General features: G+C 73.0%; 55 protein-coding genes, 1 rRNA gene and 1 riboswitch. Of the genes, 35 read left to right on the forward strand and 21 right to left on the reverse strand.

What is annotated here, in order from left to right; all coding sequences use genetic code 11:
- Positions 1-143: 143 nt before the first annotated feature.
- From rrf to AC07GB_RS19310, 11 genes are all read left to right on the forward strand, one after another.
- A 5S ribosomal RNA gene (gene rrf / locus AC07GB_RS19260) occupies positions 144-260 on the forward strand.
- 151 nt (positions 261-411) lie between these two features.
- Positions 412-1,020, forward strand: coding sequence for a cardiolipin synthase ClsA (clsA, locus tag AC07GB_RS19265; RefSeq protein ID WP_478846915.1), 609 nt, complete (start codon positions 412-414; stop codon positions 1,018-1,020).
- Positions 1,021-1,133: 113 nt separating this feature from the next.
- Positions 1,134-3,629 (forward strand): sugar phosphate nucleotidyltransferase, encoded by a 2,496-nt coding sequence (locus AC07GB_RS19270; RefSeq protein ID WP_478846916.1) that lies wholly within the window; start codon positions 1,134-1,136, stop codon positions 3,627-3,629.
- Positions 3,630-3,718: 89 nt separating this feature from the next.
- Entirely contained in the window at positions 3,719-4,618 is a 900-nt protein-coding gene (locus AC07GB_RS19275; protein WP_478846918.1) for a DUF881 domain-containing protein, read from the forward strand.
- Positions 4,615-4,947, forward strand: coding sequence for a small basic family protein (locus AC07GB_RS19280; protein WP_003988855.1), 333 nt, complete (start codon positions 4,615-4,617; stop codon positions 4,945-4,947). Before AC07GB_RS19275 ends, AC07GB_RS19280 begins: the two co-directional genes overlap by 4 nt.
- A 5-nt stretch (positions 4,948-4,952) precedes the next feature.
- On the forward strand, positions 4,953-5,813 hold the full coding sequence (locus AC07GB_RS19285; protein WP_478846920.1) for a DUF881 domain-containing protein: 861 nt from the start codon (positions 4,953-4,955) through the stop codon (positions 5,811-5,813).
- Between the two features lie 82 nt (positions 5,814-5,895).
- The gene (locus AC07GB_RS19290) at positions 5,896-6,843 is read left to right on the forward strand and encodes an FHA domain-containing protein (protein ID WP_478847297.1); all 948 of its coding nucleotides are present in this window, start codon (positions 5,896-5,898) and stop codon (positions 6,841-6,843) included.
- 42 nt (positions 6,844-6,885) lie between these two features.
- Positions 6,886-7,629 carry a transcriptional regulator FtsR gene (gene ftsR / locus AC07GB_RS19295; RefSeq protein ID WP_478846922.1) on the forward strand — a complete coding sequence of 248 codons (744 nt, stop codon included), beginning with the start codon at positions 6,886-6,888 and terminating at the stop codon, positions 7,627-7,629.
- 53 nt (positions 7,630-7,682) lie between these two features.
- The gene (locus AC07GB_RS19300; RefSeq protein ID WP_028797289.1) at positions 7,683-8,156 is read left to right on the forward strand and encodes a bifunctional nuclease family protein; all 474 of its coding nucleotides are present in this window, start codon (positions 7,683-7,685) and stop codon (positions 8,154-8,156) included.
- 260 nt (positions 8,157-8,416) lie between these two features.
- Positions 8,417-9,055, forward strand: coding sequence for a MerR family transcriptional regulator (locus tag AC07GB_RS19305; RefSeq protein WP_478846924.1), 639 nt, complete (start codon positions 8,417-8,419; stop codon positions 9,053-9,055).
- 172 nt (positions 9,056-9,227) lie between these two features.
- Positions 9,228-10,661 (forward strand): DNA polymerase IV, encoded by a 1,434-nt coding sequence (locus tag AC07GB_RS19310; RefSeq protein WP_478846926.1) that lies wholly within the window; start codon positions 9,228-9,230, stop codon positions 10,659-10,661.
- A gap of 501 nt (positions 10,662-11,162) precedes the next feature.
- Here the strand turns inward: AC07GB_RS19310 and AC07GB_RS19315 are convergent.
- Positions 11,163-11,534: a PRC-barrel domain-containing protein gene (locus AC07GB_RS19315; protein ID WP_478846928.1), complete on the reverse strand. Its 372-nt coding sequence runs from the start codon at positions 11,532-11,534 to the stop codon at positions 11,163-11,165.
- Positions 11,535-11,669: 135 nt separating this feature from the next.
- Positions 11,670-11,767, forward strand: a riboswitch (glycine riboswitch).
- A 186-nt stretch (positions 11,768-11,953) separates the two neighbouring features.
- Between AC07GB_RS19315 and gcvP the strand changes: the two genes are divergently transcribed.
- On the forward strand, positions 11,954-14,842 hold the full coding sequence (gcvP, locus tag AC07GB_RS19320) for an aminomethyl-transferring glycine dehydrogenase (RefSeq protein ID WP_478846930.1): 2,889 nt from the start codon (positions 11,954-11,956) through the stop codon (positions 14,840-14,842).
- Positions 14,843-14,971: 129 nt separating this feature from the next.
- Here gcvP and AC07GB_RS19325 read toward each other — a convergent pair whose 3' ends face one another.
- Both AC07GB_RS19325 and AC07GB_RS19330 read right to left on the reverse strand, forming a co-directional pair.
- Positions 14,972-15,178 carry a DUF5999 family protein gene (locus AC07GB_RS19325; protein WP_478846932.1) on the reverse strand — a complete coding sequence of 69 codons (207 nt, stop codon included), beginning with the start codon at positions 15,176-15,178 and terminating at the stop codon, positions 14,972-14,974.
- A 331-nt stretch (positions 15,179-15,509) separates the two neighbouring features.
- Entirely contained in the window at positions 15,510-16,106 is a 597-nt protein-coding gene (locus AC07GB_RS19330; protein WP_478846934.1) for a hypothetical protein, read from the reverse strand.
- A 501-nt stretch (positions 16,107-16,607) separates the two neighbouring features.
- On the opposite strand from AC07GB_RS19330, the gene AC07GB_RS19335 reads away from it, so the two are divergent.
- Both AC07GB_RS19335 and AC07GB_RS19340 read left to right on the forward strand, forming a co-directional pair.
- Positions 16,608-18,128 carry a glutamate-cysteine ligase family protein gene (locus AC07GB_RS19335; protein ID WP_478846936.1) on the forward strand — a complete coding sequence of 507 codons (1,521 nt, stop codon included), beginning with the start codon at positions 16,608-16,610 and terminating at the stop codon, positions 18,126-18,128.
- Positions 18,129-18,347: 219 nt separating this feature from the next.
- A complete protein-coding gene (locus AC07GB_RS19340; protein ID WP_478846938.1) occupies positions 18,348-19,148 on the forward strand; it encodes a CPBP family intramembrane glutamic endopeptidase in 801 nt (266 codons plus the stop codon).
- A gap of 59 nt (positions 19,149-19,207) precedes the next feature.
- On the opposite strand, the gene AC07GB_RS19345 is transcribed toward AC07GB_RS19340, so the two are convergent.
- Complete coding sequence (locus AC07GB_RS19345) at positions 19,208-20,035, reverse strand: PhzF family phenazine biosynthesis protein (protein ID WP_478846940.1); 828 nt, start codon at positions 20,033-20,035, stop codon at positions 19,208-19,210.
- Between the two features lie 274 nt (positions 20,036-20,309).
- Here AC07GB_RS19345 and AC07GB_RS19350 point away from each other — a divergent pair, with 274 nt between their 5' ends.
- Entirely contained in the window at positions 20,310-20,954 is a 645-nt protein-coding gene (locus AC07GB_RS19350) for a PadR family transcriptional regulator (protein WP_478846942.1), read from the forward strand.
- Between the two features lie 117 nt (positions 20,955-21,071).
- Here AC07GB_RS19350 and AC07GB_RS19355 read toward each other — a convergent pair whose 3' ends face one another.
- On the reverse strand, positions 21,072-21,500 hold the full coding sequence (locus AC07GB_RS19355) for a type II toxin-antitoxin system Rv0910 family toxin (protein ID WP_478846944.1): 429 nt from the start codon (positions 21,498-21,500) through the stop codon (positions 21,072-21,074).
- Between the two features lie 188 nt (positions 21,501-21,688).
- Here AC07GB_RS19355 and AC07GB_RS19360 point away from each other — a divergent pair, with 188 nt between their 5' ends.
- Positions 21,689-22,492 carry a putative protein N(5)-glutamine methyltransferase gene (locus AC07GB_RS19360; RefSeq protein ID WP_478846946.1) on the forward strand — a complete coding sequence of 268 codons (804 nt, stop codon included), beginning with the start codon at positions 21,689-21,691 and terminating at the stop codon, positions 22,490-22,492.
- 61 nt (positions 22,493-22,553) lie between these two features.
- Here the strand turns inward: AC07GB_RS19360 and AC07GB_RS19365 are convergent, their stop codons facing one another.
- Positions 22,554-22,742 carry a hypothetical protein gene (locus AC07GB_RS19365; protein WP_478846948.1) on the reverse strand — a complete coding sequence of 63 codons (189 nt, stop codon included), beginning with the start codon at positions 22,740-22,742 and terminating at the stop codon, positions 22,554-22,556.
- Positions 22,743-22,940: 198 nt separating this feature from the next.
- Here AC07GB_RS19365 and AC07GB_RS19370 point away from each other — a divergent pair, with 198 nt between their 5' ends.
- The 3 genes from AC07GB_RS19370 to AC07GB_RS19380 all read left to right on the forward strand — a co-directional run bounded on the left by AC07GB_RS19370 (position 22,941) and on the right by AC07GB_RS19380 (position 25,849).
- Entirely contained in the window at positions 22,941-23,483 is a 543-nt protein-coding gene (locus tag AC07GB_RS19370; protein ID WP_478846950.1) for a Clp protease N-terminal domain-containing protein, read from the forward strand.
- Between the two features lie 102 nt (positions 23,484-23,585).
- Positions 23,586-24,605, forward strand: a complete 1,020-nt coding sequence (locus AC07GB_RS19375) for an EamA family transporter (protein ID WP_478846952.1) — start codon at positions 23,586-23,588, stop codon at positions 24,603-24,605.
- 278 nt (positions 24,606-24,883) lie between these two features.
- Positions 24,884-25,849, forward strand: coding sequence for a DMT family transporter (locus AC07GB_RS19380; protein WP_478846954.1), 966 nt, complete (start codon positions 24,884-24,886; stop codon positions 25,847-25,849).
- A gap of 72 nt (positions 25,850-25,921) precedes the next feature.
- Here AC07GB_RS19380 and AC07GB_RS19385 read toward each other — a convergent pair whose 3' ends face one another.
- Positions 25,922-26,626: a pyridoxamine 5'-phosphate oxidase family protein gene (locus AC07GB_RS19385; protein WP_478846956.1), complete on the reverse strand. Its 705-nt coding sequence runs from the start codon at positions 26,624-26,626 to the stop codon at positions 25,922-25,924.
- Positions 26,627-26,720: 94 nt separating this feature from the next.
- Here AC07GB_RS19385 and AC07GB_RS19390 point away from each other — a divergent pair, with 94 nt between their 5' ends.
- Positions 26,721-28,052: an aminotransferase class I/II-fold pyridoxal phosphate-dependent enzyme gene (locus tag AC07GB_RS19390; protein ID WP_478846958.1), complete on the forward strand. Its 1,332-nt coding sequence runs from the start codon at positions 26,721-26,723 to the stop codon at positions 28,050-28,052.
- A 55-nt stretch (positions 28,053-28,107) separates the two neighbouring features.
- Here AC07GB_RS19390 and AC07GB_RS19395 read toward each other — a convergent pair whose 3' ends face one another.
- Positions 28,108-29,103, reverse strand: a complete 996-nt coding sequence (locus AC07GB_RS19395) for a DMT family transporter (protein ID WP_478846960.1) — start codon at positions 29,101-29,103, stop codon at positions 28,108-28,110.
- 94 nt (positions 29,104-29,197) lie between these two features.
- On the opposite strand from AC07GB_RS19395, the gene AC07GB_RS19400 reads away from it, so the two are divergent.
- Entirely contained in the window at positions 29,198-30,100 is a 903-nt protein-coding gene (locus AC07GB_RS19400; protein WP_478846962.1) for a LysR family transcriptional regulator, read from the forward strand.
- A 37-nt stretch (positions 30,101-30,137) separates the two neighbouring features.
- Here the strand turns inward: AC07GB_RS19400 and AC07GB_RS19405 are convergent, their stop codons facing one another.
- On the reverse strand, positions 30,138-30,623 hold the full coding sequence (locus tag AC07GB_RS19405) for a pyridoxamine 5'-phosphate oxidase family protein (RefSeq protein WP_478846964.1): 486 nt from the start codon (positions 30,621-30,623) through the stop codon (positions 30,138-30,140).
- Between the two features lie 201 nt (positions 30,624-30,824).
- On the opposite strand from AC07GB_RS19405, the gene AC07GB_RS19410 reads away from it, so the two are divergent.
- The gene (locus tag AC07GB_RS19410) at positions 30,825-31,493 is read left to right on the forward strand and encodes a cysteine hydrolase family protein (protein ID WP_478846966.1); all 669 of its coding nucleotides are present in this window, start codon (positions 30,825-30,827) and stop codon (positions 31,491-31,493) included.
- Here the strand turns inward: AC07GB_RS19410 and AC07GB_RS19415 are convergent.
- Positions 31,480-31,956 carry a Rieske (2Fe-2S) protein gene (locus AC07GB_RS19415; RefSeq protein ID WP_478846968.1) on the reverse strand — a complete coding sequence of 159 codons (477 nt, stop codon included), beginning with the start codon at positions 31,954-31,956 and terminating at the stop codon, positions 31,480-31,482. The genes AC07GB_RS19410 and AC07GB_RS19415 overlap by 14 nt on opposite strands.
- A gap of 170 nt (positions 31,957-32,126) precedes the next feature.
- Here AC07GB_RS19415 and AC07GB_RS19420 point away from each other — a divergent pair, with 170 nt between their 5' ends.
- The 7 genes from AC07GB_RS19420 (at position 32,127) to AC07GB_RS19450 (ending at position 38,272) form a co-directional block, all read left to right on the forward strand.
- Complete coding sequence (locus AC07GB_RS19420) at positions 32,127-32,903, forward strand: HipA family kinase (protein WP_478846970.1); 777 nt, start codon at positions 32,127-32,129, stop codon at positions 32,901-32,903.
- Positions 32,900-33,301 (forward strand): DUF3037 domain-containing protein, encoded by a 402-nt coding sequence (locus AC07GB_RS19425; RefSeq protein WP_478846972.1) that lies wholly within the window; start codon positions 32,900-32,902, stop codon positions 33,299-33,301. The genes AC07GB_RS19420 and AC07GB_RS19425 overlap by 4 nt, the downstream gene beginning before the upstream one ends.
- Positions 33,302-33,445: 144 nt before the next feature.
- On the forward strand, positions 33,446-34,207 hold the full coding sequence (gene fabG / locus AC07GB_RS19430; protein WP_478846974.1) for a 3-oxoacyl-ACP reductase FabG: 762 nt from the start codon (positions 33,446-33,448) through the stop codon (positions 34,205-34,207).
- Positions 34,208-34,245: 38 nt separating this feature from the next.
- Complete coding sequence (locus tag AC07GB_RS19435) at positions 34,246-35,001, forward strand: SDR family oxidoreductase (RefSeq protein ID WP_478846976.1); 756 nt, start codon at positions 34,246-34,248, stop codon at positions 34,999-35,001.
- 202 nt (positions 35,002-35,203) lie between these two features.
- Positions 35,204-36,790 carry an ABC transporter substrate-binding protein gene (locus AC07GB_RS19440; RefSeq protein WP_478846978.1) on the forward strand — a complete coding sequence of 529 codons (1,587 nt, stop codon included), beginning with the start codon at positions 35,204-35,206 and terminating at the stop codon, positions 36,788-36,790.
- A gap of 127 nt (positions 36,791-36,917) precedes the next feature.
- The gene (ung, locus tag AC07GB_RS19445) at positions 36,918-37,586 is read left to right on the forward strand and encodes a uracil-DNA glycosylase (RefSeq protein ID WP_478847299.1); all 669 of its coding nucleotides are present in this window, start codon (positions 36,918-36,920) and stop codon (positions 37,584-37,586) included.
- 191 nt (positions 37,587-37,777) lie between these two features.
- Positions 37,778-38,272, forward strand: coding sequence for a hypothetical protein (locus AC07GB_RS19450; protein ID WP_478846980.1), 495 nt, complete (start codon positions 37,778-37,780; stop codon positions 38,270-38,272).
- Between the two features lie 35 nt (positions 38,273-38,307).
- Here AC07GB_RS19450 and AC07GB_RS19455 read toward each other — a convergent pair whose 3' ends face one another.
- Both AC07GB_RS19455 and AC07GB_RS19460 read right to left on the reverse strand, forming a co-directional pair.
- Positions 38,308-38,808, reverse strand: coding sequence for a hypothetical protein (locus tag AC07GB_RS19455; protein ID WP_478846982.1), 501 nt, complete (start codon positions 38,806-38,808; stop codon positions 38,308-38,310).
- Positions 38,809-38,957: 149 nt separating this feature from the next.
- Positions 38,958-39,554: a TetR/AcrR family transcriptional regulator gene (locus AC07GB_RS19460; RefSeq protein ID WP_478846984.1), complete on the reverse strand. Its 597-nt coding sequence runs from the start codon at positions 39,552-39,554 to the stop codon at positions 38,958-38,960.
- A 95-nt stretch (positions 39,555-39,649) separates the two neighbouring features.
- On the opposite strand from AC07GB_RS19460, the gene AC07GB_RS19465 reads away from it, so the two are divergent.
- Entirely contained in the window at positions 39,650-40,951 is a 1,302-nt protein-coding gene (locus AC07GB_RS19465) for an FAD-dependent monooxygenase (RefSeq protein ID WP_478846986.1), read from the forward strand.
- A gap of 10 nt (positions 40,952-40,961) precedes the next feature.
- Positions 40,962-41,867: a Gfo/Idh/MocA family protein gene (locus AC07GB_RS19470; protein WP_478846988.1), complete on the forward strand. Its 906-nt coding sequence runs from the start codon at positions 40,962-40,964 to the stop codon at positions 41,865-41,867.
- Here AC07GB_RS19470 and lnt read toward each other — a convergent pair.
- From lnt to AC07GB_RS19495, 5 genes are all read right to left on the reverse strand, one after another.
- Complete coding sequence (gene lnt, locus AC07GB_RS19475; RefSeq protein ID WP_478846990.1) at positions 41,791-43,425, reverse strand: apolipoprotein N-acyltransferase; 1,635 nt, start codon at positions 43,423-43,425, stop codon at positions 41,791-41,793. The two genes, AC07GB_RS19470 and lnt, sit on opposite strands and share 77 nt — an antisense overlap.
- Before the next feature lie 192 nt (positions 43,426-43,617).
- Positions 43,618-44,148: a nuclear transport factor 2 family protein gene (locus tag AC07GB_RS19480; RefSeq protein ID WP_478846992.1), complete on the reverse strand. Its 531-nt coding sequence runs from the start codon at positions 44,146-44,148 to the stop codon at positions 43,618-43,620.
- Positions 44,149-44,309: 161 nt separating this feature from the next.
- Positions 44,310-44,459: a hypothetical protein gene (locus tag AC07GB_RS19485; protein WP_478846994.1), complete on the reverse strand. Its 150-nt coding sequence runs from the start codon at positions 44,457-44,459 to the stop codon at positions 44,310-44,312.
- Between the two features lie 127 nt (positions 44,460-44,586).
- Entirely contained in the window at positions 44,587-45,177 is a 591-nt protein-coding gene (locus tag AC07GB_RS19490) for a DUF2165 domain-containing protein (protein WP_478846996.1), read from the reverse strand.
- Positions 45,178-45,385: 208 nt separating this feature from the next.
- Positions 45,386-46,915, reverse strand: coding sequence for an MFS transporter (locus tag AC07GB_RS19495; RefSeq protein WP_478846998.1), 1,530 nt, complete (start codon positions 46,913-46,915; stop codon positions 45,386-45,388).
- 67 nt (positions 46,916-46,982) lie between these two features.
- On the opposite strand from AC07GB_RS19495, the gene AC07GB_RS19500 reads away from it, so the two are divergent.
- Entirely contained in the window at positions 46,983-47,639 is a 657-nt protein-coding gene (locus AC07GB_RS19500; RefSeq protein ID WP_478847000.1) for a TetR/AcrR family transcriptional regulator, read from the forward strand.
- Here AC07GB_RS19500 and AC07GB_RS19505 read toward each other — a convergent pair.
- Entirely contained in the window at positions 47,636-48,496 is an 861-nt protein-coding gene (locus AC07GB_RS19505) for a LysR family transcriptional regulator (protein ID WP_478847002.1), read from the reverse strand. The genes AC07GB_RS19500 and AC07GB_RS19505 overlap by 4 nt on opposite strands.
- 158 nt (positions 48,497-48,654) lie before the next feature.
- On the opposite strand from AC07GB_RS19505, the gene AC07GB_RS19510 reads away from it, so the two are divergent.
- Together AC07GB_RS19510 and AC07GB_RS19515 are read left to right on the forward strand one after the other, a co-directional pair.
- A complete protein-coding gene (locus AC07GB_RS19510) occupies positions 48,655-49,206 on the forward strand; it encodes a cupin domain-containing protein (protein ID WP_478847004.1) in 552 nt (183 codons plus the stop codon).
- A gap of 119 nt (positions 49,207-49,325) precedes the next feature.
- A complete protein-coding gene (locus tag AC07GB_RS19515; protein ID WP_478847006.1) occupies positions 49,326-51,107 on the forward strand; it encodes a hypothetical protein in 1,782 nt (593 codons plus the stop codon).
- Positions 51,108-51,144: 37 nt separating this feature from the next.
- Here AC07GB_RS19515 and AC07GB_RS19520 read toward each other — a convergent pair whose 3' ends face one another.
- Together AC07GB_RS19520 and AC07GB_RS19525 are read right to left on the reverse strand one after the other, a co-directional pair.
- On the reverse strand, positions 51,145-52,200 hold the full coding sequence (locus AC07GB_RS19520) for a S1 family peptidase (RefSeq protein ID WP_478847008.1): 1,056 nt from the start codon (positions 52,198-52,200) through the stop codon (positions 51,145-51,147).
- Between the two features lie 142 nt (positions 52,201-52,342).
- The gene (locus tag AC07GB_RS19525) at positions 52,343-53,251 is read right to left on the reverse strand and encodes a LysR family transcriptional regulator (RefSeq protein WP_478847010.1); all 909 of its coding nucleotides are present in this window, start codon (positions 53,249-53,251) and stop codon (positions 52,343-52,345) included.
- 222 nt (positions 53,252-53,473) lie between these two features.
- On the opposite strand from AC07GB_RS19525, the gene AC07GB_RS19530 reads away from it, so the two are divergent.
- On the forward strand, positions 53,474-53,767 hold the full coding sequence (locus AC07GB_RS19530) for a hypothetical protein (protein WP_478847012.1): 294 nt from the start codon (positions 53,474-53,476) through the stop codon (positions 53,765-53,767).
- Here AC07GB_RS19530 and AC07GB_RS19535 read toward each other — a convergent pair.
- Entirely contained in the window at positions 53,754-54,731 is a 978-nt protein-coding gene (locus AC07GB_RS19535; RefSeq protein ID WP_478847014.1) for an NAD(P)/FAD-dependent oxidoreductase, read from the reverse strand. The genes AC07GB_RS19530 and AC07GB_RS19535 overlap by 14 nt on opposite strands.
- Positions 54,732-54,800: the final 69 nt, after the last annotated feature.

Raw genomic sequence — 54,800 nt, forward strand, 5'->3', positions numbered from 1 at the left:
AAGCCTGGTAACGGGTGGAGTTGACTGGTACTAATAGGCCGAGGGCTTGTCCTCAGTTGCTCGCGTTCACTGTGTTGGTTCTGAAACCACGAACAACCCCACACTCGTAGGGTGTGGTGCGGTAGTTCACAGTTTCATAGTGTTTCGGTGGTCATAGCGTGAGGGAAACGCCCGGTTACATTCCGAACCCGGAAGCTAAGCCTTTCAGCGCCGATGGTACTGCAGGGGGGACCCTGTGGGAGAGTAGGACGCCGCCGAACTCAATTTAGAAAAGCCGTGTTCCCCGAGTCGAAAGACTCGGGGAACACGGCTTTTCTGCGTTGTCCGCCAGCGCCACCCCTCTGCACTGCCGCCCGGCGACTGACGGTAAGGTCTGGGGGCATCATCGGCTCGTTCACAGGAGGCCCCCGGGTGGAGGTCCAAGAGACCCGTGTCCAGACGGACCGGGTCCTCACCATCCCCAACATCCTCAGCATGGCGCGTCTCGTCGGCGTGCCCCTCTTCCTGTGGCTGATCCTCCGGCCGGAGTTCGGCGGACCGAAGAGTGACGGTTGGGCGCTGCTCGTGCTCGCGCTCAGCGGCGTCAGCGACTACCTCGACGGGAAGCTCGCCCGCCGGTGGAACCAGATCAGCAATCTCGGCCGGATCCTCGACCCCGCCGCGGACCGGCTCTACATCCTGTCGACCCTGGTGGGCCTGACATGGCGGGAGATTCTCCCGCTGTGGCTGACCGCCGTGCTGCTGCTGCGCGAGCTGGTACTGCTGGTGATGGTCGGGATCCTCAGACGGCACGGCTATCCGCCGCCGCAGGTGAACTTCCTGGGCAAGGCCGCCACCTTCAACCTGATGTACGCCTTTCCGCTGCTTCTCCTCAGCGACGGAAGTGGCTGGTTCCCTACGCTCGCTGGTATTTTCGGATGGGCGTTCGCAGGATGGGGTACAACGCTGTACTGGTGGGCAGGGATCCTCTACGTGGTTCAAGTCCGCCGACTTGTCAAGGCGGATGCCATGGCCGATTGAGCTCGCCGGTAAGGCAGCGGTAGCGGCTTGCGGGCCCCGAAGAGACCTGTACGGGCCAATATCGGCGGGCTGAGTCGGCTAGATCGTCACCTATCGAGGAGGACGTTTCCGACATGAAGGCCGTCGTGATGGCCGGAGGCGAGGGCACACGCCTGCGCCCTATGACCTCGAGCATGCCCAAGCCGCTCCTGCCGGTGGCCAACCGGCCGATCATGGAGCATGTGCTGCGCCTGCTGAAAAGGCACGGGCTCACCGAGACCGTAGTGACAGTGCAGTTCCTGGCATCTCTCGTCAAGAACTACTTCGGCGACGGTGAAGAGCTTGGAATGGAGCTGACCTATGCCAACGAGGAGAAGCCACTCGGCACCGCCGGCAGCGTGAAGAACGCCGAGGAAGCGCTGAAGGACGACGCCTTCCTCGTCATCTCCGGTGACGCTCTGACCGACTTCGACCTCACTGACCTGATCAGCTTTCACAAGGAGAAGGGCGCGCTCGTCACCGTCTGTCTGACGCGCGTCCCCAATCCGCTGGAATTCGGCATCACGATCGTCGACGAGGACGGCAAGGTCGAGCGCTTCCTGGAGAAGCCGACCTGGGGCCAGGTCTTCTCCGACACGGTGAACACCGGCATCTACGTCATGGAGCCCGAGGTCTTCGACTACGTCGAGGCCGATGTGCCCGTCGACTGGTCCGGGGACGTCTTCCCGCAGCTCATGAAGGAAGGCAAGCCGGTCTACGGCTACGTCGCCGAGGGCTACTGGGAAGACGTCGGCACCCACGAAAGCTACGTCAAGGCACAGGCCGACGTCCTCGAAGGCAAGGTCGACGTCGAACTCGACGGATTCGAGATCTCCCCCGGCGTCTGGGTCGCCGAAGGCGCCGAGGTGCACCCCGACGCCGTCCTGCGCGGCCCGCTGTACGTCGGGGACTACGCGAAGATCGAGGCCGACGTCGAGATCCGCGAGCACACCGTCGTGGGCTCGAACGTCGTCGTGAAGAGCGGCGCCTTCCTGCACAAGGCCGTCGTGCACGACAACGTGTACATCGGGCAGCACAGCAATCTCCGCGGCTGCGTCGTCGGCAAGAACACCGACATCATGCGGTCCGCCCGCATCGAGGACGGCGCCGTCATCGGCGACGAGTGCCTCGTCGGTGAGGAGTCGATCGTCCAGGGGAACGTACGGGTCTATCCGTTCAAGACGATCGAAGCCGGCGCCTTCGTCAACACCTCGGTCATCTGGGAGTCCCGCGGCCAGGCGCACCTCTTCGGCGCCCGTGGCGTCTCCGGCATCCTGAACGTGGAGATCACACCGGAACTCGCGGTGCGGCTCGCCGGAGCGTACGCGACGACCCTGAAGAAGGGCTCGACGGTCACCACGGCCCGTGACCACTCCCGTGGCGCCCGGGCGCTCAAGCGGGCGGTCATCTCCGCGCTACAGGCCAGCGCCATCGACGTACGGGACCTGGAGAACGTGCCACTGCCGGTGGCGCGACAGCAGACGGCGCGGGGGAGCGCCGGCGGAATCATGATCCGTACGACGACGGGGGTGCCGGACTCCGTCGACATCATGTTCTTCGACGGGGAGGGGGCCGACCTCTCCCAGGCCAAGCAACGCAAGCTCGACCGCGTGTACGCGCGCCAGGAGTACCGGCGGGCGTTCCCCGGTGAGATCGGAGACCTGCACTTCCCGTCCAGCGTCTTCGACTCGTACACCGGGTCGCTGCTGCGGAACGTGGACACGACGGGCATCGCGGAGGCGGAGCTGAAGGTCGTCGTCGACGCGTCCAACGGCAGCGCCGGGCTCGTCCTGCCCAGCCTGCTCGGCAAGCTCGGCGTCGACGCGCTGACGATCAACCCCGGGCTCGACGAGTCGCGGCCCACCGAGTCGTCCGACGCGCGCAGGTCAGGGCTCGTGCGGCTCGGCGAGATCGTGGCGTCCGCGCGCGCGGCCTTCGGCGTGCGGTTCGACCCCGTCGGCGAGCGCCTTTCGCTCGTGGACGAGAAGGGGCGGATCGTCGAGGACGACCGGGCGCTCCTGGTGATGCTTGACCTGGTGGCCGCGGAGCGGCGCAGCGGCCGCGTGGCGCTGCCGGTGACGACGACGCGCATCGCCGAGCAGGTCGCGGCGTACCACGGCACGCAGGTCGACTGGACGACCACATCGCCGGACGACCTGACGCGGGTCGGCCGCGGCGACTCGACGATCTTCGGTGGTGACGGGCGCGGCGGCTTCATCGTGCCGGAGTTCAGCAGCGTGTTCGACGGCACGGCGGCGTTCGTACGGCTCATCGGTCTGGTGGCGCGCACACAGCTCACTCTCAGCCAGATCGACGCCCGTATCCCGCGCGCGCACGTGCAGCGGCGCGACCTCGCCACGCCGTGGGCGGTCAAGGGCCTGGTGATGCGCAGCGTGGTGGAGGCCGCGGGCGACCGTTCCGTGGACACCACCGACGGCGTACGGGTCGTGGAGGCGGACGGGCGCTGGGTGCTCGTGCTGCCCGACCCCGCGGAAGCGGTCACGCACCTGTGGGCCGAAGGACCCGACGACGCTTCGGCTCAAGCTCTGCTTGACGAGTGGTCGGCGGTCGTGGACGGCGCCGGGCGCTGAGCGCGCGGGTGTGCCGGGCAGCACCCGTAAGTGGTGCTGTCCGGCACACCGGTGGGGCCATTCGGAGGTAGCGCCCGCGACGTGCGACGATGTGCGGCATGCCGCAGCAGCCCCCCGTTCGGAGCACCGTCTCGCGACCCTCGCGCCCGGACGCTTCCATGTCGCTGCTCACCACCGTCATGGACCACAGCCTGGACGAGGGATACGCCGAGGCCGCCGCCCGCAAGAGGGAAACCGGCGCAGGAGGAGTGCCGAAGACTCTCCGGGCGAAGCTGGGCCTCGCGGCGGGTCTCGTCCTGGCCGCGCTCGTCGTGACCGTCGGAGCCGCCCAGGCGCGCATAGCGGCCCCCGTGCTCGCCAAGGAGCGCGCCGAGCTGATCGACCGGGTCGAGTCGGCGACGGCGGACGCGGACGAGCTGGAGGACGAGGTCGACGACCTGCGTGGCGACGTGAGCGCGCGGCAGCGTGCCGCGCTGCGGAAACACGGCGGCGGTCGGGCCGAGTTGGTGTCGCTGCTGTCCGGCGCCACGCCCGTGCGCGGGCCCGGTGTCCGGCTCGTCGTCAACGACAAGAAGCAGGCCGACCAGGGTGGTGGCGGGCCCCGTGACAGCGCCGGGTTCTCCGACACCGGCCGGGTGCGTGACCGCGACATGCAGCGCGTCGTCAACGGTCTGTGGCAGTCCGGCGCCGAGGCGATCGCCATCAACGACCAGCGGCTGACCGCGCTGTCGGCGATCAGGGCGGCCGGTGACGCGATACTGGTCGACAACAAGCCGCTGGTGCCTCCGTATACGGTGCTGGCGGTGGGCCAGGGGCAACGACTGAGCACCAGGTTCCAGAACAGCCCCGACGGTCAGTATCTGCATGCTCTGCAGGAGAACTTCGGCATCCGGACCAACATCTCCGTGGCCGACGACCTCCGGCTGCCGGCAGCCCCCAGTGTGACCGTACGTACAGCAGAGCCGAAGGCAGGAAAGGGCACAACGTGATCGCCGTATTGGGCCTCGTCGTGGGAGTCGTGGCCGGATTGCTGGTCCGGCCCGAGGTTCCCGCGGTGGTGGAGCCTTATCTTCCGATCGCCGTGGTGGCGGCGCTCGACGCGGTGTTCGGAGGCCTGCGGGCGATGCTCGACGGGATCTTCGACGACAAGGTCTTCGTGGTGTCGTTCCTGTCCAACGTGGTGGTGGCCGCGCTGATCGTCTTCCTGGGCGACAAGCTGGGCGTGGGTGCCCAGCTGTCGACGGGCGTCGTCGTGGTCCTCGGGATCCGCATCTTCTCCAACGCCGCGGCCATCCGCCGGCATGTCTTCCGGGCGTGATGCCGATGAGCTCGACGAGCCCCGTGAACGGGGACGACACGCCCGGTGACGGCCGGCGCAGGGAACTGCCCCCCGAGGTTCCGGTGACGCCCGGGAGGGCCGGGAGCGAGGCTGCGGGCGGCGCGGTGGGGCCCGCGCCGCTGACCGGCCGCCAGCGGCTCGTGCAGGGGCTGTGGCCCCCGCGCCTGACACGTGCTCAACTCATCGTGGCCCTGCTGCTCTTCGTCCTCGGCCTGGGCCTGGCCATCCAGGTGCGGTCCACCAACGACAGCAGCGACGCGCTGCGCGGAGCGCGACAAGAAGATCTTGTGCGCATCCTCGATGAACTGGATGACCGTACTCAGCGTCTGGAAGATGAGAAGCGACGCCTCGAAGAACAGCGCACGGGTCTTGAGAGCAGCTCGGACCAGGCCGAGGAGGCGCGCAAGCAGACCGCCGAGAGGGAACGGCAACTCGGCATCCTGGCGGGCACGGTCGCCGCGCAGGGGCCGGGCATCACGCTGACGATCGACGACAAGAAGGGGACGGTGGAGGCACACATGCTGCTCGACGCCATCCAGGAGCTGCGCGCCGCGGGCGCGGAGGCCATCCAGGTCAATGACGTACGGGTGGTGGCCGGCACCCATCTGTCGGACGCGGCGGGAGGCGGTGTGCGCGTGGACGGCCGGAAGGTCGCCAAGCCCTACCGCTTCAAGGTCATCGGCAAGCCCCAGGACCTGGAGCCCGCGCTGAACATCCCGGGAGGGGTGGTGCAGACTCTGGAGAAGGAGCAGGCCACGGTCGCTGTCGCACGTACGGAGAAGATCGTCGTGGACGCCTTGCGACCGGCGAAGCGGCCTGACTACGCTCGGTCGTCCTCCCAGTGAGGCGGGGGCGCATGCGGGCCTTTGGTCCAGGGCATGAGGTTGCGGGGGGTCGGCGCACCCGGGACGGGGTGCGTGGTGGAAACTGTTTGGCGGATACGGACGTTGTGAGGATGTCCGTGTTGGCGATGCACGCCGGTGTGTGCAGTCAGGGTTCGTCCTGCCCCACGGGCGGGTCTGTTTCGGTCAAGGGGAATCGCCCGTGAAGTTGTTTGCGAAGTTGTTCGGCAAGAGTGCGCGTGAGGACGCGCGTCATCGTGCGCCGCGCCAGGGAGACGTGCCGGAGACCCAGGTGGGCGAGCGCCCGCTGTTCCGGGACCAGGTGGCTGGTCCGGGTGGTGACAATTCGGGCGGACAGGGCGCGTCGTCTGTTGACCCTGCTACTTCCGGCCGCATAGGTTTCGGGGATCCGTCGACCTCAGGTACGGGTGGAGGGTTTTCCGACCCGTACGCGTCCCACGCCCCAGCGGGGCAGCCGCGGCAGGAGGATCCGTCCATGTCGGCCCTGGTGTGTCAGAGGTGCGGTAACCGCAATGCGCAGGCGAGCCGGTTCTGTTCCAACTGCGGTGCGCCGCTGCGGCCCGGAGTGGTGAGCGAGCGCCCGTCCGAAACCACTTCGACGATCTCCATCTCCGGTCTCGAGGCCTATGACGCCGAGGTCACGGGCCAGACGGCGTCCCCGGCGCTGTCGCCCGAGGCCCAGGCGGCCGTGGACGCGCTGCCGCTCGGGTCGGCCCTGCTCGTGGTCCGGCGCGGGCCGAACTCGGGCAGCCGCTTCCTGCTCGACGGCGACCTGACGACGGCGGGCCGCCACCCGCAGAGCGACATCTTCCTGGACGACGTGACCGTGTCGCGCCGCCACGTGGAGTTCCGTCGCGCCGCGGACGGCAGCTTCACCGTCGCCGATGTCGGCAGCCTCAACGGCACGTACGTGAACCGGGAGCGGATCGACTCCGTCGCGCTGTCCAACGGCGACGAGGTGCAGATCGGCAAGTACCGGCTGGTCTTCTACGCGAGCCAGCGGGGCATCTGACCCGCCCCCGGACACGGTCCGGGGGAAGCTTGAGGAAGGTCCATGCTGCACACACCGAGGGGCGGTGCCGGTCACGGCACCGCCGCTGCGGAACACCGGCTGATGAGCATCGGCGCCGTGCTGAACGTGCTGCGTGACGAATTTCCCGAGGTCACCATCTCCAAGATCAGGTTCTTGGAGTCCGAGGGCCTCATCGAACCGCAGCGCACGCCGTCCGGATACCGCAAGTTCAGCCCCGAGGACGTCGAGCGGCTGGCGCACGTCCTGCGGATGCAGCGTGACCACTATCTGCCCCTGAAGGTCATCCGCGAGCACCTGGATGCGGTGGAGCGGGGCGAGCAGGTCACGCTGCCCTCCGTGGGGCAGCAGCGCGACGGGGCCGAGGACGGCGAGGCCGCGGCGGAGGACGAGCGCACCGCCGCCCGGGTGGGGCGCGAAGCCCTGCTCGCCGCCGTGGAGGCCGACGAGGGGCAACTGGCCGAGTGGGAGTCGTACGGCCTGATCACCGCGTTGCCGGACGGCAGCTATGACGCGGACGCCGTGACCGTGGCCGCGCTGGTCGTCGAGCTGGGGCGGTTTGGTATCGAGCCGCGTCATCTGCGTGCCATGAAGGCCGCGGCGGAGCGGGACGCGGCGCTGGTGGACCAGGTCGTGGCGCCGCTGCGCAGGCACCGCAATCCGCAGACCAGGGCGCACGCGCAAGCGCGTACGAAAGAGCTGGCGGGACTCGCGGGACGGCTGCACGCGGCACTCGTGCACAGTGCGCTCGGCGTGCGGGAGCGCTGACTCGACGGGTGCCCGACTACCCAAACCCGCCGGGCACGTCCTAGGGTTGCTGTGTGAACGAGCTCGACGTCGTAGGTGTCCGGGTCGAAATGCCCTCCAACCAGCCGATCGTGCTCCTGCGTGAAGTGGGAGGCGACCGGTACCTCCCCATCTGGATCGGACCAGGGGAGGCGACCGCCATCGCCTTCGCACAGCAGGGCATGGCCCCCGCGCGGCCGCTGACCCACGACCTGTTCAAGGACGTGCTGGAAGCCGTCGGTCAGGAGCTCACCGAAGTGCGCATCACCGACCTCAGGGAAGGCGTGTTCTACGCCGAGCTGGTCTTCGCCAGTGGAGTCGAGGTGAGCGCCCGTCCCTCGGACGCCATAGCGCTGGCCCTGCGCACCGGGACGCCGATCTTCGGCAGTGACGGTGTGCTCGACGACGCGGGGATCGCGATCCCTGACGAGCAGGAGGACGAGGTGGAGAAGTTCCGCGAGTTCCTCGACCAGATCTCGCCCGAGGACTTCGGCACCAGCAGCCAGTGACAGGTCGCGGTCCGCTGCGTGCAGGGGGCACGGTCCGCAGAGTGGGCCAGCTGCCGCCGGTGGCGGGCGGGCGGCCGAGAGACCCCGCGAGGGGCGGCCGAGGGGCCCGCTCCGGAGCATTCGGCTAGCCTTTCCCCGCAGTGTGGGACGGGAAACCACTCGCAGGGTGATTATCACTCGGCGTGCCGAGTGTGGCGATCGTTGACGAGCCCCTGGCGACTGCCTACCGTCGAGAAGGCAGGTCAAGGACGGAGGTCGGCGTGAGAAGCAGCGGCGACGGTACAGCGGTGGGCGGTTCCTATCCGCTGCACGGCGGCTCGGCCGAACCCTCGTTGAGGCGCCCGGTGCCGGTCCACGGTAGCGGTGGCCCGTCCGGACCGGAAGGCCAGGCGCAGCAAGGCGAGCGGGACCGGATCGGCTATCGGGGCCCGACGGCGTGCGCGGCTGCGGGCATCACCTACCGCCAGCTCGACTACTGGGCGCGCACCGGTCTCGTCGAGCCCAGCGTGCGCGCCGCGGGCGGCTCCGGGACCCAGCGGCTCTACAGCTTCCGGGACGTGGTCGTCCTGAAGATCGTGAAGCGCTTCCTCGACACGGGTGTCTCGTTGCAGAACATCCGCACCACGGTGCAGCACCTGCGGGACAGCGGCTTCCGTGACCTTGAGCGCACGACGCTGATGAGCGACGGCGCGACGGTGTACGAGTGCACGTCGCCCGGTGAGGTCCACGAGCTGCTCCAGGGCGGTCAGGGCGTCTTCGGGATCGCCGTCGGTGTCGTCTGGCGTGACGTCGAGGCGGCCCTGTCGCAGCTGCACGGCGAGCGCGTCGACACGGGGGAGACCCTCGTCGGGAACCACCCGGGGGACGAGCTGGCGCAGCGCCGCAATCGCGCTGTGTGAGGCTCTGAGGGGCGAGCGGAGGCCCCGGCGCCCAGCGCCCCTCCCGTGCGCCTACGGGCGCGCACAGGCCCGTACGCGCCCTTTGGGGGCGCCCCTCCGCGCCGCCTCGCCGGTCTTCGCCCGCGGCCACTGGTCGCGGGCGTTGTCAGTGGCGTAGGGCAGCATCAGAGGCGTGAGAACCGCGCCGACGATCCTGCATCTGGACATGGATGCCTTCTACGCGTCCGCCGAGCAGGCCGCGAAGCCGAGCCTGCGCGGCAAGGCCGTCGTGGTCGGTGGCCTGGGGCCGCGCGGTGTGGTGGCGACCGCGTCCTACGAGGCCCGGCGGTTCGGAGTGCATTCGGCGATGCCGATGGGGCAGGCGCGGCGCCTCGCGCCGAACGCCGCGTATCTGGTGCCCCGCTTCGGCCTGTACCGGGAGATCAGCGAGCAGGTCATGGGGCTGCTCCGGCAGCTGTCGCCGCTCGTGGAGCCGCTCAGCCTGGACGAGGCCTTCGTGGACCTGGAGGCGGGCGGCGTCGCGGACGACGCCGTGTCCGCGCGGGCCGTGGGGGAGCGGCTGCGCGCGGACATCCTGCGGGTGACCGGGCTCACCGGGTCCGTGGGCCTGGCCGTCTCCAAGATGGTGGCGAAGATCGCCTCCGAGCAGGCCAAGCCCGACGGGCTCGTGCTGATAGCGGCCGGCACGGAGCGGGCGCTGCTCGGGCCGATGGCCGTGCGGGTGCTGCCCGGCGTGGGCCCCGCGACCGGGGACCATCTGCGACGGGCGGGGATCACCACGGTGGAGGAACTGGCCGAGGCCGGGGAGGACGAGCTGGTGCGGCTCCTGGGCAAGGCCCACGGCGGGGCGCTGTACGCGATGGCGCTGGCCCGGGACGAGCGGCCCGTGGTGGCCGAGCGGGACACGAAGTCGGTCAGCGTCGAGGACACGTACGACGTGGACATCCACGACCGCGTCCGGGTGCGGATGGAGGTGGCGCGGCTCGCGGATCGGTGTGTGCAGCGGTTGCGGGCGGCCGGGCACTCCGGGCGGACCATCGTCCTGAAGGTGCGGAGGTTCGACTTCTCGACGCTGACGCGCTCCGAGACGCTCCGGGGGCCCACGGACGACCCTGCCGTGGTGCGGGAGGCGGCGGCGCGACTCCTGGAGTCCGTGGACACCACGGGCGGGGTACGGCTCCTCGGCGTGGGCGTGAGCGGTCTGGCGGACTTCACGCAAGAGGACCTGTTCGCGCAGGCCCACGCCGTGCTGCGGGCCGAGTCCCAGGTGCCTGGGGCGGAGGACGGGGAAGCCGCAGCGGTCCCGGTGGGCGCCGGGGCCGAGGAGGGCGGCCCCGGCGCCGACGGAGCGGCCGGGGAGCCGGTGGTGCCCGCCGAGCGGCGGTGGCCCGCGGGGCACGACGTGCGGCACGCGGTGTACGGACCCGGATGGGTGCAGGGCAGTGGCCTGGGGCGGGTGACCGTGCGGTTCGAGACCCCGGGTTCGGCGCCGGGGCGGGTGCGGACGTTCCGTACGGACGACCCGGAGCTGGAGCCTTCGGATCCGCTGCCCTTGGTGGCGGCGGTGGGCGAGGGGGCGCTGCCGATGGCGGAAGGCGCTGGGTAGGCGGCCCGCGTGTCCCCCGTGGGGCGGGGGCCGGGTGCTCGGCTCGTCCGGCGTGTGGCTGAGGTCGTGCTCGGGTGCGCGGCTCGTCCGCTGTGGGGGCGGAGCAGTGGTCAGGTGCCCGGCCCGTCCGCCGGGGGGCGAAGCGGTGGCCGGGTGCGCGGCTCGTTCGCCGTGGGGGTGAAGCCGTGGTCAGGCGCCCGGCTTGTCCGCCCTGGGGTCGAAGCGGTTGTCGGGGGCGCGGCTCGTCTGCGCCGGGGGTGAAGCCGTGGTCAGGTACCCGGCTCGTTCGCCGTGGGGGCGGAGCAGTGGTCAGGCGCCCGGCTCGTCCGCCCTGGGGTCGAAGCGGTTGTCGGCGGCGCGGCTCGTCTGCGCCGGAGGCGAAGTCGTGGTCAAGTGGCCGGCCCGTCCGCCGGGAGGCGAAGTCGTGGTCAAGTGCCCGGCCCGTCCGCCGGGAGGCGAAGTCGTGGTGTCGGATCGTTCGCCGTGGGGGCCGAGCGGGGGTCAGGCGCCCGGCTCGTCCGCCCTATGGCCGAAGTCGTGGTCGGGCGCCGGGGGTGGTGTCACGTCCAGGCCGTAGTGGCGGTAGAGCTGGAGTTCCTGCTCGGGGGAGAGGTGGCGGCCGACGCCGAAGTCGGGGGCGTCCTTGATCAGGGCGCGCTCGAAGGGGACGCGCAGGGTGCCGTCCCTGACCAGCTCGCTGGGTTCCAGCGGGACGAACGCGTCACGGCTGAACAGACCGGTGCGTATGGCCGCCCACTCCGGGGCGCCCGTGGCGTCGTCGAGATAGATCTCGTCGACCGTGCCGATCTTGGTGCCGTCGCGGTCGAACGCCTTGCGGCCGATCAGATTGCGGGGATCGATATCCGTCTGCACGTTCCCTCCAATTGGTCGCAAGTCATCCGGGCTCATCCGTTTTTCGGTCGTCATTCCTACGAAAGAGCACATCGGGGCGGGCGGCCACTCGAGGGATCGGCCACGGACCGCGCTGGTAGGCTGGCAAGCGGCTGTTGACCCCGTGCGGGAGAGCTCTTCGGTGGCAGCACCGGAGGCGCCGAAGGAGCAACTCCTCCCCGGAATCTCTCAGGCCCCTGTACCGCACGGACGAGGCCACTCTGGAAAGCAGGGCGGGCGTCGGGCGGGCACGTCCGGATCCCTTCCTCACCGACGGTGAAAGCAGAGCCGCCCCGGCGGAGCTGTGAAGCTCTCAGGTTGAGATGACAGAGGGGGAGGCCGTCCGGGTACCCGCGCCGTGGTGCCCCTCGCAGGTCGCGTCAGACCAGGAGGCCTCCGCAATGACAGCCACCCCTCGCACTCCGCTCACGCAGCTCGAGCAGGGAATCCCCTTCGAGCAGCGGCACATAGGGCCCGATGCAGAAGCCCGCGCCAAGATGCTCGCCCAGGTCGGGTACGGCTCCCTCGACGAGCTGACGGCCGCCGCCGTGCCGGATGTGATCAAGAACGCCGAGGCCCTGGAGCTGCCCGGCGCGCGTACGGAGGCCGAGGTCCTGGCCGAGCTGCGCTCCCTGGCGGACCGCAACCAGGTGCTCGACTCGATGATCGGGCTCGGCTACTACGGCACGTTCACGCCGCCCGTGATCCTGCGGAACGTGATGGAGAACCCCTCCTGGTACACGGCGTACACGCCGTACCAGCCGGAGATCTCCCAGGGTCGCCTGGAGGCGCTCCTCAACTTCCAGACCGTCGTCGCCGACCTGACGGGCCTGCCCACCTCCGGCGCCTCGCTGCTCGACGAGGGCACCGCGGCCGCCGAGGCCATGGCCCTCTCCCGGCGCGTCGGCAAGGTCAAGAACGGCGTGTTCGTCGTCGACGCCGACGTGCTGCCGCAGACCATCGCCGTGATCCAGACCCGGGCCGAGCCGGCCGGCGTCGAGGTCGTCGTCACGGACCTCGGCGACGGCATCCCCGCCGACCTCGCCGAGCGCGAGATCAACGGCGTGCTGGTCCAGTACCCGGGCGCCTCCGGTGCCGTGCGTGACCTCAAGCCGGTCATCGAGCAGGCCCACGGCCTGGGCGCGATCGTCACCGTGGCCGCCGACCTGCTCGCGCTCACGCTGCTCACCTCGCCCGGCGAGCTGGGCGCCGACATCGCCGTCGGCACCACGCAGCGCTTCGGCGTGCCGATGGGCTTCGGCGGCCCGCACGCGGGCTACATGGCGGTGCACGAGAAGTTCGCCCGCAACCTGCCCGGACGCCTGGTCGGCGTGTCCGTCGACGCCGACGGCAACAAGGCCTACCGCCTCGCCCTCCAGACCCGCGAGCAGCACATCCGCCGCGAGAAGGCGACCAGCAACATCTGTACCGCCCAGGTGCTGCTCGCCGTCATGGCGGGGATGTACGCGGTCTACCACGGCCCCGAGGGCCTCAGGACGATCGCCCGGCGCACCCACCGCTACGCCACGCTGCTCGCCGAGGGCCTCAAGGCCGGCGGCGTGGAGATCGTGCACGGCGCGTACTTCGACACGCTGACCGCGCGCGTGCCCGGCAAGGCCGCCGACGTGGTCGCCGCGGCGCGCGAGGGCGGGGTCAACATCCACCCGGTCGACGCCGACCACGTGTCGTTCGCCTGCGACGAGACCACCACGCGCGCGCAGCTGTCCGCGCTGTGGACGGCGTTCGGCGTCGAGGCCGACGTGGAGGCGCTGGACGCGAGCGTCGAGGACACCCTGCCCGCGGGCCTGCTGCGCACCGACGAGTACCTGACCCACCCGGTCTTCCACCAGCACCGCTCCGAGACCGCGATGCTGCGCTACCTGCGCCGGCTCGCCGACCGCGACTACGCGCTGGACCGCGGCATGATCCCGCTCGGCTCCTGCACGATGAAGCTCAACGCGACCACGGAGATGGAGCCCGTCACCTGGCCGGAGTTCGGGCAGCTGCACCCCTTCGCGCCCGCCCAGCAGGCGCAGGGCTATCTGACCCTGATCCGCGAGCTGGAGGAACGTCTCGCCGAGGTCACCGGCTACGACAAGGTCTCCCTCCAGCCGAACGCCGGCTCCCAGGGCGAGCTGGCCGGTCTGCTCGCGGTGCGGGGCTATCACCGCGCGAACGGCGACGACCAGCGCACCGTCTGCCTCATCCCGTCCTCCGCGCACGGCACCAACGCCGCGAGCGCCGTCATGGCCGGGATGAAGGTCGTCGTGGTGAAGACGGCCGACGACGGCGAGATCGACGTCGAGGACCTGCGCGCCAAGATCGGGAAGCACCGCGACGAGCTGGCCGTCCTGATGATCACCTACCCGTCCACGCACGGCGTGTTCGAGGAGCACGTCGCCGACATCTGCGCGGCCGTGCACGAGGCGGGCGGTCAGGTGTACGTCGACGGCGCCAACCTCAACGCCCTGGTGGGCCTCGCCAAGCCGGGTCACTTCGGCGGCGACGTCTCGCACCTGAACCTGCACAAGACCTTCTGCATCCCGCACGGCGGCGGCGGCCCGGGCGTCGGCCCGGTCGCGGTGCGCGAGCACCTCGCGCCGTACCTGCCGAACCACCCGTTGCAGCCCGCCGCGGGCCCCGAGACGGGTGTCGGCCCGATCTCCGCCGCGCCGTGGGGCTCGGCCGGCATCCTGCCGATCTCCTGGTCGTACGTACGACTCATGGGCGGCGAGGGCCTCAAGCGTGCCACCCAGGTGGCCGTGCTCTCGGCGAACTACATCGCCAAGCGCCTGGAGCCGCACTACCCGGTGCTCTACACCGGTCCGGGCGGCCTGGTCGCGCACGAGTGCATCATCGACCTGCGGCCGCTGAGCAAGGCCACGGGCGTGAGCGTGGACGACATCGCCAAGCGGCTCATCGACTACGGCTTCCACGCGCCGACCATGTCCTTCCCGGTCGCCGGCACGCTCATGATCGAGCCGACGGAGAGCGAGGACCTGGCCGAGATCGACCGGTTCTGCGAGGCGATGATCGCCATCCGCGGGGAGATCGAGAAGGTCGCGAGCGGTGAGTGGACCGCCGAGGACAACCCGCTGCGGAACGCGCCGCACACGGCCGCCGCCCTCGGCGACGACTGGGAGCACGGCTACAGCCGCGCCGAGGCCGTCTTCCCCGCGGGCGTGTCGGCCGCGGACAAGTACTGGCCGCCGGTGCGCCGCATCGACCAGGCGTACGGCGACCGCAACCTGGTCTGCTCCTGCCCGCCGCTGGACGCGTACGAGGACTGATCCGCGGCCCGGGTGGCGGGCCGTGCGACCCGGGCACAAGTCAGGGCCGGTGCGGAGGACTTCGCGTCTTCCGGGCCGGCCCTGGTTCTTTCTGGACTGTCTGTGGTACGCCGCTTCCGTGCGGACGGCTCAGGCGGCCGTCATCACCTGATTGGTGCCCAGCGGCCGGTGCGGCGCGATGATCTCGCCGTTCGGCAGCAGCTCACCGGTGTCCTCGAAGAGCAGGACCCCGTTGCACAGCAGGCTCCAGCCCTGCTCCGGGTGGTGCGCGATGAGGAGCGCGGCCTCCCGGTCGGCGGATTCGGCTGTCGGGCACGACGGTTGGTGCTGGCACATGGAAGGGTTCTTTCGCTGCGAAGTGGTGGTTGTCGCGTCTGTGCTGCGGCTCGATGCGCTCGATGCGGTGGTCATGCCGCCCCCGTTCCCCCGTTGGTTGGTCGGTCCAGTCCAGTGTTGCCCTACGGACGTGATTCCGCAGGGATTTTGCGGCAGCGCTCCCTACTGCCTTAAGGACGTATCACCCGCCCGGACGGTTCAGCCCAACTCCCCTGTCCCTTCGGGTGGTTCGGCGTGGCCGAAGTGGGCTAGTCCGGATGGGCATTCCGGGCAGGGGCGTGCCCCGCGGCCCGAGGGGCGGCGGGGCACGGAAGCGGAATCGCGCCGTGGCTCAGGCGGGCGAGCCGAGCAGCGGGGCCGGGGTCAGCCGGTGGGTGAGGACCGGCAGGAGGTCGGCGGCGCGATGCGGCCGGTGGGCGGCGATGCCGGGCGGCGCGGGGGCGAGCGGCACCAGGAGGTCGGTGGGGGCGAGCGGGCCGCGGGCGGCGTCCGCGGCGCGGTCGGCGTGCAGCCACAGGGTGAGCATGTACAGCTCCGGTACGGACAGCAGGCGCGGCTGGTACGGCTGCGGCATGGCCTCGGCGTGACGCAGCGCGCGCTCGGCCGACGCGATGTACGGACCCTCGCAGAAGTGCGAGAACGTCCAGCCGTCGGGCGTGAGCATCGTCTCCGCCGCGGCCACCGAGCGCTCGCCGCAGCGGATCAGGAAGCGCCAGCCGGTGAGCTTCGTGGCCGCTCCGGTCACCGGTGCGGGCCCCGCCGCCGCGTGGTCCAGTTCGTGCACGGGCAGCGGGACGGCCGGGCTCACGGGGCCTTGGGCGGTGCGCAGGGACGGCGTACGGGCCTCACGGACGGCGGTGGGAGAGCTGAGGGCCGCGAGGACGCTGCGCAGTGCGGGCGCGGGAGCCGGGGGGACATGCAGCGGCATGGTGGGTCGCCTCTCTCATTCGACAGGCACAAGTGGAGCGGGGGGCAGGTGCGGACGGCGCTGTCTGCTCGGGGCCAGAGGGGGCGGGGGCAGGGGCCCCGGGGGACGGGGGACCGCGAGCGCCGACTCTCTGCCTCAATCCGGGAGTTTATACGACACGCGTTCAGGAAGCGTTTCGGCTAGCTGTCCCTCATATGCCGGGCAAGTCGTCATTCGGTCGCACTTCTGGGGGATTTCTCCTGATTCCGGATCGCGTCCGGGCGTTTGACCTCGTGATTTCTCGCGGTTGCGGTCGGCTGATTCTCGTCGGTTTTTTCACCACAACCGGAGGAAGGGAAAGCGGCGTCGCGTCCCTTGCCTGGTGAATGTGCCGCACGGCACATTCTGGAGCCTACCGGTCCGGGGTCGTTCGTGGGGCGTTACGGATCACATCGTCGGGGCATCATCCCCCGTACACAGCGGCCGGGTTGGTGGCTGCCCATCCGGAGGAGGGACGCTTCGATGGGGGAAAAGGTCGAGGCGGGATCGTACGACCTGTCCGATCGCCAGCTGTACCGGATCAAGCACCGGCAGTGCCTCGACGCGCTCGCGCGGATGCTCGACGAGCGGCGCTTCGACCGGCCCAAGAACCTCCTGGGCCTGGAGATAGAGCTGAATCTCGCGGGGCCCGACGGCACGCCGAGGATGATGAATACGGAAGTTCTCAGGCGTATCGCGAGCCGCGATTTCCAGACGGAACTCGGAATGTTCAATCTGGAAGTGAACATCGCCCCGCACCGGCTCGGCGGCCGTGTTCTCGATCAGCTCGCCGAGGAGTTGCGCACGGCTCTCGCGTATGCCCACCGCAAAGCGAACGAGGTGGACGCGGGCATCGTGATGATCGGCATTCTGCCGACCTTGAGCCGCGAGGACCTGGTGTCCGCGAACCTCTCCGACGACGACCGCTACGCGCTGCTCAACGACCAGATGGTGGCGGCCCGCGGCGAGCACTTCGCCCTGGACATCGAGGGCGTGGAGCGGCTGCGGTGTTCGTCGGCGTCCATCGCGCCCGAGGCCGCGTGCACGTCGGTGCAGCTGCACCTCCAGGTCACGCCGGGCAAGTTCGCCGACGTGTGGAACGCGGCGCAGTCGATCGCGGCGGCCCAGGTCGCGGTGGGTGCCAACGCGCCGTTCCTGTTCGGGCGCGAGCTGTGGCGCGAGTCGCGGCCACCGCTGTTCCTCCAGTCCACGGACACGCGGCCGCCCGAACTCCAGGCGCAGGGCGTGCGGCCGCGCAGCTGGTTCGGGGAGCGCTGGATCAGCAGCGCGTACGACCTCTTCGAGGAGAACCTGCGCTACTTCCCGGCGCTGATCCCGCTGTGCGACCACGAGGACCCGCAGCGCGTGCTCGACGACGGCGGGGTGCCGCAGCTGGCCGAACTGACGCTGCACAACGGCACGGTGTACCGCTGGAACCGGCCCGTGTACGGCATCGCCGACGGCGTGCCGCACCTGCGCGTGGAGAACCGGGTGCTGCCGGCGGGTCCGACCGTCACGGACGTCATCGCCAACGTCGCCTTCTACTACGGCGTGGTGCGCGCGCTCGCCGAGGAGGCGCGGCCGGTGTGGAGCAGGCTGCCCTTCGAGACGGCCGTCCGGAACTTCGACGCGGCCTGTCGCCACGGCATCGAGGCCTCGCTCGAGTGGCCGCGGCGCGGGCGGCACGGCGGTCTCGCGCGGGTGACCGCCGTCGATCTCGTACGTGACGAGCTGCTGCCGCTGGCCGGGGCCGGGCTCGACGCGTGGGGCGTGGAGCCCGCCGACCGCGATCTGTACCTGGGCGTGATCGAGGAGCGGTGCAGGCGGCGGGTCAACGGCGCGTCCTGGCAGGCGGCGACCTACCACCGGGCCCTGGAGCGCGGCCTGGAGCGCGAGGCCGCCCTCGCGGCCACCACGCGCCGGTACTGCGAGCTGATGCACGCGGGGGAGCCGGTGCACACCTGGCCTGTGGGGCTTCCGGAGCCGGCGCTGCCGGTGCGGTGAGGCCCGGGTACGGATCGCGGTCGGCGCGGACGGGGCCCCGGCGCACGGGGCCCCGCGTGTCCGCGCGCCGTGGCGTGCGTGATCTCGTGAGCGCGGGTCGGCCGACCGCCGTCGGCGGGCATCGGGCAAGCTTGACGACCCAGGCGCGGCCCTCGTACCGATCGGTGCGAGGGCGCGGCGCGGTGAGCGACGAGGCGGGATCACGCAGTGGAGGCAGAAGTGCGAGCGGAGCCGGGGCCGACGGCTGGTGTCCTTCCCGAGGCGAAGCCCTCGCGGCGGATCTTGCGCGACGAGACGCTGCTCGTCCTCGCCCTCTCGCTCGGCGCCAGCGGTGTGTCCGCGCTCATCAGCTTCATCGGCTCGGTCACCAAGCCGGGCGGGCTCAAGGACCAGGCGGCGACCCTCAACTCATCGGCAGCTCCGGGGCGGCCCTGGCTGGACCTCGCGTGGCAGCTGTTCGGCATCACGACCGCCCTGGTGCCGGTCGCCCTGGTGGCCCACTTCCTGCTGCGGGAGGGTTCGGGTCTGCGCGCGCTCGGGTTCGACCGGACGCGGCCGTGGCCCGACCTCGGGCGGGGCGCGGCTGTCGCCGCGGTCATCGGCTCCACGGGCATCGCCTTCTACCTGGCGGCCCGAGGCCTCGGCTTCAATCTGACGGTGGTGCCGGAGGACCTGCCGGACGTGTGGTGGAAGTATCCGGTGCTCGTCCTGTCGGCGCTCCAGAACTCGATCCTCGAGGAAGTCATCGTCGTCGGCTATCTGCTGCGCAGGCTCGACCAGTTGGGGTGGTCGCCGATGGCCGCTCTCGCGGCGAGTTCGGTCCTTCGCGGCTCGTACCACCTGTACCAGGGCATCGGCGGGTTCGTCGGCAACATGGCGATGGGCGTGGTCTTCGTCCTGCTCTACCGCAGGTGGGGCCGGGTCGGGCCGCTGGTGGTGGCGCACTCGCTGCTGGACATCGGGGCGTTCGTCGGATACGCGCTGCTCGCCGGGAAGGTGGGGTGGCTGCCCACCGCGTGAGGTGCCTCTTGCTTCGTCGTGCGCCCGCCGCGTGATCCGACGCGGCGGGCGCACGTGCGTCAGGCCAGCAGGTCGCCCTCGATGATGGTGACCGCGTGGCCGGTCAGCAGGGTGCGGTCGCCGCGCAGCTCGGTGCGCACCAGGCCGGATCGGGGTGAGGCCTGAAGTCCCGTCAGCTCGGTGCGGCCGAGGCGCGCGGACCAGAAGGGCGCGAGGGCGGTGTGCGCGCTGCCCGTGACCGGGTCCTCGTCGATGCCCACGCGCGGGAAGAAGCCGCGCGAGACGAAGTCGTAGCCGCGGGCCGGGTCCTCGGCGAGCGCGGTCGCGATGATGCCCCGCTCGGAGTGAAGGGCCAGGGCCCGGTGGTCGGGGGTGAGCGCGCGGACCGTCTTCTCGTCGGCCAGTTCGACCAGCAGGTCACCGGTGTGCGGGCCCGCGTCGTACACCGAGAGCGGCTCGGCGCCGAGCGCTTCGGCGATGCCGGCGGGGGCGGGGGTCGCGGTGAGCGGGGCGGTCGGGAAGTCGAGCGTGATGGTGCCGTCCGCGTGGGCGGTGGAGACGAGCACCCCGGCCCGGGTGGCGAACCGCACCGTCCCCTCGGCGGTGCCCGTGGTGCGCAGGACGTGGGCGAGGGCCAGGGTGGCGTGGCCGCACAGGTCGACCTCGGTGGCGGGCGTGAACCAGCGCAGTGCCCAGTCCGCTTCGCCGCCCGGGGGCAGCGGGTGGGCGAAGGCGGTCTCGGCGTGGTTGACCTCGGCGGCCACGTGCTGGAGCCAGATGTCGTCCGGGAACGCGTCGAGCAGCAGGACCCCGGCGGGGTTGCCGGTGAAGGGACGCTCGGCGAAGGCGTCGACGATGCGGATGCGCTTCCGTGGGGATGTCGTCATGAGGGCGACGCTAGGGGGCCACACCTGCCCTTGGACAAGGCCAATTCACTGGAACTGGACCTGATTGGTGGCGCGGGGTGGGTTTTTGGTCATGAGGCGGGGTGCTTCGGGAGGGGCATGGCGTCCTGGGGTTGTCAGCCGAACAGTTCCGATATATCGTTGAGACATCGCGACTGATCAGCGATGGCACTGTTCGGTGGTGTCGCTGATCGACGAGCGAACGACGCCGGCACGAGAAGTGCGGCGAACGATCAACGAAAAGGGATGATTCGACATGCGTTCCCACGGTTATGAACACGAGCACCAGCGCGGTCGCGGGCGCGGCCCCTACGGCCCCGGCCCCGAGGGGCGCGGCGGCTTCAGCGGCGGCTTCGGCGGCGGCTTCGAGGGGCGGCGCGGCGCGTTCGGCCCCTTCGGGCCCGGCTTCGGCGGCCCCGGCCCCTGGGGCGGACGCGGTGGGCGGGGCGGTCCGCGCGGCCGTGCCCGGCGCGGCGACGTCCGGGCGTCCATCCTGGCCCTGCTGAAGGACCGGCCGATGCACGGCTACGAGATGATCCAGGAGATCGCCGAGCGCAGCGGCGGGGCGTGGAAGCCCAGCCCCGGCTCCGTCTATCCGACCCTCCAGCTCCTGGAGGACGAGGGCCTGATCGTCAGCGAGAGCGAGGGCGGCAAGAAGCTCTTCTCGCTCACCGAGTCCGGCCGCGCCGCGGCCGACGAGGGTGCGGACGCGCCCTGGGAAGAGGCCGGGCGCGGGGTCGACTGGGAGGTCCTCGGCGAGATCCGGCAGGCCGGTTTCGGCCTGATGGAGGCGTTCGGCCAGGTCTGGAAGACCGGCTCCAAGGAGCAGCGCGAGAAGGCGCTGACCGTCATCAACGACGCCCGCAAGAAGCTGTACCTGATCCTCGCCGATGAGGACTGAGGCAGCCAGGACCGCGCCCTCAGCGCGGCCGTCGAGGCGCCCCGCACGACAGGTGCGGGGCGCCTTCCCCGTGCGCGCTCCGGCCGGCGCGGGCCGTGTGCGGCACGAGGGGCGCGCTCACTCCACCAGGTCACCCAGCTTCCGCAGGGACTCGTTGAGCGCCGCCGTCACCGAGTCCTTGAGCTTGCCCGCCATCATCGAGACCGTCGCGCCGCTGAACTCTCCGTTGGCGCGCACCGTCGTCGCCTCGCCGTCCGGCACCACCGTGTAGCGGGTGCCGACCGTCACGCCCATCGGGCCCTTGCCCTTGATCGCGAAGGTACGGCCGGCCTCCAGGTCCACGACCGTCCAGGCGACCTCGGCGGGGAAGCCCATCAGCTTCATGGTCTCCGTGAACGTTCCGCCCACTTCCAGCGAGGCGGGCGGGCCTTGGGGGAAACCGGTGTGCGTCACGTTCCACTTTCCGTACTGGGACAGATCGGATAGCTGTGCCCAGACCTTCTCCGCTGGTGCCTCGATCCGTGCTTCCGCGCTGACTTCGGGCACGGCGACCACCCCTTCTCGTCGGGCGCTGCGGCGGGCGCAGCGACGGTGTCGCGGAAAGTAGCCCCAGGGTCCCCAACATTCAAGACGGCCGAACTGGCCGCTCGGGGTAGCCGGATAGGCTGGTTTCCTTCCTCCGTACCGCTGGTACGTCGTACCGCCGGAACTCCGTACTGCCGGAAGGCCCCTCCATGCCCGCTCCCGCCCACTCCGCCGCCCACCCCCCGGCCTCCGCCGCCGTCGTGGCGCGGCTGCGCGCGGCGGGTTGCGTGTTCGCCGAGGAGGAGGCGGAGCTGCTCGCGGCCGCCGCCGCGACCTCCGAGGAGCTGGACGCGATGGTGGCGCGGCGGGCGAGCGGGCTTCCGCTGGAACACGTCGTGGGCTGGGCCGAGTTCGCGGGCCTGCGGATCGCCGTCGACGCCGGGGTCTTCGTGCCGCGTCGCCGCACCGAGGCCCTCGTGCGCGAGGCGGCCGCGCACGCGGCACCCGGTGCCGTCGTCGTCGACCTGTGCTGCGGATCCGGTGCTCTGGGAGCGGCGGTCGCCGCCGCGCTCGGCCGCGCCGAGCTGCACGCCGCCGACATCGACCCGGCGGCCGTGGCCTGCGCGCGCCGCAATGTGAGCACCGCCGGAGGCCGGGTGTACGAGGGCGATCTGTACGCGGCCCTGCCCGCGGCGCTCCGCGGCCGGGCCGACGTCCTGCTGGCCAACGTGCCGTACGTCCCCTCCGGCGAGGTGGCGCTGCTGCCCGTCGAGGCCCGCGAGCACGAGGCGCGTGTCGCCCTCGACGGCGGCGCCGACGGGCTCGACGTGCTGCGGCGGGTGACGGCCAACGCGCGGCGCTGGCTGGCGCCGGGCGGACGGCTGCTGTTCGAGACGAGCGAGCGGCAGGTGACCGCGGCGGTCGCGGCCGTCACGGACGCGGGCCTCGTGCCGCGCGTCGTCACGGACGACGAGCTGTACGCGACGGTGGTGACCGGGCAGCGCCCCGCGTAGGGGGCCCGTTGCCGGGTCGGTCCGGCGCGGCCGAAGGCGCCGGACCGACCCGGCACGGGGGTCAGCCGACGCGCTGTATCTCCGCCGCGTCGAAGAGGTCGAAGGCCCGGGGGAAGGGGCCCTCGTCGTGGCAGTGCCACGCTTCCCAGAACAGATCGGCGGGCAGGGCGTCCTCCGGCGCGTACACGCGGTACACGTACAGTCGGCCGTCGACCGCTGGCAGGGTGACCAACCAGCACCTGCTCTCCATGCCACAGACAGACGAGCGCCGGAGCGAAGTGGTTGCGCACCCGGCGTGAAGCATCGGGGCGCACGCCCCACCTGCGAAAACCGCCGAAAGTCATCCGTAAGGAGGACAACCCGCCCGGCAGTGCCCAACTTGTGCGGGACGCGGAAATGCTTCCCGCCGCCGATGCGGGGAGCTGAGGGGGCTGATGGGGTGGGAGGTGTGCAAAGCCGTACCCCCCAGGGCGCCGAACCCGGCCCGACCCGAACCGACGTCGATCCCAGCCTGAGCGCGGCGCTGGCCTCGGTGCTGTCCGGTGCGCGCAGGCGGGCCGTACGGGACGGCGACCGACAGGTCGACACGGCCCATCTGCTGCACTCGCTGCTTGAGTACGAGCCGCAGGTGCGCGCGGCCTTCGACGGCGGCCCGCAGCTCGCGCGGCTGCTCGGCTATCTCGTCCAGCGCAGCATCGGCTACGGCCTCCAGTGGCAGGGCACCGTCGAGGACTCCGGGGCCGTGCCGGTCGTGCCGTCCGCCAAGGAAACGGTCCTCTCGCCCGCCGCCGCCGGAGTCATGGAGGCGGCCCACGAGCGTGCCCTGCTGCGCGGAGAGGCCCAGGCGCACGGCGTGGACCTGCTCGCCGCCCTCGCCGCGGACCGGGAGAGCCGGGCCGTCGAGGTGCTGCGGCGCGCGGGCGTCGACGCCGACGTGCTGCTCGCCCGGCTCGAGAGCGACGGCGACGCGGAGCCTGAGCCGGCCCGGTGACGGCCCGCACGCCGGCCCCGGACGGCGCGTGCCGCGCGGTGGTGTCCGCAGCTCAAGACAGTGGTCATCAGGGGTGACGCTCATGACCCCGGCTGCCATCATGTGCCGGTGCGTGGGACTCAGAAGAAGCTCCGGGGGACGGCGGGCGGCGGCAGAGGGCTCGGCCTCGGCCTAGCCCTGGTGTCGGCGGTCGCCTTCGGCGGCTCCGGGGTCGCGGCCAAACCGCTGATCGAGGCGGGGCTCGACGCGCTGCACGTGGTGTGGCTGCGGGTCGCGGGCGCCGCGCTCGTGATGCTGCCCGTGGCCTGGCGGCACCGGGCGCTCGTGCGGCGCAGGCCCGCGCTGCTCGCCGGGTTCGGGCTGCTCGCCGTCGCCGGTGTGCAGGCCTGCTACTTCGCCTCGATCTCTCGCATCCCGGTGGGCGTCGCGCTGCTCCTGGAGTACCTCGCGCCCGCGCTCGTCCTGGGCTGGGTGCGGTGCGTGCAGCGCAGGCCCGTGACACGGGCGGCGGCGCTCGGCGTGGTGCTCGCCGTCGGCGGGCTCGCCTGCGTCGTCGAGATCTGGGCGGGACTGAGCTTCGACGCGGTCGGAGTCCTGCTCGCGCTCGGGGCCGCCTGCTGCCAGGTCGGCTACTTCGTCCTGTCCGACCAGGGCGGCGACGCGGGCGACGACGCCCCGGACCCGCTCGGCGTCATCGCGTACGGACTGCTCGTCGGTGCGGCCGTGCTCACCGTGATCGCACGCCCCTGGGGCATGGACTGGGGCGTGCTCGCCCGCGCCGCCGACATGGACGGCTCCCGCGTGCCCGCCTGGGTGCTCATCGGCTGGATCGTGCTGCTCGCCACGGTCGTCGCGTACGTCACCGGGGTCCTTTCGGTACGCCGCCTCTCACCGGCGGTCGCGGGCGTCGTGGCCTGCCTCGAAGCGGTCGTCGCCACGGTGCTCGCCTGGGTCCTGCTGGGGGAGCGGCTCTCGGCGCCCCAGCTCGCCGGGGGCGCGCTCGTCCTCGTGGGCGCGTTCATCGCCCAGTCGTCGGCGCCCGTGCGGCCGTCGCCGGACGGGGTCGCGGGCGGCGTCCCGGAATCCGAACAGCGGTTGTCCCCGGACGGGACCGCCGCATAGGGTGCTGATCATGCACGCACGCGCACTCGTTCTTCCGCCTCCGGCCGCCTGAGCGCGGGCCCTTCACGGATCACACCCGGCCGTCGGCCGGGCTGAACGGTGCTGCCCGCAGACGCCAGTCCCAGACCCGCGTCCTCGCGGCCCGTGCGGGACGCCGCCCCTTCCGGGCGGCGCTCTCAGAGCCTGTGCCTGCGGGCACTTTTCGTGGCCACGCACGGCCGTGACGCGGTCTCCTTCTCGATCCGCTGCGGAGATTCCACGTGTCGAGCGTGTCCAGCATGTCCCCCGCGTCCCCGGACGCGACCCCCGTAACCCCTACCGCCCTGCCCCGGCTTTCCGTGGGGCGCGGCCTCGTCTGTCTGAGCGTCGCCGGAGCCGCCTGGGGCACCGCCGGTGCCGCCGCCACGCTGGTCTTCTCGGCCGGCGGCATGGGGCCCGTCACTCTGTCCTTCTGGCGCTGCGTCGGAGGGTTCGTGCTGCTGCTCGCCGCGCGCCTGGTGCGGCCGCGCGGGGGTGCGCGCACGCCGGTGCGGGTGCCCCCGGGCCGCAGGGCCTTGCGCGTGTGCGCGATCGGTGTGGCCCTGACGGTGTTCCAGACCGCGTACTTCGCCGCCGTCGAGGCCACCGGGCTCGCGGTCGGCACCGTCGTCACGCTCGGGGCCGGTCCCGTGCTCATCGCGCTCGGCGCCCGCCTGACCATGGGGGAGCGGCTCGGTCTCGGCGGCGTGTGCGCGGTGGGCGGCGCGCTCGCCGGGCTCGGTGTCCTGTTCGTGGGCGGCGGCGAGTCGGCCGTACGCCCGTGGGGTGTCGTCCTCGCGCTCGCTTCCGCCGCCGGGTACGCCGTCATGACGCTCCTGACCCGGTGGTGGGGGCGGGACGGTGAGGCCGACGCGGCCGGCACCACGGTGTGGTCGTTCGCGGTGGTGTCGCTGTGTCTGCTGCCGTTCGCCGTGGCCGAGGGGCTGTGGCCGCACACCGCCGACGCCGCCCGCGTGCTCGGCTGCCTGCTGTACATCGCCGCCGTGCCGACGGCCCTCGCGTACGCGCTGTACTTCGCCGGGGCCGCCGTCGTCCGCTCCGCGACCGTCTCCGTCGTCATGCTCCTGGAGCCGGTGAGCGCGGCGGTCATCGCCGTCACGCTGCTCGGTGAGGAGCTGAACGCCGCCACCGTCGCGGGCACCCTGCTGATGCTCACGGCCGTCACGGGCCTGGCCACGGCGGAGGCGCGCGCCGCGCGGAGGTGACGGCTCAGCACGCGTCCGGTGGGAGGGGCGCCTCGGGTGCACCCCGCCCACCGGACCCGGCGGGACCCCGCGTCAGAGCCGGGTCAGATAGTCGGGGGTCTCGATGCCGGGTGCCAGGTCCGCCGAAGGGACGACCGGGTCGTAGCCCTTGCGCAGCGGCACGACGCCCGCCCAGTACGGCAGGTCCATGTCCTCCGGCTCGTCGTCCGGCCCGCCGGCGCGCACCTTCGCCGACACCTCGCCGAGATCGAGGCGGAGCACGGCGGTGGCGGCCAGTTCCTTGGCGTTCGCGGGTCGCGAGTCGGCGGCGCGCCCGGGCACCACGTGGTCGACGAGGGAGTCGAGCGCGGTCCGCTTCTCCTCCGGGTCCGTGACCTGGTGCGCGATGCCGTGCACCACGACGGAGCGGTAGTTGACCGAGTGGTGGAAGGCCGAGCGGGCCAGCACGAGGCCGTCCAGGTGCGTCACCGTCAGACACACCGGAAGGCCCGGGTCCGACTGGTCGTCCGGCTGCGTCGCCCCGGCCATCCGCAGCGGGCGCGAGCCCGTCGAACCGTGCACGTACAGCCGCTCGCCGACCCGGCCGAACAGCGTCGGCAGGACGACCGGGGCGCCGTCGCGGACGAAGCCGAGGTGGCACACGTACGCCTCGTCGAGTATCGCGTGCACCAGCGCCCGGTCGTACGCGGCCCGGTCGCGGGACCGGGTGGGCACGGTGCGGTCGGTCGCCTCATAGCGGGCGCTGTCCGGCGCGGCCGGCTGCGTCGTCGTCTCCATGGCTTCTCCCTCGGGTGCGCGTCGTGCTCGGCATCCGGGTGCCGTGCGCGCCGCCGCTTTGCCTCATCTATTGCACTAGTGCATACTGTGCTTTGTGCTAGGAGAGTATCCGATCGCCGGACGGGGCGCAGCTGAGATCGCCGCCAGTGTCGAGCGCGCCGTGGGGCGCGGGGACCTGGAGCCGGGGCAATCGCTGCCCCCGATGCGGGAGTTGGCGCGTCAGCTGGGCGTGAACCCCAACACGGTGGCGGCGGCCTACCGCACGCTGCGCGAGCGCGGAGTGATCGAGACGGCGGGGCGGCGCGGCAGCCGGGTGCGGAGCAGGCCCGCGACCACCGCGCGCGAGTACAGCCGTCTGGTCGTGCCGCCCGGGGTGCGGGACGTCGCCAGCGGCAATCCGGACACCGCGCTGCTGCCGCCGCTCGCCGAGGCCTTCGCGGCCGCGGCTGCCTACGCGGACAAGCACCCCGACCTGTACGGGGAGTCTGCCGTCGACCCCGAATTCGGCCGCTGCGCGCGCGGGATCCTCGACCGCGACGGGGTGCCCCAGGGGCCGCTGGCCGTCACGTCCGGGGCGCTCGACGCGATCGAGCGGGTGCTCGTCGCCCGGCTGAAGGCCGGCGACGCGGTGGCCGTGGAGGATCCCGGCTGGGGCAGCGTCCTGGACCTCGTGCCCGCGCTCGGCCTGCGGCCGGTCCCGGTCGGCGTGGACGACGAGGGGCCGCTGCCCGGCGACGTCGAGCGGGCGCTGCGGGCCGGTGCCCGCGCGCTCGTCGTCACCGCGCGCGCCCAGAACCCGACCGGCGCGGCCGTGGGCGCCGCACGCGCGCGTGCCGTGCGCGAGGTCCTCGCCGCGCACAAGGAGACGCTGGTCATCGAGGACGACCACGGCCACGGCATCGTCGACCTGCCGCTGCACACCCTGACCGGCGTGACCGACGCGTGGGCGTTCGTCCGCTCCACGGCCAAGGCGTACGGACCCGACCTGCGCCTGGCCGTGCTCGCCGGTGACGTCGAGACCGTCGACCGGGTGCAGGGACGGCTGCGGCTCGGCCCCGGCTGGGTCAGCAAGGTGCTCCAGCGGGCCGTCGTACGCCTCTGGGAGGACGGCGCCGTCGACGCGCGGGAGGTGGCGGCGGCGTACGGACACAGGCGCGACGCGCTGATCGCGGCGCTCGCCGAGCGCGGCATCACGGCCTACGGGCGCAGCGGCATGAACGTATGGGTGCCGGTCCCCGACGAGACGGGCGTGGTGGCCCGGATGCTGCACGCGGGCTGGGCCGTGGCCCCGGGGGCGCGGTTCCGCTTGAGGGCGGCCCCGGCCGTGCGGATCACCGTCTCCGCGCTCGCCGGGGGTGACATCACGACCGTGGCCGAGGCCCTGGCGGCGGCCACGGGGTCGGCGGTGGAGCGCCGCTACGGCTGACGGCCGCCGCGCGGGTCGCACTCCCGGCGCAGGGGGCCAGGCCCCGGGGGAACGCTCACCCCTGCTTGCGCGGCTTGGACTGGGTCAGCGCGGCTCCCGCCAGGACGATGACGGCGCCTATCGGGGTCGTCCAGGTCAGGGACTCCCCGAGCACGGCGACGCCCGCCGCCGTCGCGATCACCGGGGTGAAGTACGTGACCATCTGGGCCGTCGTCGGGCCCACCTCGGCGACGATGTCGTACTGCACCAGGAAGGCGAGGCCGGTGCCGACCGCGCCGAGGGCGACGACCGCGAGCAGCGGCACCACGGGGAAGTCGTGCGGAACCGAGGTGAACAGCGGGGTCACGACGGCCAGTTCGACCGTGGCGACGAGGAGCTGGGCGCCGGTGAGGGAGAGGTTCGAGTGGCCGGAGCCCGCGAGGGTGCGGCGGACGTAGATCCAGCCGATCGGGTAGCACAGCGAGGCCAGCAGGGCCATGCCCGTGCCCCGGGCGTCCAGGCCGCTGAAGCCCTGCCAGGCGCCGAGCACCGTGAGCACGCCGAGGAAGCCGAGGCCGAGGCCCGCCACCCGGCGGCGCGTGGGGCGGTCCTCGGAGAGCGCGACGAGGGAGAGAGCCATGCCCCACAGCGGCGACGTCGCGTTGCAGATCCCCGCCAGCGTCGAGGGGATCGTCAGCTCCGCGTACGCGAACAGGGAGAACGGTGCCGCGTTGAGCAGGAGGGCCGCCACCGTCAGATGCGCCCAGGTGCGCCCGGAGCGGGGGAGCCGCTCGCGCTTCACGACCAGGAAGACCGCGACCACCATCGTGCCGAACAGCAGCCGCCCGAAGGTCACCTGGAACGGCGCGTACCCCTCCGTGCCGACCTTGATGAACAGGAAGCTGAAGCCCCACACGAGGGAGAGGAACGCGAAGCGCAGGCGCCAGTCCAGCTTGCGGCGGCCCTCCGCGCGCGGGGAGGCGGCTTCGGCGGAGACGGAGGCGGAGGCAGGGGCGGGGGCCGGTGGGGGCGGCGGGGAGGCCGGGGCCGGGGCGGGGGCAGAGGTGCTCATGGTCGTCACGATGGATCAACGGAACTCTTAGCACAAGCGAGTTTTCGTGGCCGGTATCGCGTAGCATCGCTTATATGTCGATTCTGGAGCGGCCATGCTGAATCTGGAGCGTCTGCGGACCCTCGACGCACTCGCGCGGCACGGATCCGTGAGCGGTGCCGCCGCCGGGCTGCACGTCACGACGTCCGCCGTCTCGCAGCAGATGACCAAGCTGGAGCGCGAGGTGGGCCAGCAACTGCTCGCGAAGAACGGCCGGGGAGTGCGCCTCACCGACGCCGGACGGCTGCTCGCCGAGCACGCCGCGCGCATCCTGTCCCAGGTGGAGCTGGCCCAGTCCGACCTGGAGCGGCAGCGCGGCAAGGCGGTCGGCGAGCTGCGGATCTCCGCGTTCCCGACGGCGATGCGCGGGCTGCTGCCCACCGCGCTCGCCGCGCTGCGGGCCCACCACCCGGGCCTGCGCGTGACGGCCGAGGAGCTGGAGCCGCAGGCAGGCGTCCAGAAGGTGGTGCGCGGCGACCTGGACCTGGCGGTGGTCCTCGACTGGTACAACAAGCCGCTGCCGCTGCCCGACGGCCTGCTGAAGGCCCCCCTCCTCGACGACCCCGCCGACGTGGCCATGCCCGTGGCGCACCCGCTGGCCGACCGCCCGGAAGTCGACCTGGAGGACTTCGCCGAGGACGGGTGGATCACGTGGACGGAGGGCGAGTTCTGCCATGAGTGGCTGATGTTCACGCTGCGCGGCCAGGGCTTCGAGCCACGCATCGCCCACCGGGCCGAGGAGCATCACACCCAGCTCGCCCTGGTCGCGGCCGGGCTCGGCGTGTGCGTGGTGCCGCGGCTCGGTCGTGACCCGATGCCCGCGGGCGTGCGGACCGCGCCGGTCCGCCACCGGGTGCGGCGGCACGTGTATGTGGTGTGGCGCGCGGACGCCGACCGCCGCCCGTCGATCCGCGCCGCGGTGGAGGCGCTGCGGGTGGCGGGCGCGGGGCTCGGCTGAGGGCGCCCCGCCCGGCTGCGGCCCGTGGCGGTGCGGGCTACTGGAGGGGCAGCTGGAGGGGGCGAGCCAGCTTCCGGAAGTCCCAGGACGCCACCGCGTCCGGAGTGAGCCGCAGCCACGCGTGCCGGCCGTCGTGCGCCAGCGCGTCGACGCCGAAGTTCTTGCGCGCGAACAGCCCCTCCACCGCGTCGAGTTCGGGGCAGGGCTCGCCGACGCGCGGTGTCTCGCCGACGCGCTCGACGGTGCCGGTCAGCTCGACGCCGCGCAGTTCGCCGTACGTCTCGCCCGCGTCGACGACGACCGCGATCCGCGGGTCGCGCCCGAGGTCGGCCCAGCGCCTGCTGCGCGTGAGCGAGTACAGCCACAGGGACGTGCCGTCCCACACGAACCACAGCGGGCTCGCGTGCGGGGAGCCGTCGGCGGACACCGTCGCCACCCGGCAGGTCCGCTCGGCGCGCAGGAAGGCGTCCAGTTCGTCCGGGGTCATCATGATCCTGCGGCCGCGGCGCTGTGTGAGGGCCATGCGTCGTCTCCTCCTCCGGGGCCGCCCGCGCCGCGTGCACGGCGGCGTGGCCGCGTGTCCGCGCGCTGCGGCGCCCGTAGTTGACAATGCGTCAGATGAGCATGCGGTGTCTTCCGCCAGGGCGCAATGCCGGTTAGCCTCCCGCGCACCGCGGCCGCCGGACGGCCACGGCCCGCGACCCGGGCTCAGCCGAGGGGGACCATGGCCACGTACGAACAGCTCAGCCGTCTGCTCGACCCCGACGGCGCCGCCCTGCTCACGGTCGAGTGCCAGCAGGGCGTCGTCGGGCCGCAGAGCGCGCTGCCCGAACTCGCCGAGGCGGCCCGCGCGTCGGGGGCCCTCACCAACGTGGCCCGGCTGGTGGCCGCGGCCCACGTCGGCGGCGTCCAGGTCCTGCACGCCCTCGCCGAGCGGCGTCCCGACGGGCGCGGCTCCAACCGCAACGCGCGGCTCTTCAAGGCGGCGGAGAAGCTGCCCGTGCAGCAGCTGTCGGGCACGACGGCCGTGCGGGTCGCGCCGCCCATCGAGGTCGCGGAGGAGGACTTCGTCGTCCGCCGCCTGCACGGCCTCTCGCCGATCGCGGGCACCGACGTCGACGCGCTGCTGCGCAACATCGGCTGCCGCACCCTCCTGGTGACCGGCGTCTCGGCCAACGTGGCGATCCCGAACGCCGTCTTCGACGCCGTGAACCTCGGCTACACCGTCGTCGTGCCCGCGGACGCCATCGCGGGAGTCCCCTCCGACTACACCCCCGCGATGGTCCGCAACACCCTCGCCCTGGTCGCCACCGTGACCTCCACCGAGGAGGTCCTCGCCGTATGGCAGCGACCGCGGCGGCTGCGGCCGGCCCAGGGGCTCACGCCAGCTTGATCTCCTCCCCCTCCACGCTGATCCCGGCCGCGGGCAGGGGGCTCGTGGCCGGGCTCTTCTTCACGCTGCCGTCGGCGATGTCGAACTTGCTGCCGTGACAAGGGCAGTTGATGGTCCCGCCCTCGACGCTCGTGACCGGGCACTGCTTGTGGGTGCAGCGGTTCGAGAACGCCTTGAACCGGCCCTTCGTCGGCTGAGTGACCACCACGCCCTCGTCCTTGAAGATCTTCCCGCCGCCCACGGGGATGTCGGCCGTCCTGGCGAGTACGGCGCCGGCCGCGCCGCCCTCGCCCTTCTCTTTCTCCTTCTCCTCGCCCGCCGGTTCGGATGAACCCTTGTCGTCGCCGGAGCCGCAGCCGACGAGCGCGACGGCCACGCTGCCCGCGCCGACGGCGGTGACGACGGTGCGGCGGGTGAGGTGGTGGCCCGTGGGCAGGCAGGAATCGTCCCTTGAAGCAGTCATGCCCGGGGATACGGATGCGCGGGGCGGGTTGTTCACGATTGAGCGATCGAATGCGGGCCCGACCTGGCGCCCCGGCTGCCGCGGCCGCCGACGCGCGCTCCGGCCGCCGCCGCGCGCCCCGGGCGACAGGCCGCGAGATCCCGCCGCGACCCCGGCAGTAACCTGGGGCAATGCTCTCCGAAGTCACCGCCGTCCGGTACGTCACGCCGTTGCGTGAGGGCGGATCCCTGCCCGGCCTCGTCGAGACCGCCGACGGCCACGGGGCGTACGGGACGTACGTCACGAAGTTCAGCGGCGCGGGCCAGGGCCGCAAGACCCTGGTCGCGGAGGTGATCTGCGGGCAGCTCGCCCGCCGCCTCGGCCTGCGCGTGCCACGCCTCGCCGGGGTGGACCTGGACCCGGTGCTCGGCCTCGCCGAGCCCGACCAGGAGGTCCAGCAGCTGCTCAAGTCGAGCGGCGGGCTCAACCTCGGTATGGAGTACCTGTCGGGGGCCATCGGCTTCGACCCGCTGGCCTTCGTGGTCGACCCCGTGGAGGCCGGCCGCGTCGTGTGGTTCGACGCGCTGATCAACAACGTGGACCGCTCCTGGCGCAACCCGAACCTCCTGGTCCGGCACGGCGACCTCTGGCTCATCGACCACGGCGCGAGCATGATCTGGCACCACAACTGGCCCACGGCCCAGGCCGCGTCCACCCGGGCGTACGACGCAACCGACCACGCCCTCGCCCCGTACGGCCCCGATGTCGCGACGGCCGCCGCCGAGCTTGCCCCGCTGGTCACCAAGGAGGTGCTCGCCGAGGTGACGGCCGACGTGCCCGACGCGTGGCTGGACGGCGAGCCGGGCTTCGACAGCGCCGACGCGGTGCGGCAGGCGTACGCCGACGCGCTGCTCCCGCGCGCGGAGAGCATCCACGAGCGCATCACCCTGGAAGGCGGCGGCAAGTGACCGGCACGACCGAGACCCCCGCGCGGGACGTCTACGAGTACGCCCTGCTGCGGGTCGTCCCGCGCGTCGAGCGCGGCGAGCAGTTCAACGCGGGCGTGGTGCTCTACTGCCGCGCCAAGTCCTACGTGGCCGCCCGCGTCCACCTCGACGAGGCCAAGCTCCGCGCCCTCGACCCGGACGCCGACGCCGCCGGGGTGCGCGCGGCCCTCGGCGCCGTCGAAGGGGTCTGCGCGGGCGGCGACGCCGCGGGCCAGGCCGCGCGGGACGACGCCGGGCGGCGCTTCCGCTGGCTCATCGCGCCGCGCTCGACCGTGGTACAGGCAGGGCCCGTGCACACCGGCCTGACCGCCGACCCCGAGGCCGAGGTGGAGCGGCTCGTCGAGCTGCTGGTGCGCTGATCGCGGCTCGTCCGGGCCCCGATCCCGGGAGTGCCGTTGACACCGGGTGCCAGGGCTTCTAGCGTCTCGTCTGCTGAAGGTACTAAGCGGTCGCTCACCTGGGGGCGCGCCGCGGAGCCGCATCCCAAGGCGAGGAGAGCCAGCATGTCCACCACTGAGCAGCGCGTCGCGGTCGTGACCGGAGCGGCGCGAGGCATCGGAGCCGCCACCGCCGTACGCCTCGCCGCCGAGGGCCGCGCCGTCGCCGTGCTCGACCTCGACGAGGCCGCCTGCAAGGACACCGTCGAGAAGATCACGGCAGCGGGCGGGCGGGCCGTCGCCGTCGGCTGCGACGTGTCCGACGAGGCCCAGGTCGAGGCCGCGGTCGCCCGGATCGCCCAGGAGCTGGGCGCGCCGACGATCCTGGTGAACAACGCGGGCGTGCTGCGCGACAACCTGCTGTTCAAGATGAGCGCGGACGACTGGGACACGGTGATGAACGTGCACCTGCGGGGCGCGTTCCTGATGTCCAAGGCCTGCCAGAAGCACATGGTGGACGCGGGCTTCGGCCGCATCGTGAACCTCTCCAGCTCCTCCGCGCTCGGCAACCGCGGCCAGGTCAACTACGCGGCGGCCAAGGCGGGCATGCAGGGCTTCACCAAGACCCTCGCCAAGGAGCTGGGCAAGTTCGGCGTCACCGCCAACTCGGTCGCGCCCGGCTTCATCGCCACCGAGATGACCAAGGCCACCGCCGAACGCGTCGGGATGGGCTTCGAGGACTTCCAGGCCGCGGCCGCCACGCAGATCCCGGTGCAGCGCGTCGGCGAGCCCGAGGACATCGCCAACGCCATCGCCTTCTTCACCGGCGACGCGGCGGGCTTCGTCTCCGGCCAGGTCCTGTACGTGGCCGGCGGCCCGCTCAACTAGCGCCCCCGCTCCCTCCCCGACGCAAAGGACAGTACGGAATGGCAGTGCAGGACAGCGGCAAGGCGGCGCTCGTCACGGGTGCGAGCCGGGGCATCGGCTACGGCATCGCGGAAGCGCTCGTCGCCCGCGGCGACCGCGTGTGCATCACCGGGCGCAACGAGGACGCCCTCAAGGAGGCCGTCGAGAAGCTCGGCTCCGACCGTGTCATCGGCGTCGCGGGCAAGGCCCACGACGAGGCGCACCAGGCGGTCGCCGTCGAGCGGGCGATGGAGGCCTTCGGGCGCGTCGACTTCCTGGTCAACAACGCCGGTACGAACCCGGTGTTCGGGCCCATGGCCGACCTCGACCTCAATGTGGCGCGCAAGGTCTTCGAGACGAACGTGATCTCGGCCCTCGGCTTCGCCCAGCTGACGTGGAAGGCGTGGCAGGGCGAGCACGGCGGCGCGATCGTGAACATCGCCTCGATCGCGGGCGTGGCCGCGTCGCCGTTCGTCGGCGCGTACGGCATGAGCAAGGCCGCCATGGTCAATCTGACGCTCCAGCTGGCGCACGAGTTCGCCCCGAAGGTCCGGGTCAACGCGATCGCGCCGGCCGTGGTCAAGACCCAGTTCGCGCGGGCGCTGTACGAGGGCCGCGAGGAGGAGGTGACGTCGGCGTACCCGCTGGGACGGCTCGGCGTGCCGTCCGACGTCGGCGGCGCGGCGGCCTTCCTCACCTCCGAGCAGTCCGACTGGATCACCGGCCAGACGCTCGTGGTGGACGGCGGCATCTTCCTGAACGCGGGCGTGGGCTGACCCTCCGCCCCGCCTCCGGCCGGTGCGGCACCCTGCCCCGCCGGCCGGTCAGGGGTGAAGCGGCACATCGTACAAACCTCAACAATCGCCCGTACGCGACGTACACGCGCATCAAGTACCCCCTCGGCGCGCCGAGTTGGACCGGCTTGACCTTGCGGTATGGTCTGCCGCCCCATGGCACGGCAGAGCGAGGAGTGCCCGCGTGTTCACAAGAGGTCAGCTGCGATGTCTGCGTCCGTTCGCGGCGTCGTTGTCCATAACCCTGCTCGCCGGGTGCGGGGTGTTCTCGTCCGACGGGTCGGACGACGAGGACGTCATCACCGTGGGGACGACGAGCGCGCCGACCACGCTCGACCCCGCGGCGTCCTGGGACGGCTCCTGGGAGCTGTACCGGAACGTGTTCCAGACGCTTCTGAGCTTCCCGTCCGGCGCCACGGAGCCGCAGGCGGACGCCGCGCGCTCATGCCGGTTCACCGACGACTCCAGCACGGTCTACGCGTGTCAGCTCCGCGAGGACCTGAGGTTCTCCGACGGCGACGAACTGGACGCCGCGGCCGTGAAGCACTCCGTCGACCGCATCCGGCGCATCGACGTCAAGGGCGGCCCCGCGGGGCTGCTCGGCGCCCTGGACTCGGTCTCCACGAAGGGCGAGCGGACCGTGGTCTTCCGGCTGAAGAAGCCGGACGCGACCTTCCCGTTCGTGCTCGCCACGCCCGCCATGTCGATCGTCGACCCGGACGACTACCCCGCGGACCGGCTCCGCGAGGGCGACGAGGTCACCGGATCCGGCCCGTACAAGCTCGACGACTACCGCGTCGACGACAAGGCCGTCCTGGTCAGGAACGACCGCTACGAGGGCGCCGCGGACCGCAAGAACGACGCCGTGACCATCCGCTACTTCGACGACTCCGCGGCGATGGTCGACGCGCTGCGCGAGAAGGACCTCGACCTGACCTTCCGCGGCATCGCGGCCGAGGATGTCGTGGCGCAGCAGAGCCGCGGCAAGGAGGAGCACCTCCGGCTCGTCGAGGGCGCGGGCGCCGAGATCCGCTACCTGGTGTTCAACCCCAAGGACCCCTGGGCGCGCAAGCCCGCGGTGCGCAAGGCCTTCGCGCAGGTCCTGGACCGGCCCGCGCTCGCGCACAAGGTGTACAAGGACACCGTCGAGCCGCTGTACTCGATGGTGCCGCGCGGCGTCCACGGACACACCACGGGCTTCTTCGACGAGTACGGCGAGCCGAGCGCGGCCAAGGCCGGGCGCATCCTCAGGGCCGCGGGCATCACCGAGCGGGTGCCGCTCACCCTCTGGTACGCCACCGACCGCTACGGCTCCGTGACCGCGTCGGAGTTCGCGGAGCTGAAGCGGCAGCTGGAGGGCTCCGGCCTGTTCCGGATCACGATCAAGGGCCGCCCGTGGAAGGCCTTCGAGGCGGGCTACAAGGAGGGCCGGTACCCGGTCTTCGGGCGCGGCTGGTTCCCGGACTTCCCGGACGCGGAGAACTTCATCGCGCCCTTCGTGGGCCGGCGCAACGTCCTCAACACTCCCTACCCCTCGCCGACGATCACCGAGAAGCTGCTGCCGCGCTCGCGGCGCGAGGCGGACCGGGGCAAGGTCGCCGGCGAGTTCGAGCAGGCGCAGGGCGTCCTCGTCGACGACGTCCGGCTGCTGCCGGTGTGGCAGGGCAAGCAGTACATCATGGCCAGCCAGGAGATCGCGGGCGGCGAACGGGCCCTCGACCCGTCGGCGATCATGATGATGTGGGAGCTGAGCCGGAAGACGAGCTGGTAGGCGCCGGGGCGCGGGGCGGACTCGGGGGCGGGGACCCCGGGCGGGGACCTTTGTCAGTGGTCGCCGGTAGGTTCTGTGGTGAAGAACGGACCGCACCCCGGAGGTTGTTGACGTGACCGACATCGCCATGCTGCCCGCGTCCTGGCGCGGAGTCCTCGGCGAGGAGCTCCAGAAGCCCTACTTCAAGGAGCTGACCGAATTCGTCGAGGAAGAGCGGGCGAAGGGGCCGGTGTTCCCGCCGCGTGAGGAGGTCTTCGCCGCTCTGGACGCGACGCCTTATGACGAGGTGAGGGTCCTCGTCCTCGGCCAGGACCCGTATCACGGCGAGGGCCAGGGCCACGGCCTGTGCTTCTCGGTGCGCCCGGGGGTGCGGACCCCGCCGTCGCTGCGGAACATCTACAAGGAGATGCACGCGGAGCTGGGCCTGCCGATCCCGGACAACGGCTATCTGATGCCCTGGGCCCGTCAGGGCGTCCTGCTCCTCAACGCGGTCCTCACGGTGCGCTCCGGCGAGGCCAACTCGCACAAGAACCGGGGCTGGGAGAAGTTCACGGACGCGGTGATCCGCGCCGTCGCCGACCGCGCCGAGCCGGCCGTCTTCGTCCTGTGGGGGAACTACGCGCAGAAGAAGCTGCCGCTGATCGACCAGGAGCGGCACGTCGTGGTCAAGGGCGCGCACCCGTCCCCGCTGTCCGCCAAGAAGTTCTTCGGCTCGCAGCCCTTCACGCAGATCAACGAGGCGGTGGCGGCCCAGGGCCACGCGCCGATCGACTGGCGGATCCCGGACTTGGGCTGACCGCCCGCGACCTCCTCCGGCCTGTGGGTCCGCCCGCCGGGACCTGCCCGGCGGGTGTCACCGGCCTGGCGCAGCGGGCGGGCGCGGGGCGCCCGCGTCGCACCGCGCCTGACGGGGATTGTCAGTGGTGGCCGCTAGCGTCGGGACCGTGGGACGACCGAGGACGGACGGCGGACGCGGAGGGCGGCGCGGTGGTGGAGCGGCAGGAACGGACGGCGGACGGCGAGGACGTCGTGATGACCCGGATCGGGCAGGCGGTCATGCTCCAGCACGCCGGTGACCGCGAGGAGGCAAGGACCCGCTTCCTCGCGCTCTGGTCGGAGATCGGCGAGGACGGCGACGCGCTGCACCGCTGCACCCTCGCGCACTACATGGCGGACACCCAGGACGACCCGGCCGACGAACTGGCCTGGGACCTCAGGGCGTTGTCGGCGGCGGACGAGCTGACCGACGAGCGGGTCGGCGCCCACCACCACTCCCTCGCGGTCCGCGGCTTCTACCCCTCGCTGCATCTGAACCTGGCGGCGGACTATGTGAAGCTCGCCCGCCCCGCGGCGGCCCGCAGCCATCTGCGCCTGGCCCGCGGCGCGGTCGGCGCGCTCGGCGAGGACAGCTATGGGGACGGCATCCGCGCGGCCCTGCACCGCCTGGAGACACAGGTGGGCGAGGGCGCAGTGGAGGAGTGACACCGCCCCGCGCCGCGCGGCTGGGCTCGCTCCTCTCAACTCCCGTACACCTCGCGGCAGATGACCGCTTGAGGGCTGTCCGGGTCCCAGTGGCCGTGCTGCTGCGCGAGGGCGCAGACTCCCGGCTCGCCCCGAGGCCGGGGCGGCGGACCCTGCGGCGTCTCGCGAGGGCGCGGCCCGTGCCCGGGCGGGCCGGGACGGGGCCGCTCGGGGCGGGCGCGTACGGGGGCCGGCGGCTCGTCGGGCGTGACCGCGCGGGGCGGCGGCGCCGGGGCCGTGGCGACGGGCGGCGCCGGGTGAAGCGCCCGCCTCGGGGGCGCGGGCGGCGGCGCGGCGCGCTGTAGCCGCTCGCGGGCCGGAGGCTGGGTGACCCGCGGCAGCGGCCGTTCCCCGGCGCGGGGCGGGCGCTCCACCGTGCCCGATGGCGCCTCTCCCCGCTCGGCGGCCGATCGGTCGACGCCGACGCCGACGCAGCCGGAGACGGCCGAGACGGTCACGGAGACGAGCAGGGCCATGGTGGTCGTCGTACGCCGCATCCCGGAAACTCTGCTGGGCGCCAGGCGGCGTACGGCCGTGAAGGCGGGCCGATGCGCCCGCACGGGGGAGGGCACGACCCTCCCGACGGGGCGCGCCCTACGCCGATCGCGCCGTCCGGCGGGGCGCGCCGCCCGGCGGGACGCGGGGGCTACCGGTCCAGCATCCCGCTGAGCAACTCCCCGAACCCCGCCCGCAGTTCGTCGAGCGTCGGGGTCTTCGCGCTGTACGAGCCCGCCACGCAGGAGAACATCAGGCCGTCGCACCACGCGACCAGGGACAGGGTGTGCCGCTCCGGATCCGTGGAGCCCGCCGCGCGCACGAGCGCCTGGAGCGGATCGCGGAACCGCGCGCCCGTCGCGTCGTAGTACGCCCGCAGCTCCGGGCGGCGCGTCGCCTCCAGGGCCAGCTCGTACCGGGACACCAGCAGCGCCCGGTGCTCGGCGCCGGAGAGGAAGCGGTGCAGGGTCAGGGAGAGGCCGTCGACCAGGGCCGCGCGGCCGTCCGCCGGGTCCGGCAACTCGTCCGGCACGAGGACGGCCGCCTCGCGCTGCGCCTGCCGCCGCACCGCCGCTTCGAGGAGCGCGAGCCGGGTGCGGGCGTGGTTCGACGTCGAGCCCGGGGGGAGCCCCGCCGCCTCGTCGACGGCCCGGTGGGTCAGCCCGCGCATGCCGCGCTCGGCGAGCAGGGCCAGCGCGGTGTCGGCGATCAGTTCGGGGCGCGATGAGCCCTTGGCGCGTACGGACATGGGAAGCACCCTACCTGTCGCACTACAGGTGTAGTACGGTCATCCCGCCGGCACTACAGATGTAGTGTCGGCGGGTGTGCGACCGAGGAGAGAACATGGCCCCCATCGGCGAGCCCCTCAAGGCCCCGAAGCCCGTCACGTCCCCGAAGCCCCTCAGGACCCCCGAGGCCTCCAAGGGCCCCGAGCCCCACGCCGTCGTCGTGGGCGGCGGCATCGGCGGACTCACCACCGCCATCGCCCTGCACCGGTCCGGCTGGCGCGTGAGCGTCCTCGAACGCGCCGCGTCGCTGGAGCCCGTCGGCTCGGGCATCGGGCTCGCCCCCAACGCGCAGCGCGCGCTGGACGTCCTGGGCCTCGGTGACGCCGTGCGCGACCTTGCCGCCTGGCAGGGGGCGGGCGGCCTGCGCGCGCAAGCCGGCCGCTGGTTGGTGCGCACCACGTCCGCCGCCACGACCCAGGTGTTCGGCGGCGCCCTCGTGCTCCTGCACCGGGCGACGCTCGTCGACCTGCTCGTCGCCGCGCTGCCCGGCGAGAGCCTGCGCACCGGGACGGCCGCGCGGCTCGCGGACCCCGGCGGGCCCGGCCGCGCCGCCGTGGTGTCCACCTCCGAAGGCGACATCGAGGCCGACCTCGTCGTCGGCGCCGACGGCATCAACTCCGGGGTGCGCGCGGAGCTGTTCCCGGCCTACCCCGGGCCCGTGTACACCGGGTTCACCGCCTGGCGGCTCATCGTGCCCGCGCCCGAGCGGCCCTTCGAGCCGCACGAGACCTGGGGCCGCGGTGGCGTGTGGGGCACGCAGCCGCTGAAGGACGGCAGGGTCTACGCGTACGGCACGGCGCTCGTGCCCCCGGGCGGCCGCGCGCCCGACGACGAGAAGGCCGAGCTGACGCGGCGCTTCGCCGACTGGCACGACCCGATCCCGGAGATCGTGGCCGCCGCCCGCCCCGAGGACGTCCTGCGCAACGACGTGTGGCACATGGCCACCCCGCTCCCCGCCCACCACCGCGGCCGCGTCGCGCTCGTCGGCGACGCCGCCCACGCCATGGCGCCCACCCTCGGCCAGGGCGGCAACCAGGCCATCGAGGACGGCGTCGTGCTCGCCCACCACGCGCGGCCCGACGGCGACCTCTGCGCGGGCCTGGCCGCGTACAGCGCGGTCCGCGTGCCCCGGACGACCGCCGTCGTGCGGCGGGCCGCCCGCACCGCACGCCTCAACCACCTCACCAACGGCGGGCTCATCGCCGCGCGCGACACCCTGATGCGCGCCGCGCACCTGCTCGGCCCGAACATGATCATGCGGGGCTTCTCCTCGATCGCCGACTGGCGGCCGCCGGGTCCCCCGTATGCTGCGGGGACGGACGCGGGGGCGCAGGGGCGTGAACCGGCACGACAGTAGGGAGACAGTGGTGAAGGTCGGCTGCATCGGACTCGGTGACATCGCGCGGAAGGCGTACCTTCCGGTGCTCACCACGCAGCCAGGGGTCGAGCTGCACCTCCAGACCCGCACGCCCGCCACCCTGGAGCGGATCGGCGAGACCCACCACGTCCCCGCCGGGCAGCGCCACACCGATCTGGACTCGCTGCTCGCCCAGGACCTCGACGCGGCCTTCGTGCACGCGCCGACCAGCGCGCACCCGGAGATCGTGGAACGCCTCCTGGAGGCGGGCGTGGCGACGTACGTGGACAAGCCCATCGCGTACGAACTCGCCGACTCCGAGCGGCTCGTGGAACTCGCCGAGCGGCGCGGCGTGAGCCTCACCGTGGGCTTCAACCGGCGCTACGCGCCCGGCTACGCCCAGTGCGCCGAGCACCCGCGCGAGCTGATCCTGATGCAGAAGAACCGCGTGGGGCTTCCCGAGGACCCGCGCACCATGGTGCTCGACGACTTCATCCACGTCGTGGACACGCTGCGCTTCCTCGTGCCGGGGCCCGTCGACCACGTGAGCGTGCGCGGCCGGGTCGCGGACGGCCTGCTCGAGCACGTCGTGCTCCAGCTCGCGGGCGACGGCTTCACCGCGATCGGCGTGATGAACCGGCTCAGCGGCTCCACCGAGGAGATCCTCGAAGTCTCCGGCCAGGACACCAAGCGGCAGGTCCTCAACCTCGCCGAGGTCGTGGACCACAAGGGCCAGCCCACCGTGCGGCGGCGCGGCGACTGGGTGCCGGTGGCACGCCAGCGCGGCATCGAGCAGGTCACGCTCGCCTTCCTCGACGCCGTGCGCGCGGGCAAGCTGCTCAGCGCCCGGGACGCGCTGGCCACCCATGAGCTGTGCGAGCGGGTGGTACGCGCGGTGTGCGAGCCGGCCGCCTGAGCGCCCGCGCCCCCTCGGCGACCGCGAGCGCGGCGAGGACCGCGAGCGCGCCGTGCACCGGCCAGTCGCCGAGCCGCACGTACGGCGTGGTGCCCGTGGCCAGCGGGACGTCGTACTCCGCCGTGCTCGACGCCGAGGTGCCGAGCGGTTCGCCGACGCGCTCGCCGCTCGGGCCGTAGACCGCGGTGACGCCGGTGAGCGTCGCGTGCACCATGGGGCGGCCGGTCTCGGCGGCCCGCAGGGCCGCGAGCGACGCGTGCTGCTCGGGCGCCCAGCTGTGCTGGAACGATGACGTGGCGGACTGCGCGAGCAGCAACTGGGCGCCCTCGCGGGTCAGATGGCGGCTCATGTCGGGGAACGCCGACTCGAAGCACACCAGGGGCCCCACGCGCAGGCCGTCCGCGAGGTCCATCACCACGGGCCGCTCGCCTCGCCTGCGGTCCTCGCCCGCGGCCTTGCCCACCGACGTGGCCCAGCCGAGCAGCGAGCGCGCCGGGACGTACTCGCCGAAGGGGACCAGGCGCATCTTGTCGTAGCGGTCGCCCGTCGGCCCGTCCGGGCCCACGAGCACGGAACTCTTGAAGATGCCGGTCCTGTCCGAGCGGCGGGCGTCCACGTTCACCAGGATCTCGGCGCCCATCAGGCGCGAGAGCGCCGCGATCCGCCGTGCCAGGTCGGGCCGCTCCGCCAGGTCGTGCCCCACGCTGCTCTCGCCCCACACGACGAGGTCCAGGTCGCGGCCCGCGAGGGCGCGGGTCAGCGCCTCCTCGCGGTCGAAGCGCCGTGCGGGGCCGTCGGATCCGCCCAGGACGCCGGGCTGGACGACGGCGACGCGGACGCTGCCCGCGGCCTCCGGGCGCGGGGACCAGGTCCACGCGGTGGTGGTCGCGGCGGCCACGACGACGAGCCCGGCGACGGCGGGAGCGCGCGCCGACCGCCACGCGACGAGCACGGCGACAGCGGTGTTCACCGCCACGACGAGCGCGCTGACCAGCCATACGCCGCCCACCGACGCGAGCCGCAGGGCGGGCTCCACCTGCCACTGACTGGAGCCGAGCAGCCCCCACGGGCCGCCGAGGCCCTCCCAGGACCGCACCAGTTCGACGCCGAGCCAGCAGGACGGCAGCACGAGCAGCGCGGCCGCTGCCCGCCCGCGGGCGGCGGGGCCCCCGAGGAAGCGGTGCGCGAGCCAGCCCCAGGGCGCCCACAGCAGCCCGAGCAGCGCGGCGATGACGAGCGTGAACACGTGCAGGCTCGGCAGCAGCCAGTGGTGCGCGGCCACCATGAAGCCGAGCCCGCCGAGCCAGCCGTCGAGCGCGGCCCGCCGCCCCGACGCCGCCGAGCGGGTGAGCAGGATCCACGGCACGAGCGCGACGTACGCGCACCACCACCACGACGGCTCAGGGAAGGCGAGCGAGGGCAGGGCACCGCTCAGGGCCGCGAGCGCCCCGCGCTGCCACGGCGAGGCGAGGGCGGCGGCCAGCCGCCGGCGCCACGGAGACAGGGGCCGCAGGGACAGCGCCCGTGGGTGTGGCTGCCTGCCGCTGAGTACGTCCATGCAGCGCGCCTCCTTGCCCCCGACTCGGCCCGACGCCCGGTCGTGCTTCCAGTGTGCGTGCCGCCGACGATCTACGACAGGGGGCGGAGCCGCCCGGGTCACGGGGCGGCCCAGGGGCGCTCCGCGCTCGGGGCGACCGCTTCCGTCCGGACGTGCGCGGATGAGCCGGGAGGTGGCCGTTCCGCCTCGTGCTCAGCCCGGCTCGGGGAGCGGTGGCGTCCGCTGTCCGACGACGGCCGGGTCCCATGTCTGGTCGGCGGCCCGCGCGCTGCGCCACTTCTCCCGTACGACCACCTGACGCAGCCGCCAGCCGCTGTGCGTACGCAGCGCGGTGAATTCATAGCGCCCGCCGCAGGTGAAGTCGGGCGCGGTGGTCCGCTCGGCCTCCGGCTCGCCGGTGAACCGCATGGGGTTCACATAGTCGGCCCGGACGCGCGCGGTGTCGCCCACGTCCTGCTCGCGGACGCCGAAGCGGAGTCTGCGGTTGACGATGAGGTGCTGGCGCATCGCGAACATCCGCATCGTCTCCGCGAGCCACGCGGAGACCTCCGTCACGGATCCCTCGATGCCGCCCGCCGACCGGTAGTCGGCGCGTCCTTCGGGGGTGAACAGCTGTCGGTACGCGTCCCAGTCGCCGTCGTCGACGGTGCCGGCGTAGTCGGTGATGAGGGTGTCGATGGCCAAACGGTCGATGAGGGCGGCGAGTTCCACGCGCTGCGTCATCGCCTCAGTGTTGGGCACCGCGAGTGCGGAGCCAAGAGGGAGGTACGGCCCTCCTCCCGCCCGGAGCGGAAGGAGGGCCGGTGGAGCCGGTGAGAACCCCCGGGGACCGTGTCCCCGGGGGAGGGGAGCGCCACAACGTCCGGGGGAGGGGGTGGTGTTGCCTAGGCGGCCTGGACGACCTCCGCGCGCACCGCCTCGGCCCACTCGGTCACAAGACGCTCGTACTCCCGGCGCTGCTCGGCGGAGAGCCGGCCGCCGGCGCGCAGCCACAGGCCTCGTATCCGCTCGTTCAACTCGGCAGAAGACCGCACGGAACCATGGGGTTGAGGGGTTAAGGGCATGCACTCAGCCTAGGCGATGGCTCCGGCAATCGGAACTGTCGGCTACCGCACACCTGCGGTACGTGATCACGCGCGGGTGGGATCCGGCGCGCGTCCCTCAGGCGTCCGCTTCCCCGCTCCGCGCGGGCTCCGCGCCGTCGGACCGCCGCCCCAGGAAGGGCAGTTGCACCACCAGGAGCGCGATGCCGCACAGCGTGACCACGCGCGTCGCGGCGTCGAGGCCGTTCCAGTCCTCGGACTGCCACATGGCGAACCACTCGCCGCCGACGCCGATGAAGCCGCCGCCGAACAGCAGCACCAGCATCAGCAGTCCGGCGGTGCTCACGCGCCTCGCCCGGGCGAAGCCGTCACCCCGCCCGCGCAGCCCGGCGATCCACAGGGCCGTCCCCGCGATGAGGACCAGCGCGGCCAGCGTCTCCCAGGCGATGATCGCGACGTACGCGGTGTCCTGGAGGGTGCGGGACTCCACGGCCCGCCACATCAGGTCCTCGTCCTTGAACGTCGTGTCCATCGCCAGGACGTGGCGGACGAACTGTTGGTTGCTGTCGAAGTCGGTGATGTTCCCGAGCGCGACGAGCGCGATGTAGAGCGCGACGACCCCCGTGAGCACGGCCGCCGCGACGGCCGGTGTCCCAGGAGCGGTCCCCTCGTGTCTCCTCTTCGTCCGTTCGCCGGCATCTGTGGCCATGCCCAACTCCTCTCGCCCGCCTGTCCGTTCGCCCACTGCGGGCGGCTGAATACCCAGGGCGGCGGCACCGGGGCGGTCCTGCTCGCCCCGGCGCTCCGGCCATGGATCGGTACGCCATTCTGGAGGATGGGCGCGGGGTTCCCGCGCGCGGGTACGCCCTTTCCCCAAGGCGAATCCCCGGCGCGGGGGAGCCGCCGTCCGGCGGCGCTCAGGTCGCCCGGGGCCGGATCCGGTGGGCCGCCAGGATCCCGGCCGCCGCGAGGGCGGCCGTGAGCGTGAAGGTGGCCGTGAGGGCGACGGTCACCGTCGAGCCGTACGCCGACGCCAGGGACACGGCGGCGCCGCCGAGGCCGCTGAGCACCGCGACCGCCAGGGTCTGGGCGAGCTGCATGGCGCCGCTCGCCTCGCCCTGCCGGTCGGCGGGCGCCTGCTCCATGGCGTCCGTGGTGGCCGCGTTGAACGCCACGCCCATGCCCGCGCCGCCGATCGCCCAGCCCGCCACGGCGACCAGGGCGGGCACCGCGTCGACGAGGACGCCGAGCGCCATCACCACGATGCCCACGAGCAGCACCACGAACCCGGCCGCGATCGGCACGGCGCGCGAGCGCCCGCTCCAGCGGCCGTCGACCCGCCCCTGCCAGGCGGCTCCGAGCACCCAGGTGATCGCGCCCGCCGAGAGGCCGAGACCGGCCTGCGAGGCGCTCAGATCCCGCAGCCGGACCAGGCCGAGCGGCAGGAAGGCCTCGCTGCCGAAGTACGCCCCGCACAGCAGGAAGCGCAGCACGACCCCCGTCGGCACGCCGCGCCGCACCGCGAGGGTGCCGGGCGGCGTGACCGTGCGCAGGGCGAGGACGCCGGTCACGCCCCCGGCCACGACCAGCGGGACCAGCAGGGCGAGTTGGCGCAGCTGGAGCCCGGCGAGCAGGACGCCGGTGCCCGCGGCGAGCAGCACGCCGCGCGCCACCGGCGTGGCCCACCAGCGGGTCGCCGCGGTGTCGGCCGGGGTGCTCGCGGCGCCCTCGGGCCGGCCCAGGCGGCGCAGCTGCGGCAGCGCGAGGGCGGCGGCGACGGCGATCAGGGGCAGCAGCAGGACGAAGACGCCGCGCCAGGAGACGTGGTCGGAGATCACGGCGGCGAGCGTCGGGCCGACCAGGGACGGCACCGTCCAGCCGCCCGCGACGAGGGCGAACATCCGCGCCCGCAGGTGCTGGGGGTAGGCCAGCGAGATGGCCGCGTACGCGAGGGCCATCACCGCGCCGACGCCGAGCCCCTGGAGGAAGCGGCCGGCGAGGAAGACGGGCCAGGTGGGCGCGGCCCCGGCGAGCGCGCAGCCGGCCGCGAACACGACGAGCCCGACGGCGAGCGGGCGCGCCGGGCCGTGCCGGTCGGCGTCGCGGCCCGCGGCGACGGTGCCGATGAGGTTGGCGAGCATCAGCGCGGACAGGCCCCAGCCGTAGGCGTGCAGGCCGCCGAGCCGCTCCGCGATGTCGGGCAGGACGGTGGCCACGCCCATCGACTCGAACGCCACGAGGCCGACGGACAGCACGATGCCCCAGGTCAGGGCGGCGTAGGGGGCACGGAAGACGCTTTCGGCGGCGGACGCGGCGGACGCGGCGGACGCGGCGGACGCGGCGGACGCGGTGGACGCAGCGGATGCCGGGGACGCGGGGGACGCGGGTGCGGGGGATGTGGACGCGGCGTGACCGCCCTGGACGGTCGCTTCCTGCTCTGACGGCAAGGCCGACCCCTCCTTTATGTTTCGATCCGGAACGGAACGAAATGACATGCTACCTATACTGATCCCCATGGCAACCCCGGATTCCGCAGCCCCGCCCGCCCGTCCGGCGGGCCGCCCGCGCGACACCCGGCTCGACGAGGCCATCGTCAAGGCCACGCTCGACCTGCTGGAGGAGTCCGGCTACCCGCACCTGACGCTGGAGGGCGTGGCCCGGCGCGCGGGCACCACCAAGCCGGCCATCCGCCGCCGCTGGCCGTCGCGGCAGCACCTGGTGATCGCGGCCCTCGCCGAGACCATGGGCACCGCGCCCACCCCCGACACCGGCTGCACGCACTGCGACCTCATCCTGGGCATCGAGACCCTCAGCCAGGCCTTCGGCGGCACCCTGGGGCGCCGGACGCTGCCCGCGCTCGTGGCCGAGCTGGCCGACGACCCCGAGCTGGACCGCGTCTTCACCGAGACGGTCTTCCGGCCGCGCAGGGCCACGACCGAGGCGGCGCTGCGCCGGGGCATCGAGCGCGGCGACATCCGCTCCGACGCCGACATCGACCTGCTCCTGGACATGCTCGGCGCCACCACCTACCACCGCGTGCTCTTCGGGCATCTGCCGGTCACGGAGTCACTCGCGCACGACGTGGTGATGACGGTCATGGGCGGCGCGGCGACGCCGCGCTGGCGCGGGCACTACCAGCGCCACCACGAGGCCGCGGACAGCCGGGCCTAGGGCAGCACGTCGAGCAACTGCCGCAGCGCCGGCCCCGGTGCCCCCGGACGCACCGCCACGTACGTCGTCACGGCCGGGGCGGCCAGCTGTCGCACCGCCACGCGCGGGAACGACGGCACCCCCGCCACCTCGTAGAAGACCGTCCACGACGGGGTGCCCGCGCCGATCTCCGCCAGGGTCTCCTGGAGCGTGGTGAAGGGCGGCCCGAGCGGCGGCTCGACCCCCGCCGCCCGCAGCGCCCCGGTCACCAGGTCGTGGAACGGCGGGTTCTGCTCGCGCGGCGCCAGGCGCAGCGGCAGCTCCCCGAGCCGCTCCAGGCGGAGCGGCGGCGGGCCGGCGAGCCGGTGCCCCGCCGGCAGGGCCACGTACAGCGGATCGCTCCACACCGGCAGGAGTTCGAGGCCGGGCGCCGATGCCGCCGCCCGGACGAGGGCCGCGTCGAGTTCGCCGGAGCGCACCGCGGCGAGCCGCTCCGCGAGGCCGAGCCGCCGCAGCCGGACCGGGAGCCGGGGCGCGGCGGCCGCGAGGTCCGCCAGGAGGCGGTGGACGCGGTCGCCGGGGCCCTGCACGGTGCCGAGGCGCAGCGGCGCCTCACCCGCCGCCAGGTCGGCCGCGACCTGGCGGGTGCGCCGTGCCGCGGCGAGCACCGCGCGGGCCTCGGGCAGCAGGCGCTCGCCCGCGCCGGTCAGTTCGACGTGCCGCGTGGTGCGCCGGAACAGCCTGACGCCCAGCTCGCGCTCCAGGCGGCGCACCTGCTGGCTCACCGCCGACTGGACGATGCCGAGCCGCTCGGCGGCCCGGCTGAAGCCGCCCTCGTCGGCGACCGCGGCGAAGTACTGGAGCTGGCGCAGTTCCACGGCTCCTCCGCTCGTCCACCCGCCGGGCCGATTCATCACGATCGGTGATTTCTGCTGGTGACAACTGCTTCTGGTACGCGTCTTGTTCCCCGGGTCGAATGGGTTCCGCGCACAGCGCGCGGACCGCGCGGCGGTCGAACCGAACCCGAGGAGCCCCGATGACCGATCACCCAAGCCCCGCCGAAGCCCTGGTCATAAGGCCTGGAGCCGCCGAGCGCGTGCCGCTGCCGCACGGCGGCGGCTTCGAGCTGCTCGTCGACGCCGCGGCCACCGGCGGCGCGCTGGGCGCCAACCGCCTGACGCTCGCCGACGGGGCCGACGGCGCGAGGCCGCACCTGCACGCCCTGTCGACCGAGCTGTTCTACGTCCTCGACGGGAGCCTCGACTTCTACCTGGACGGCGCCTTCGAGACCGTGGGGCGCGGCGGGCTCGTGGTCGTACCGCCGGGCATGCCCCATGCCTTCGGCGCCGCCGCGGGGGCGGGCGCCGATCTGCTCGCGGTGCTCACACCGGGCGTCGACCGCTTCGACTACTTCCGGTCCCTCGGCCGCATCCAGCACGGCCTGGACTCCTTCGACCGGCTCCTGCCCGAGCAGGACCGCTACGACGTGCACTTCCTGGACGCCACGGACTGGGAGTCGGCCCGCGCCGCCGCCGCGGGACCGGCCGCCGGGGGAGCACAACGCGCCAAAGGCCGCCGAATGCCCTGATGGCCGTGGTGACCCACGGCAGGGTTCTGGGCAACACTGCACACAGCACGCAGCACACAACGGGACGCCGCCCGCTACAGCCTGTGCCTGGCGGCAGGGCTCACGTCAGGAGGCTGCTGGTGTCGACGGTGGAGAGCCGGGAGGTCCGCCCGGCCCGTGAGCGCTGGGAGGTCGCCCTGCCGGACGGCCGCGTCGTGCCGTGGACGGGGTTCCACGTCGGCCCGGCGGGCATCGCGCCGGGGGAGTTCGCGGGCATCTGCCGGCGGCTGCTGGGGTTCGGCCCGGCCGAGGCCGAGGCCGCCGCCCGCGAGGAGCTGAGCCCGGCGGGGGCCGCCCGCGACAGACCCGGCATCGTGGTGTACTCGCCGCCCATGGCCAAGCGCATGTTCGAGGGCGCCCTGGAGAGCCTCGCGGCCGGGGAGCCCGCCGAGGACTGGCCCACGATCCTGGAGGCCCGCTCGGTCTGCCTCGCCCACACGGGCGACCTGCTCATCGGCAGGACGCCGCCCTGGCAGGAGGCCGCGGCGGGCCGCCCGGTGGTCGTGGTCCCCGACCACGACCACTTCCACCTCAGCCACGCCCTCCTGCGGCTGGCCGACGGCCCGGCCGACCGGTGGTCGCGGGTCCTCGGCCCGGCGATCGACCGGCTGCGCGCGGACCCCGCCTGTGTCGTACGCGTCTACGCGCTCGACGAGCCGATGCGGGTGCTGCTCCTGTGGCTGAAACGGGTCGCGGGCGTCGACCGCCTCCTGGTCGAGGCCAACGACCCCGACATCACCGAGCGGTGGGGGCACAAGGCGGTCCTGCACCCCGCGGCCCGCGTGGCACACGGCCTGCCGGCGCCCGCGCCCGGGCGCGACCCCTTCGACGTACTCGGCGAGGAGACCGAACTGACGCCGCTGTACGGCGCGTTCGGTCTGGCCGTGCCGCGGCTCCCCGGCTACACCGTCGCGTGGGACGGCGGCCCCGGGGACGACACCGCCGCGACGGGCGGCGGGATCCGGACATCCCCGGCAGGCACCCGGGTGGCGGCCGCGCCACCGGACGAGGCGCTCGGGAACGGCGGCAGCTCCCGCGCGGAGAACTCCTTCTCGGCTCAACTGCTCCTAGCAGCCCAGCTCCTGAGGGAGCGTCATGGCCTTCGCCTGGGCTGCCTGAAACCCGTCAAGGGCGGCACGGGCCAGCGCATCCACGTCGGGGTGCCGCTCGACGACCCGGACGCGCTCGCAGCGCTGGCCCGCCGGGCGGCCCGTTCCGGCGAGGACTACCTCCTGGAGGCGCACGCCGACTACCTCCGCCACGCCGTGACCGGCCACGAGTTCCTGCTCGCGCCGTCCGTGCACGTGCGGGCCGGCGCCCTCGCCGACGGCATGGCCCTCCAGTTCCTGAACGGCACCATGTGGGAGGGGAACGTCTTCCTCGACGAGGACACGCACACGGCGTTCGGCATCACCCGCGGCCACTACGCGCGGGTCCGCCGCGCCATGGCCGACTTCGTGCGCCTCTTCCAGGGCCGCGGCCTGATCAACGGGGGCGTCGACTTCGCGATCGCCCGTGTCGGCGGCCGCTTCGGCGACACCCCGCTGGTCGCCATGCAGGACCTGAACCTCTCCGCGTGCGGTGCCGACTACCTGCACGCCTTCCTGGAGGAGAGCCGCAGCGCCCTCGGCGACCTCGGCAGGACCGGGACGGGCATCTCCGCCGCCACCAAGGTCATCCGCCCGGCGTCCGACATGGACCTGCCCCGGCTGCGCCGCCTCGTCGACCACCGCACCCCCACGTCCTACGCCCGGGCCCTCACGTCCGTTCCGGGCAACTGGGGGCTGATCGCCGTCGCCTGCCCGGACGCCGTACGGGCGGCGGAGGAGGTCCTGGCGCTGGAGGCGCGGCTCACGGCCTGAGGGGTCAGGTCCATGCCGTCACGGCCGCACGCGGACGTCAGTACACGCTGACGCCGTACGCGGCCAGGGCCTCGCGCACCGGCTGGTGGATGGCGGAGCCGCTGGTGCCCGTGCAGCCGGAGCTGCCGGAGTGGATGCCGAGCGCCACCGTCCCGGCGAAGTGGGCGCCGCCGCTGTCGCCGCCCGCGGAGCAGGCGGTGGTGCGGACCATGCCGTGGACCGGGCCGTCGCTGTAGTTGACGGTGACGTTGACGGCGGTGACCGTGCCGCTGGTGACCTTGGTGGTGGAACCGCTCTTGCGCAGCGACTGGCCCACGACCGCGTCGGCGGCGGAGGAGATCTCCTGGTAACCGCCGTTGTAGAGGTTGACGTTGCCCGCGGGGGACGAGCCGTTGGTGTAGCGGACGATGCCGTAGTCGTTGGTCGGGAAGCTGGTGCCCTCGCGGACGCCGACGGCCGCGCCGCCCGACGTGGCCGCCCAGTTGGCGCTGAGGTTGGTGCAGTGGCCCGCGGTGACGAAGTACCGGGTGGACCCCTTGGCCACGTTGAACGCGGCGGAACAGCGGGAGCCGCCGCCGTAGATGGCGTCCCCGCCCGCGACCTCGCGCCGGAAGGTGCCGGGCACGCGGCTGACGCGGACGGCGCCGCCGAGCGAGTCGGCGACCCGGCGAAGCCTTGTCAGCTCGCGGGCCGAGACCGAGCGGTCGGCCTGCACGGCTATCTGGTTGGTGCGCGGGTCGACGCCCCAGGAGGTGCCGGTGATCCTCGCGCGGGACTCGAGGGCGTCCATGGCGGCGTCGAGCTGGGCGGCGCTCCGCCGCACCCGCTGCGGGGTGGCGCCCGCCGCGTGGGCGCGTTCGGCGGCCGCGTCGCTGGTGACCGTGACGACCAGCTCGCCGGTCCTCCGGTCGACGTACGTACCGGCGCTGTCGTCGCCCAACTGCCGTTGGACCTCGGCGTCGAGGGCGTTGACCCGCGTGGGGGAGGGCGCCGGCGGTTCGCCCTGCGCGCCGGCGGGGGTCACGCCGAGGGCGAGGGAGCCGGTGACGAGGAGGGCGGACAGGACGAGGCGCGCACAAGAGGTGCGTCTCATGTGGGGGGTCTCCTTTGACGGTGACGTGTGACGTACCGCGGTACGCGTGGGACGTACCGAGCAAGGAAAGTGGCATGGCCTCGTCAATCGCGCAAGGGTGTGCGGCCGCCGGGCGCGTGTCGCCCGGGTGCGGAAAGGACCGCTAGGCGAGCCGTTCGGCCAGGTGGTCGGGGGTGAGGCGGGCGTGCCGGCGGGTGGTGGCGACGAACTCGGCGATCAGCGGGTGCGGCCCGGGGCGGGTGAAGACGGTCAAGGGGCGGCGCCTGCGCGGGGTGAGGCGCAGCGCGGCGCCGGGGAAGTCCGGGGTGAGCACGTTGGCGGGTACGAGGCCGACGCCCACTCCGGCCGCGACGAGCCGGGGCACGGCGGCGGTCTGGGTCGAGCGGATCGCGGCGTGCGGGGTGAACCCGGCCTCGGAGCAGAGGAGTTCGACGGTGGCGGAGAGCGCGTGGGCCGGCCCGTACTGGACCCACGGCCGCTCGGCCAGCTGCTCGAGGCGCACGGTCACGCGCCCGGCCAGCGGGTCGCCGGGCGGGACGAGGGCGACGAACTCCTCCGCGCCCAGCGGGTGATGTGGCCCCTCCCAGCCCTCCGGGAGCGGCCCGATGGCCACGTCCGCTGTGGCGTCCGTCACGGCGCGGGCGAAGGAGGCGAGGTCGGCGTACTCGTGCAGGACCACGTCCACGCGCGGGTGCTCGCGGTGCCAGGCGGCCAGGACGCCGGGCACCACGCCCAGGGCGACGCTCAGGACGGCGGCGAGGTGCAGCTCGCCGTGGACCATGTCGGCCACGGCGCGGGCGGCGCCGGTGGCCCGCTCGGCGCCCATGAGCGCCTGCCGGGCGCCGGGCAGGAAGGCCCGGCCCGCGGGAGTCGGCCGGGCCCCGCGCGGCGTGCGCTCGACGAGCGGCGTGCCGACCGCCCGCTCCAGGCTCTTCAGCTGCTGGGAGAGCGTGGGCTGGGAGACGCGCAGCCGGGCGGCGGCGTCGGTGATGGAGCCGGTCTCGACGACGGCGATGAGGTATTCGAGCTGCCGGAGCGTGGGGAGGGCCATAGAGAAACTCTATGGCTGAGGATGAAGATTCGTCTTTGATCTATGCCTGGGAGCTTCCTAGCATCGAGGGGCGGGCGCGGCGCCGACCGGGTGCGCCGCCGCCGTCCAGCTGAGCAAGCGGCCGGCCGTCGATCGACCGGGCCGCACCGCGGCTCTCGTCACCGAGGCCGCCCTGGTTCTTCGCCCGCCCCTGTGCCCCCGACCGACAGGATTCGCTCCTTGATGAACACCGCCATGGCCACCACCACAGCCCCCGCCGACGCGGCGGGCCCGGTCGCGAAGGGCCCGCTCAACGGCCTGGCCACGCTCGCCCTCGCCTACGGCACGCTCTCCGTCATCGGAGCCCTCTTCCCACCGGTGCGGAGCGTCACCGGCACCATCCCGGTGCCCGCCCTCGTCCTCGGCGTCACCGGCCTGGCCAACGCCCACCGCATGCACGGGGCCGGTCGCAAACAGGCCGTCGCGGGCCTGGCCACCGGGCTGACCGGCCTCGTCCTCACCCTCATGACGCTCTGACCGCGGGGGCCGCGCTCCGCCGGGCCTCGACGGCCAGGCGGGTGTCCTCGGTGACCAGGTCGGCGTTGATCTGGGCACCGGCCGCGGCGCCCGCCGCCGCGGCCGCTCCTACCTGGGCGGACAGGTCGGTCACGTTCCCCGCGACCCACACCCCCGCCACATCGGTGCGGCCGGTCGCGTCGCAGGGGACGTACGCGCCGTTGCCCAGCGGATGGTCCGCCGCCCGCAGCCCGAGTGCCGCGAGGAAGCCGGCGCGCGCCACGATGCGCGACGCCACCGCGAGCGCCTCACGGGCGACGACCGAGCCGTCGCGAAGGCGCACCCCCACGAGGCGGTCGTCCGCGACCTCCAGGCCCGCCACCTCGCCGTCCACCACGCGGACGCCGCGGGCTGCCAGCCGCTCCGCGTCCTCGTCGGACAGCGGGGGCGCGGTGTGGGTGAAGAACGTGACGTCGTCGCTCAGCTGCCGGAACAGCAGCGCCTGGTGCACCGAAAGCGGCCCGCCCGACAGGATCCCGATGGCCCGGTCGCGCACCTCCCAGCCGTGGCAGTACGGGCAGTGCAGCACGTCCCGGCCCCAGCGTTCGCGCAGCCCCGGAACGTCAGGCAGCTCGTCGACGAGGCCGGTGGCCACGAGGAGCCGCCGCGCCCGGACCGTACGGCCGTCGGCCAGCGCCACCTCGAAGCCCGCCTCGTCGCGGGTCGAGGCGGCCACGGTGCCGGAGACCACGTGCGCACCGTATCCGCGTACTTCCGCGCGGCCGCGTGCCAGCAGTTCGGCGGGCGGCATCCCCTCCCTGGCGAGGAGCCCGTGCACGCCGTCGGCCGGGGCGTTGCGCGGCGCACCCGCGTCGATCACCGCCACGGAACGCCGCGCCCGGGCCAGCATCAGGGCCCCGTTCAGTCCGGCGGCACCGCCGCCGACCACCACCACGTCGTAGCTGTCGTCCAGCTGATCGGTCATCGTGACCACCTCCACGACGACCCTGCGCGGCGCGTCGCGAAAAGAGCAAGGCTCTTTGCTGTTCCAGCA

The organism is Streptomyces sp. NPDC045778 (assembly GCF_056431945.1).

What these genes read in the sequence shown, in the direction of transcription:
- AC07GB_RS19325 (WP_478846932.1), bottom strand. Translation starts at nt 15,178, where the DNA reads ATGTGCCAGCACCAACCGTCGTGCCCGACAGCCGAATCCGCCGACCGG.
- AC07GB_RS19335 (WP_478846936.1), top strand. Translation starts at nt 16,608, where the DNA reads ATGGGGGAAAAGGTCGAGGCGGGATCGTACGACCTGTCCGATCGCCAG.
- AC07GB_RS19415 (WP_478846968.1), bottom strand. Translation starts at nt 31,956, where the DNA reads ATGACTGCTTCAAGGGACGATTCCTGCCTGCCCACGGGCCACCACCTC.
- AC07GB_RS19365 (WP_478846948.1), bottom strand. Translation starts at nt 22,742, where the DNA reads ATGGAGAGCAGGTGCTGGTTGGTCACCCTGCCAGCGGTCGACGGCCGA.
- AC07GB_RS19510 (WP_478847004.1), top strand. Translation starts at nt 48,655, where the DNA reads ATGACCGATCACCCAAGCCCCGCCGAAGCCCTGGTCATAAGGCCTGGA.
- AC07GB_RS19435 (WP_478846976.1), top strand. Translation starts at nt 34,246, where the DNA reads ATGGCAGTGCAGGACAGCGGCAAGGCGGCGCTCGTCACGGGTGCGAGC.
- AC07GB_RS19350 (WP_478846942.1), top strand. Translation starts at nt 20,310, where the DNA reads ATGCGTTCCCACGGTTATGAACACGAGCACCAGCGCGGTCGCGGGCGC.
- AC07GB_RS19405 (WP_478846964.1), bottom strand. Translation starts at nt 30,623, where the DNA reads ATGGCCCTCACACAGCGCCGCGGCCGCAGGATCATGATGACCCCGGAC.
- AC07GB_RS19410 (WP_478846966.1), top strand. Translation starts at nt 30,825, where the DNA reads ATGGCCACGTACGAACAGCTCAGCCGTCTGCTCGACCCCGACGGCGCC.
- AC07GB_RS19285 (WP_478846920.1), top strand. Translation starts at nt 4,953, where the DNA reads ATGAGCTCGACGAGCCCCGTGAACGGGGACGACACGCCCGGTGACGGC.
- AC07GB_RS19395 (WP_478846960.1), bottom strand. Translation starts at nt 29,103, where the DNA reads ATGAGCACCTCTGCCCCCGCCCCGGCCCCGGCCTCCCCGCCGCCCCCA.
- AC07GB_RS19525 (WP_478847010.1), bottom strand. Translation starts at nt 53,251, where the DNA reads ATGGCCCTCCCCACGCTCCGGCAGCTCGAATACCTCATCGCCGTCGTC.
- AC07GB_RS19345 (WP_478846940.1), bottom strand. Translation starts at nt 20,035, where the DNA reads ATGACGACATCCCCACGGAAGCGCATCCGCATCGTCGACGCCTTCGCC.
- AC07GB_RS19490 (WP_478846996.1), bottom strand. Translation starts at nt 45,177, where the DNA reads ATGGCCACAGATGCCGGCGAACGGACGAAGAGGAGACACGAGGGGACC.
- AC07GB_RS19380 (WP_478846954.1), top strand. Translation starts at nt 24,884, where the DNA reads ATGTCCCCCGCGTCCCCGGACGCGACCCCCGTAACCCCTACCGCCCTG.
- AC07GB_RS19535 (WP_478847014.1), bottom strand. Translation starts at nt 54,731, where the DNA reads ATGACCGATCAGCTGGACGACAGCTACGACGTGGTGGTGGTCGGCGGC.
- AC07GB_RS19520 (WP_478847008.1), bottom strand. Translation starts at nt 52,200, where the DNA reads ATGAGACGCACCTCTTGTGCGCGCCTCGTCCTGTCCGCCCTCCTCGTC.
- AC07GB_RS19455 (WP_478846982.1), bottom strand. Translation starts at nt 38,808, where the DNA reads ATGCGGCGTACGACGACCACCATGGCCCTGCTCGTCTCCGTGACCGTC.
- AC07GB_RS19275 (WP_478846918.1), top strand. Translation starts at nt 3,719, where the DNA reads ATGTGCGGCATGCCGCAGCAGCCCCCCGTTCGGAGCACCGTCTCGCGA.
- ftsR (WP_478846922.1), top strand. Translation starts at nt 6,886, where the DNA reads ATGCTGCACACACCGAGGGGCGGTGCCGGTCACGGCACCGCCGCTGCG.
- AC07GB_RS19270 (WP_478846916.1), top strand. Translation starts at nt 1,134, where the DNA reads ATGAAGGCCGTCGTGATGGCCGGAGGCGAGGGCACACGCCTGCGCCCT.
- AC07GB_RS19530 (WP_478847012.1), top strand. Translation starts at nt 53,474, where the DNA reads ATGAACACCGCCATGGCCACCACCACAGCCCCCGCCGACGCGGCGGGC.
- ung (WP_478847299.1), top strand. Translation starts at nt 36,918, where the DNA reads ATGCTGCCCGCGTCCTGGCGCGGAGTCCTCGGCGAGGAGCTCCAGAAG.
- AC07GB_RS19480 (WP_478846992.1), bottom strand. Translation starts at nt 44,148, where the DNA reads ATGACGCAGCGCGTGGAACTCGCCGCCCTCATCGACCGTTTGGCCATC.
- gcvP (WP_478846930.1), top strand. Translation starts at nt 11,954, where the DNA reads ATGACAGCCACCCCTCGCACTCCGCTCACGCAGCTCGAGCAGGGAATC.
- AC07GB_RS19400 (WP_478846962.1), top strand. Translation starts at nt 29,198, where the DNA reads ATGCTGAATCTGGAGCGTCTGCGGACCCTCGACGCACTCGCGCGGCAC.
- AC07GB_RS19420 (WP_478846970.1), top strand. Translation starts at nt 32,127, where the DNA reads ATGCTCTCCGAAGTCACCGCCGTCCGGTACGTCACGCCGTTGCGTGAG.
- AC07GB_RS19465 (WP_478846986.1), top strand. Translation starts at nt 39,650, where the DNA reads ATGGCCCCCATCGGCGAGCCCCTCAAGGCCCCGAAGCCCGTCACGTCC.
- fabG (WP_478846974.1), top strand. Translation starts at nt 33,446, where the DNA reads ATGTCCACCACTGAGCAGCGCGTCGCGGTCGTGACCGGAGCGGCGCGA.
- AC07GB_RS19360 (WP_478846946.1), top strand. Translation starts at nt 21,689, where the DNA reads ATGCCCGCTCCCGCCCACTCCGCCGCCCACCCCCCGGCCTCCGCCGCC.
- AC07GB_RS19385 (WP_478846956.1), bottom strand. Translation starts at nt 26,626, where the DNA reads ATGGAGACGACGACGCAGCCGGCCGCGCCGGACAGCGCCCGCTATGAG.
- AC07GB_RS19460 (WP_478846984.1), bottom strand. Translation starts at nt 39,554, where the DNA reads ATGTCCGTACGCGCCAAGGGCTCATCGCGCCCCGAACTGATCGCCGAC.
- AC07GB_RS19330 (WP_478846934.1), bottom strand. Translation starts at nt 16,106, where the DNA reads ATGCCGCTGCATGTCCCCCCGGCTCCCGCGCCCGCACTGCGCAGCGTC.
- lnt (WP_478846990.1), bottom strand. Translation starts at nt 43,425, where the DNA reads ATGGACGTACTCAGCGGCAGGCAGCCACACCCACGGGCGCTGTCCCTG.
- AC07GB_RS19500 (WP_478847000.1), top strand. Translation starts at nt 46,983, where the DNA reads ATGGCAACCCCGGATTCCGCAGCCCCGCCCGCCCGTCCGGCGGGCCGC.